This window comes from Chryseobacterium aurantiacum, assembly GCF_003020585.1.
Taxonomy (GTDB): Bacteria; Bacteroidota; Bacteroidia; order Flavobacteriales; family Weeksellaceae; genus Chryseobacterium; species Chryseobacterium aurantiacum.
This window is the reverse complement of record NZ_PXUE01000007.1, coordinates 1-57,671: the sequence shown is the minus strand read 5'-3', so window position 1 is coordinate 57,671 and position 57,671 is coordinate 1. Positions and strand designations below refer to the sequence as shown.

Sequence of the window (57,671 nt, the reverse complement as noted above, 5' to 3'; positions counted from 1 at the left end):
TTTTTTTAAAAAGGATATTTCATCAAAATATACCCTGCTATTGGAGACAAAATGGATATTCCCGGGCTGGCATGCAGGATTAACGATGATGACAGCAGAAATAAGCGGTAAAATAAAATTAGTTGAAACAAGCAACCCTTCAGTCGTTTTAGCGGAAGTAGAACTCAATAAGTTTGATAGATTTGTTAATAATGACGAGATGGTAATGGAATATGGAAGAATTGCCGGGGCTTATGAATCTGCCGGAAGGTATCTTGGGAAGAAAATAAAGAAATCTTTAAAATAATAAAAAAACGGTCTGAATTTTCAGACCGTTTTTCTTATTGTTGATTTTGCTGTTCCTGTTTTTCCAGTTTGATGAGGTTTGCAAGATTCTTGATAACAGTATCATGTTTTCTTACAAATGGATTGTCTTTATTCCAGACATATCCTGCCAAAACAGCACATATTTTTTTCTTTACATCAGGGTTTTCCGGTTGGTGGAAGAAAAGTTCCTGAAGATTTCCGGTGTACCATTCCTTTACATATGTTGTGAAAACATCTACACCATACAGGATGTAATCCGTATACTCAGTCTGCCAGTTTATTTTTTCTCCGTTTAATTGTCTTAATGCCAGTTTTGCAGCCAACATCCCCGATTCTGTGGCAAAGGCCATTCCCGATGAGAAAACAGGATCAAGGAACTCAGAAGCATTCCCTGTTAACGCAAATCCATCACCAAACAAGCTTTTTACAGAGCAAGAATAATCTTTTAAATGTTTTGGTTCAAAAAGAAACTCTACATCACCAAAACGTTTTACGTAATAATCCGAAAGAGAAATCGCCTTTCTTAAAGCTTCAGCAGTATCTCCGCCTTCAGATAGTTTTTCAATATAATCAGTTGGCCCTACAATTCCTAAGCTGGTATTTCCATTGGAAAAAGGAATTACCCAAAGCCAAACCTCTGTTTCAATAATATCAAAGGAAATCAAAGTTCCCTCTTCACCGGGTTCTCTGTTGATGTCCTCTACATGAGAGAAGATGGCAGAGTGAGGAGAAAGTTTAGATGGTTTTTCAAGATCTAATAAACGAGGTAATACTCTTCCGTAGCCACTCGAATCAATAACGAATTTGGCATGGATTTCCTTGGTTTCCCCATCTTTATTCCTGATTGTTGTGATAGAATCTGTTCCTTCAAACTTGATATCTATAACCTCAGACTCAAATTCAAGGTCAACCCCTTTGTTAATAACTTCCTGAGCAAGTGTATTATCAAAATCAGCTCTAGGAACCTGCCAGGTCCAATCCCAGCCTTCCCCAAATTTGTTGCTGAAATCAAAAATGCAAACTTCATCACCGCGAAGAAAACGTGCTCCCAGCTTTTTTTCAAAGCCCATTTTGTCTAATGCAGGGAAAAGTCCGGCCTCATCAAAGTGGTCCATAACCCTTGGAATTAAGCTTTCTCCAACTACCAGTCTTGGAAACTTTGTTTTTTCAACAACTTTTACGCTGACGTTGTTCTTCTTTAGGTATGAAGAAGACACGCATCCGGAAGGTCCAGCCCCGATTACAAGAACGTCAACAAATTCTTTGCCCATCTTTGATTTTTTATTTTAATAATAACTTTTATCTTTGCCGCAAAATTAGTGACAAATAATTAATATTTTACAAAATTATCAACTATTACTTTTAATTGATGAAAATAAATAACTTTTTAGAACTGAAAGACTTTCAAAAAATTATCATTGGAAATGAAAAAATAGAACTGGATGAATCACTTTTGTCAAGAGTGGATAAAAGTTTTCAGTTTTTAAAGGAATTTTCAAAAAATAAAGTAATATACGGTGTGAATACCGGTTTTGGGCCAATGGCTCAATTCAAAATCAGTGATGAAGATACTCATCAGCTTCAATATAACCTTATTAGAAGCCACTCTTCAGGAATTGGAAACCCTTTGCCTGCTCAGGAAGTGAAAGCCTGTATGCTGGCAAGACTGAATACTTTATCACTAGGAAATTCAGGGGTGCATGAATCTGTGATTTATCTTCTTCAGGAACTAATCAACAGAGATATTACCCCATTGATATTTGAACATGGAGGAGTAGGAGCAAGCGGAGACCTTGTTCAGCTGGCTCACCTGGCTTTGGTATTGATTGGAGAAGGAGAAGTATTTTATAAAGGAGAAAGAAAATCTACCAAAGAGGTTTTTGAAACGGAAGGATTAGAGCCGATAAAAGTAGAGATCCGCGAAGGTCTTGCTTTGATGAACGGAACTTCCGTAATGTCAGGGATCGGTATTGTAAATGCCTATAAAGCAAATCAGTTAACGGATATTTCTCTTAGACTTTCTTGTGCAATCAATGAAATTGTACAGGCTTATGATGATCATTTATCAGAAGCATTGAACGGAACAAAAAAACATTACGGTCAGCAAAAAGTGGCAGAAAGAATGCGTGCACACCTAGCAGACAGTAAACTGATCAGAAAAAGAGAAGATCACTTATATACCCATTTTGAAGAACAGGAAAAAGTATTCAAAGAGAAAGTACAGGAGTATTATTCCCTAAGATGCGTTCCTCAGATTTTAGGACCCGTGTTAGATACATTGGAGTACACCGAAAAAGTTCTTGAAAATGAAATTAATTCTGCCAATGATAATCCGATTATCAATGTAGAAGACCAGCATGTTTACCACGGAGGAAACTTCCACGGGGATTATATTTCCTTGGAAATGGATAAACTAAAAATTGTAGTAACTAAGCTTACCATGCTTGCCGAAAGACAGTTAAACTATCTTTTGAATGCTAAAATCAACGAAATATTGCCTCCTTTTGTAAATTTAGGTAAATTAGGGTTCAATTTCGGGATGCAGGGGGTGCAGTTTACAGCAACTTCTACTACCGCAGAAAGCCAGATGCTGTCTAACCCTATGTATGTTCACAGTATTCCGAATAATAATGATAATCAGGATATCGTTAGTATGGGAACAAATGCAGCGGTAATCTGCAGAAAAGTCATTGAAAACGCTTTTGAAGTATTGGCCATTGAAGCCATTACAATTATTCAGGCGGTTGAATATCTTGGTTTTCAGGATAAAGTATCATCATCAACCAAAGAATTATATGATGATATAAGAAAAATTATTCCTGCATTTTCTGATGATATGGTGATGTATCCATATATGGAGGAAGTAAAGAAATATTTAAAGGCGATGTAATTGTTAACGAGGATGAATTGTCTATAGTAAACAAGGAATAAGCTAACTTAAAAAAACTAAAAACGAAATAAACACTAACGCATGAAATGTGCAATTGTAACAGGAGGCTCCAGAGGAATCGGGAGGGCAATCTGTATAAAACTGGCTGAAGAGAAAAACTATCACATCCTTATCAACTACACTTCAAACGAAGCTGCAGCAAAAGAAACCTTGGCTAAAGTAGAAGAACTTGGCGCTACAGGAGAAATCCTTAAATTTGATGTAGGAAATACTGAGGAGGTACAAAATGTTTTAACAGCTTGGCAGGAGAAAAATCCTGAGGCTTTGGTAGAAGTTATCGTTAATAATGCAGGAATTACAAGAGACGGCCTGTTTATGTGGATGCAAAAGGAAGACTGGAATAACGTAATCAACACCAGCTTAGACGGATTCTTCAATGTAACCAACTTTTTTATTCAGAAATTACTTCGAAACAAATACGGACGAATCATCAATATGGTTTCTGTTTCCGGAGTAAAAGGAACAGCAGGACAGACCAATTATTCTGCAGCTAAAGGAGCTTTAGTAGGAGCTACAAAAGCCCTTGCTCAGGAAGTCGCCAAAAGAAATGTTACAGTAAATGCAGTAGCTCCGGGCTTTATCAGAACAGATATGACTCAGGAGTTCAATGAAGAAGAGCTGAAAGCAATGATTCCCGCCAACAGATTTGGAGAAGCAGAAGAAGTTGCAGATCTAGTAGCCTTTTTAGCCTCTAAAAAATCATCCTACATTACAGGAGAAGTGATTAATATTAACGGCGGAATTTACTCATAAATAATCTAACAATATACCAATGTACCAGTGTAAAAATGTGGATTGAATCTCAATGAAAATATTGTTACATGGCTAGACTGATACATTGTTAAATTCAATATAAATAAATGGAAAATAGGGTTGTGATTACCGGAATGGGGATTTATTCCTGCATTGGGACGTCTCTAGAAGAGGTCAGGGAATCCCTATACCAAGGAAAATCCGGTATTGTTTTAGATCAGGATAGAAAAGAATTCGGGTTCAGATCAGGACTTACAGGCGTTGTTCCAAAACCGGATCTGAAAAATCTCTTAAACAGACGCCAACGTGTGAGTATGGGTGAGGAAAGCGAATATGCTTATCTTGCTACCCTTGACGCTTTGAAGCAGGCGAATCTTGATGAAACCTTTTTAGATACCCATGAAGTGGGAATCTTATACGGAAATGACAGTGTTTCCCAGGCGGTGGTAGAATCTATCGACATTGCTAGGGAAAAGAAAGATACCACATTGATGGGATCGGGAGCGATCTTTAAATCAATGAATTCAACAGTGACGATGAACCTTTCTACAATTTTCAAGTTAAAAGGCATCAACCTTACCATCAGTGCAGCATGTGCAAGTGGTTCGCATTCCTTGGGACTTGCCTATATGATGATCAAGAATGGTTTTCAGGAGATGATTATCTGTGGTGGAGCTCAGGAAACCAATAAATATTCCATGGCAAGTTTTGATGGATTAGGCGTTTTCTCAGCCAGAGAAGATGAGCCTGCCAAGGCATCAAGACCTTTCGATGCAGAAAGAGATGGTTTAATTCCAAGTGGAGGAGCTGCTAGCTTAATTGTTGAAAGCCTGGAATCTGCACAAAGAAGAGGTGCCCCTATCCTTGCAGAAATTATAGGATATGGATTCTCATCCAACGGAGGACATATTTCAACCCCGAATGTGGATGGCCCGGCCCTAGCTATGGACAGAGCCCTGAAACAGTCAGGTTTAAAAGCTTCAGATATAGATTACATTAATGCTCATGCAACATCTACACCCATTGGGGATGCCAATGAAGCAAAAGCAATATATGAGATCTTTGGAAGTGAAGTTCCGGTAAGTTCTACGAAATCCATGACCGGACACGAGTGCTGGATGGCAGGCGCAAGTGAAGTTATCTACTCAATTCTGATGATGCAGAATGATTTTGTAGCTCCAAATATAAATCTGGAAAACCCTGATAATGAAGCGCAAAGGATAAATTTAGTCTCCAAAACAAAAAATCAAAAAATTGATGTATTTTTGTCGAATTCTTTTGGGTTTGGGGGAACCAATTCTGCACTAATAGTTAAAAAATTTGATTAAAAACATGGAAAGGGAAAAAATTGTTGCTATTGTTAATGATTTTCTAGTAAACGAATTCGAAGTTGACGGAGACGAAATCAGTAATGATGCCAACCTTAAAAATACACTGGGCTTAGACAGCCTGGACTATATCGATATGGTAGTAGTAATTGAATCTAATTTCGGAGTGAAATTAGGAGAAGCCGACTTCAAGAAGATGGTAACATTTGATGATTTCTACACAACGATTGAAAATAAGATTGCTGAAAAAAACGCATAGTTATTAAGTAAATCTATTCTTTAAAATGTACCAATGTAATGATATAAGAGTCTACTCACAGATATTGTTACATTGGTATATATATTGGTAAATTCTATTTATGAACAAGTGGAAAGGTAAATCTAAAGGAACGGTACTGGGATACAGAATATTCGTTTGGTGTATTAGAAATATCGGGATCAGAAGTTCATATTTCATATTGTACTTTGTGGCTTCCTATTACGTTCTGTTTCAGAAAAAAAGCAACAGATATATTCGTTATTATTTCCAGAAAAGACTAAACTACAGTTACTGGAAAGCCAAGCGCTCCATTTTTAACAGCTATTTTACATTCGGTAAAGTTCTGATCGACAAAACAGCCATATCTGCAGGATTGAGAGAAAAATATACCTATGAGTTCGATGGTATTGAAAATCTCAGAAATCTTTTGGCAGCAAAAAAAGGAGGCGTTCTTATCAGTGCCCATATCGGAAATTTTGAGATTGCAGAACATTTCTTTGCAGACATCGATTTCGATTGTCAGATTAATTTAGTTACTACAGACCAGGAGGTTACAGTTATTAAAGAATACCTGGAAAGTGTTGCCGTAAAAGAAAGCAATATCAAATTCATCTACGTGAAAGAAGATATGTCGCATATCTTTGAGATCAATCAGGCCTTGTCAAACAACGAGCTTATCTGCTTTACAGGAGATCGTTATTTTGAAGGATCCAAATATCTTGAGGCAGACCTCTTGGGAAAAAGTGCGAAATTTCCGGCAGGTCCGTTTCTTATTGCTTCCCGATTGGGGGTTCCTGTAGTGTATGTTTATGTGATGAAAGAAAACAATCTTCACTATCACTTATATGCAAGAGTAGCACAGAATATCAAAAACCGTGATTCACAAGGGCTTTTACAATCCTATGTCCAAAATCTTGAAACCATGATAAAGAAATATCCTCTTCAGTGGTTCAATTATTTTGATTTTTGGGATGATGTTGATTAATTTTTCTATTTTTACCCTCTAAAAACTAATAAAAACTCAAAATTATTAAGAATTAAAATAAGACAGATTCAATAGTTTTCTTCGTATATTGATAACAAAGTAATCTATGATTCCTTATTTCTGAACACTCTTAATTTTTTAAAAACACATTCTCCTTTGAAGAAAGACTATGACATACTGGTAATCGGCAGTGGATTGGGAGGTCTTGTTTCGGCTCTTATTTTAGCAAAGGAGGGTCTGAAAGTTTGTGTGCTGGAGAAAAACAACCAGTATGGAGGAAATCTACAAACCTTTTCAAGAGATAAACTTATTTTTGATACCGGTGTTCACTATCTGGGAGGTCTTTCAAAAGGTCAGAATTTAAACCGCTTTTTCTCCTATCTGGAGATCATGGATGAACTGGATCTTCAAAAAATGGACGAAGACGGGTATGACAGAATTTCCTTTGGAGATCATACAATAGAGTACCCCCATGCCCAAGGCTATCAGAACTTTGTAGAACAATTATCTGTATACTTTCCCGATGAAAAAGAGAATCTGGAGAACTATTGTGAAGAAATTCAATACGTTTGCAGCCAGTTTCCAAGATACAATGTAATGGGGAAAGATAGCTACAATGAGGAGATCCTGCATTTAAATACCAAAAGATTTATAGAATCGGTTACCCAGAATAAAACACTTCAGTCAGTTTTGCTGGGCTCTAATTTTCTGTATGCCGGAGATTCTGAAAATGTTCCTTTTTACGTTCATGCCTTAACGGTAAATTCCTACATTCAGAGTGCATATAAATGTGTGAAAGGAGGGAGCCAGATTTCTAAGCTGCTTATTAGAAAACTGCGTCAATATGGGGCTGAGGTTCATAAGCATTCCGAAGTCTCTGAATTTATTTTTAATGAAAATAATATCCTAGAATCAGTAAAAACAATTTCAGGAAAAGAATATACAGCAAAGCGATTTATTTCAAATATTGAAATCCGTTCCACCATTAAGCTTATTGGAGAAGAAAGACTGAAGAAGTCCTTTCTGAACAGGGTTTTGAGTTGGCAGACGGTTTCGTCTTGCTTCAGTGTTTATATCATCCTAAAACCCCAATGCTTTCCTAATTTTAATTATAATATCTATCACTATTCATCAGAAGAAAAGGTTTGGAACGCGTCCCGTTACCAAAAAGAAACATGGCCGGAAACCTATATGCTTTCATCCACCCCCTCAAAACATCATCCGGAGTTTGCAGAAAGTCTGACTGCTATTTCTTACATGGACTTTGATGAGGTCAAAAAGTGGGAAAGTACTTTCAATACAGTTGCTGAAGAGCATGAAAGAGGTGAACAATACGAAAGTTTTAAGCTTGAAAAGACTGAAAAAATGATTGAAGCCCTGGAAAAGAAAATTCCTAACCTTAGGCATGCCATTAAAAGCATATATACCTCTTCTCCTTTGTCCTATCGGGACTATATCGGAAGCTTTGATGGAAATATGTACGGGTACATGAAAAACTCAGATAATCCGCTTAAAACAATGGTTTCTCCCCGTACAAAAATTGATAATCTGTTTCTTACAGGGCAATCAGTAAATATGCACGGGATTTTAGGAGTTACCATTGGAGCGTTTAATACCTGTGCTGAAATTTTGGGAAAAGAAACCATCGATAAGCGCCTGGAGCAAATGATTTAATAAAAACCACCGTGAAAAAAACTAATACGAATTATCTCCCCCATACAAGGCTCCTCATCCATTCCTTTCTTTTAATGATCCTGATTTCATGCGGGATTTCAAAGTCTGTCCATCATCTTCCCGAGGTAAAGCAATATTCTTTGGAAATTCCCAAAGTGACTAAAATCAATGATACAACATTCAGCTATAAACAAAATTTTCTTACCAAGAACAAGCAACAGCTTTGGGAACTTTACATTAAAGGGAACCCCTTACAGCTAGGGTATAATAATGGGGCTTTAACTCAGGATTTAATGCAGAAACAGGAAGAAATCTTCTTTTCTAAAGTAGAAGGATTTGTTCCGTCAAAATTTAAACAGAAACTTTTGAATGTTTTCTTAAAGTGGTACAACCGAAAAATGTATCTCAATGTAAGAGAAGACTATCAGGCAGAATTATATGGCCTGTCACAATATTCATCTAACCAATATGATTTTATTGCTTCCAGGTATCTGAGAAACCTTTATCTGCACGGTGCGCACGATATTGGCCATGCCATGCAGGATCTGGCAATGGTGGGTTGCACCTCTCTTGCGGTATGGAACGAAAATACTGAGGATGGAGATTTATTGATTGGAAGAAACTTCGATTTTTATGTAGGAGATGACTTTTCTAAAAATAAACTGGTTGAATTTGTAGAACCAGAAGACGGAATTCCTTATATGTCCTTAAGCTGGCCAGGAATGATTGGCGTAGTTTCAGGGATGAATAAAGAAGGAATTACGGTTACCATTAATGCCGGAAAATCAAAAATACCTTTAACTGCGAAAACTCCTATTTCCCTGGTAACAAGGGAAATCCTACAATACGCAAAAAATATAGATGAAGCCATTGCTATTGCAAAAAAAAGAAACGTTTTCGTCTCAGAATCAATTCTGGTAGGAAGCGCTCATGATAAAAATGCCGTCATTATTGAAGTTTCACCGAAAAGTTTCGGAGTGTACAAAGTGGAGAATACAAGCAGGGTATTTTGCACCAATCATTTTCAGTCTGATGCATACAAAGATGATGCAAAAAATCAGAAACAGATCAAAGAAAGTCATTCTGCTTACCGCTATAAAAAATTGCAGGAGCTTTTACAGGAAGAAAAAAAACTGAATCCCGAGAAAATGGCTTCTATTCTAAGAAACAGATCCGGTTTAAAAAATGAGAGCATAGGAAACGGAAATGAAAAGGCCCTGAACCAGCTTTTGGCCCATCATGCTGTGATATTCTCGCCTCAGAAAAAATTAGTCTGGGTATCTTCCAATCCTTACCAATTGGGAGAATTTGTATGCTATGACCTTAATGAGATATTTTCAGAGCAGGGGTTGAAACCAAATGATTTTTCAAAATCAAAGCTTAATATTGTAAGAGATCCTTTTGCAGATTCTCAGGAATTCAAAAACTATGAGGAGTACAGGCAGATAAGCTTTAAAATTAATGATGCTGTTCACAATAAGGAAATGCTTTCGGATGATTTTATTGCTCATTATCAGTCCCTGAACCCGGATTTCTGGAAAGGGTATTTTATGGCAGGGAAATACTATTTTCATAAAAAAGAGTACTCAAAGGCAAAGGCAGAGTTTGAGAAAGCGCTCACTAAAGAAATAACAACAGTTCCGGACCAGAAAACAGTGGAAAAGTATTTGAATAAGGCTATTAAAAAAATGAATAATTAATTGTAAGATTCTTTTACAGTTGTTTTTATTGCGAATTTCTTTGTTTTGAAAATATATTTTTATTAATAATGTAACATTTTGTGTTTTTTGACACTAACTGATTAATCACATTTATTAATTTTAAGTATTACACATGAAAAAAATTCGACTTAGTGTTAAATTTCTGCTACTTTGTTCATTTTTCAGTTTTGGGGTATTTTCTGCCCAAAAATATGAGCAAACAATCAAAGACTATGTTAACTCTGAAAAGGGGGCTTTCCAGAGAGTGAATCCAGAGCTTAAGGCTTTTAAAATTGTAAATATTGACCCTTCCCAAAGCTTAAAGGGTGATATTGTAGGAATTCAGCAAACAATCAACGGCTATCCCGTTTTCGGAAGTTCTGCCAACGTTTTAATCAGGGACGGAAAAGTTTTGAATTTTGCAGATACCTTTATTAAAACATATCCTTCAGCGGTTAAAGGCAAGGAGAGTGCAAGAAAAGAATCCTTAATTGCCGATGTCGCCAAAAAGATGAATGGCACATCTTCAGTAAAGAATATTGACGGCAAAGAGGGTCCTTTAAGTACAAATACTGTATATTTTGCCAAGGGAGGAGAGCTAATACTTGGTTATCAGGTTAACATTGAAGAAAAAGGAACAAGCAATATCTGGAATACCATTATCAGTACAGAAGATGGTTCTGTTCTGTATCAGGAAAATACAACCCTTTCCTGCAGTTTTCATGACGACGCTTACGAACAACATTCTTCAGAACATGAAAATCATAATCATGGGGCACATTCAGCCATTTTTCCAAGTAATATAAGTAAAGCAAAGGAATTTGCTAATCTCGTTCTGGCACCTGATAATGCATCCTATAATGTATTGGCATTTCCGGTAGAAGCTCCTACATTTGGAAGCCGTACACTTTTAAATAATCCGTGGGATCTGACAGCCTCTCCGGAGGGCTGGCATTCTGATGGGACCAATCACTATACGATAACAAGAGGTAATAATGCGTTTGCATATACTGATGAAAACAATACCAATTCCCCGCAGTTTTCACCAGACGGCGGAGAAAGCAGAGCTTTTGATTTTCCTATGGATATTACCTTAGGGCAACAGAATTATACTTCTGCTGCGGTAACCAATTTGTTTTATACAACCAATAAAATGCATGATGTATTTTATAAATTTGGGTTTACAGAATCTGCAAGAAACTATCAAACCAATAATTTTGCAAATGGAGGAACAGGTAATGACCCTGTTCTTGCAGAATCACGTGATGGTAGTGGTATAAATAATGCCAACTTTAATCCTGGTGTTGACGGAACCAGCGGAAGAATGCAGATGTTTCTATTTGTACCTAATGGAGCCAGATATCTTTACTATAACTCCCCAACAAGCTATGTTAATAGAACTCCGGCAGCAGGAACAGCTAACTTTGGCCCTCAGCTTATAGGTAGCCCTCCCGTAACTGGGGACTTAGCCCTCTCAACACCTGCAGATGCATGTACTGCAGTTGCTGCTGGTAGCCTTACCGGAAAAATTGCAGTGGTAACCGCTGCTACATGCGGCTTTGCTGTAAAAACAAAAAATCTGCAAAATGCAGGAGCGGTAGGGGTGATACAATATCATCCAAACAGTGATCAGCCTGTAGGGCTTGGAGGTACAGATACCACCATTACAATTCCTACAATAATGGTTGGAAAGTCAGAAGGAGAGTTTTTGGTAAGTGAAATAAACAATGGAGTAGTTGTAAATGCAACATTGAAAACAGAAGCTGTTTATAAAGATGCAAGTTTAGACAATGGAATTATTAGCCATGAATATGGACACGGAATATCCAATCGTTTGACAGGAACAGGAAGTTCTTGTTTATCCTATATTTCTTCCAATGAACAAATGGGGGAAGGATGGTCTGACTTTTTTGCTTTGATGATGACTACCAAACCTGGTGATAATGCATCCATAGCAAGAGGAATAGGAACCTTTACTTCCGGAGAAGGAATAGATGGAGCAGGCATAAGACCTGCAAAATATTCTCCTGATTTCGCAGTGAACAACTATACTTACGGACGAACTAACGGGATGAAAACTAACGGAAGCTTTCTTGGTATTGCCGTTACAGTGCCGGATGTTCACAGTATAGGATTTATTTGGGCTTCAATGCTTTGGGATCTTAACTGGAAGTATGTAGAAAAATATGGATACAGCAGTAATGTTTTAGCGGATCCTAACAGCGGAAGTGCAAAAGTTTTACAGTTGGTAATGGACGCTCTTAAGCTGCAACAATGTAATCCTACATTCGTACAGGGAAGAGATGCCATTATAGCAGCTGATCTAGCCTCTACAGGAGGACAAAACAAATGCCTTATCTGGAATACATTTGCTAAAAGAGGATTAGGAGTCAATGCTTCTGCCGGTGCACTGGGTGGATTGGTATTTGGAGCCAGCCAGCCACTGCCAGACATTACAGACCAGGTAGAGGATTTTACAGTTCCTGCAGATTGTGAAACATTGGCAGTGAAAGAGATATCAAACTCTAAGGGTATTTCAATCTATCCCAATCCGGTAAGAAATGAATTTACCATAAAGACTCCGTCAGGAATGAATCTTTCAGGGATCACGACTGTTTCTATCTATGATTTTACAGGGAAGCTGATTTCTAAAGAAAATATTAACCTTAATAAACAAACTACCATTAATGCCAGTCAATTAATTAATGGTACCTACATTGTAAAAGTAAGCGGTAATTCAATCGATTATTCTCAGAAGATTATCGTTTCAAAATAGTAAATAAATAATTAGGAAGCAAAAGCCTTGGAATATTATATTTCGAGGCTTTTCTTTATTTGTAATTAATTGTTTTCAGGATTCAGTTTATTCAGAAATAGAAAAGTGCTTATCCCTGCCAAAGCAGATAATGTAGTACTTAAGATGAAACTTCCGATAACATATTGAAGCAGATTATTCTTGATAAGCTCAAAATTAAGATCCTGACTTAGAATATTACTGTCTCCATGAACAAACGGAGAGCCAAGAAACAATGAAGCCGCAATGATAAACGGAATAAAAGGAGGAAGACTCACATTGGAGGCTACGAATGCAAGAACTTTATTCAGTTTGAAAAGAACAGATAAACTTATGACCAGCAGCGTTTGAAATCCCCAAAATGGAGATAACCCTATAAAGACACCAAGTGCAATGGAAAAAGCCTTTGTACGATTGCTGCCATCGCTTTCCAGTACATCTTCTTTTATAAATTTTTTAAAACTTTTTTTTTTGAAGTTATTCACGAAGTTTCTCGGAATAATATAAAAAAGAGTGATCGTTACTAAAATCGTATTCAGAATACTGATTCTTGTAAAATCTTTGAACGGTCTGAAATGCGAAACACGCTCTTTAGGATCGTATAATACCTTAATGGGAACATTCTTTACCGGAATATGTCTCCATGCGGTCCTTACGATGATCTCAATTTCAAACTCAAATTTAGGTGTAAAATATTTCTTGGGAATTTTGTGCAAAGGATAAAGCCTGTAACCGGATTGAGTATCTTCAAGCTTAATTCCTGTCTCGAACCAAAACCAAAAATTAGAAAATCTATTTCCGAAGCTGCTTTTCTTAGGAATACCATCTTGGGACATATTTCTGTTCCCAATTAATAGTACTTCTTCATTTTCCTGAAGAAGGGCGTCCACAAATACAGGAATGTCATCGGGATAATGTTGTCCGTCAGAATCAATGGTTATGGCATAATCATAGTTCAATTCCTTGGCTTTTCTAAAGCCTGTTTTCAATCCGTTTCCTTTTCCTTTGTTTTCAGGCAGGGTGATAGTTGTGATGTGAGGATATTGAGCAAGAATTTGACGAGTAGAATCGGTAGAACCGTCATTGACCACAATAATACTTTCGGTGTAGTTCAAAACACCGTCTATTACCCTTTTCAGGGTCTTTTCATTATTGTAGGTAGGTATTAAAACGCAGATCTTCTTTTCAGAAATTGCATTTTGTACTTCAGCAAGGGACATTGTATTATTTTAAAGTGGCTCTTTCGGCCTCGGTAATGGTTTTAGACTGCAATGCAAACCTTTTGATATAGTTTTTCAAGGCTGCATTTTGTTTGCTGTAATTGTTCAGCAGGAAAGCTTTGTCATCCTTTAAACTGCCTCTGTAGCCCACAATTTTAGGAATGTTTTCCTGAACACTTAATCTGATCAAACGTAATTCTGCGTTATTAGGATTACTCTTAATAATGGCTTCAAGACTTGTAGCCCCTGTTTTCACCAGAGTCTTTCTATTTCCCTTGGAGACTTTTGCCTCCATAATCTTTGCCGCTGCTTTATAGCCCATGGTTACTGCATCAGAGCCCGATTGCTTTTCTGCAATTCCTATGAAATTTTCAGTATTGGATGCAGAATCGTTGGCCTTGGCATAGCTGTTTCTCAAAGCTTCTATATCAGACTGAAAGAAAAAAATAAATGCCGCTACGAATGATAGAATAAGTTTCATGATGGTATTTTTTTATAGCTTACAGACAACTTTAATGCAATAGTCTCGCCAAAGGAAGTTACATTTTTTACTTTAACATCTTCCTCATTTTCAGTAATATCCAATTGGAGTTTCAGATCCGGAGTCTCAAAAGGATTGATAATGGCCATGAATTTTACATTCGATGCCGTTTTTAAAAATAATTTTGAACCTGTAAATTCTTCTGTCAGTTCTTTAATAATCTGCATCATACAAACACCAGGTGTTACAGGATTTCCAGGAAAATGGCCCTTGAAAATATCATGGTCTTTATTTAAATTAATATGCGTAATAAAACTTCCGTTTTCTGCTTTTTCATATGATGTTAAAGTATAAAAGTCTGTAAGAATGGTCTGCATAATTATTTTTTCATGTTAAATGTATAGTAAACGCCGGCTTGGAATGTTACATTGGTGTGATTTTCATAGAAGCTGTAAACAGGAACAAATCCTTTTTTTACCCTTGCTTCAATACCAAAGTTCTTAGTGATATCGTATCCTACTCCGGCAGTAATTCCCAGATCAACTTCATTATCAGGGTTAATATTTTTCTTTTCTACAACAAAATCAAGAGTAGGTCCTACATGAACATTGAATTTGTTGAAATAAAACTTGTTAATCAATTGAATTCCAAGGTAAGAAACTGTAATGTTTTGCGTCCCCATATTATTAACGTTGGATTCTACTTTGGTTCCCTGTCTCGAATAATTAATTTCTGGTTGCAGGGCATAAAATTTGGCAAAACGGATATTTCCCAAAAACCCAAGGTAAAAGTCAGTTCTTGTTTTGAAATTAAGATTCATTTGGGATTGCGGATAATATACATCTCCGGGATAGAAGAACGTTTGATTTTCATCATTGGTGAAATGTGAAAAATTGGCTCCGGCTCTGATTCCGGGTGTAAATGTTACCTGGGCAAAAGACAGTCCTGATATCAATACAAATAGGAAAGGAAATATTTTTTTCATGGTAAAATTATTCAGTTTCGGTTATTTGAAATAGTTTTATATTAATCTTAAAATCCTTGTGTTGCAGATTTAAGCTATCTGCGAAGATATGCTTTTTTGCATCAAATGTAAAATCGATTTTTTCCTTGTTATTTTTGGTGTAAATGATCTGTTTCAGTAGGTTGTTGTCCTTATTAAAGAATAAATAATAGCTCTTGTTCTCAATCTTGGAAAGATAGATTTTAGAGTTTTCATTTTCAAAGATCTCACTTACCGGATATTGCTTTTTCAATAGCTGCTGAAAATCGTTTTTCAGAAAATTAATAACAATTTTTTTATCCAGATCTGGCAATACGTAATTCAGTTTAAAATGATTGTCCGAAATTTCAAAATCAATCAGCTTATTCCCAAAGTCAGAGGTTAATGCGACACGGTGTGTTGTTTCGTTTAATTTTTTGATGATAAGGATACCGCTTACATGATTTTTATAAATATCCATCTGGCATTTATAAACATAATCTTCAGTAGATGAAAAATAAAGATTTTCCACAGTTTTTTCTGTTGAGGAAACTGGTTTTACACCAGTCAGCTGATACGTTTTACAAGAAACTGCAAGTAATAGGATCAGGCTACAAAGCAAATTCTGACGCAGGGATGGAAGCATTGATCTTTGTATTTTTGAAAACAATATTCGTAGTGTCTCCCGAAGCCTCTGTCATATTAACCTGGGAAACTGTAGACTGGTTCTTGGGAAAATAAAGTTCAATCTGTTTGATGTATTTCAGCAGTTGTGAAGTCTTCGGAACAAACTTGGCAATATTATAATTCCCACTCTTGAAGTAAGTTACTGTAAATTCAGGATCATTAAACATGGTTCCGTTTGAACTCCCTACAATTAGTTTATTGATCTTTTCAAAGGTTTTGCTTTTAGCATCCACAGAAGATTTCTTTCCTTGATCATTGATGAAGATCTTATTGCTTTTAAAAACAATACTGTACTGATATGGTTTGGTATATCTCCAGCTCAGCATATTAGGAGTCTGTAGTGACATTTTTCCGTACGTGACAATGCTTTTATCCAGAAAATCCATTTTCTTGGTCTGGGTAAAATCACTCTGCAATGTTTTAATTTCCTTGGTGTCTGTGGAGACCTTGGATACAAATGCTTTGGCCTCGGCGCCTGACATTGCGGTGTTTTGCGCAAAAAAGAAGCCGGATACCAGTAAAAATGCTCCTAGGGCAATATTTTTAATCATTTTTTCCTTGAATTTGTAATTGAATCAACTGTAAATGTTGAGTACTTTTTATCTTTCAAAAATACTAATAAATCTACCAGTACATGATACGTTTTTTCTGAGGTATCATGAAGCAGAATAATACTACCTTTTCTTAGATCTTTCGTAATTCTCTTATAGATTTTCCTTTCATCGTCAATGATGGTGTCCAGAGAACGGACATTCCAGCCGATGCTTATTTTTTGAGTCTGTTTAATGGCTTTTGCAATGCTCGGATTGGTAACTCCGAAAGGAGGTCGGTATAAGTTTGTCTGTATATTTCCAACATTCTTCATCACCTCGTCACAGTTTTTAATCTCTGCAATCATTTTGGAAGTAGACAGGAAGCCTGTTGAACGAGAGTGAGTTAACGTGTGGTTTCCGATGGTGTGACCTTCAGCAATGATTCTCTGAAATGTTTCAGGATATTTTTCAATCTGCTTTCCGATACAGAAAAAAGTAGCTTTTATCTGATGTTCATTGAGTAAATCTAAAAACTTTGGTGTAAATTCTGTAGGCCCGTCGTCAAAAGTCAAAGCAATTTCTTTGATTTTCGTTCGCTTATGGGTAATACTGTTGACAAAATATCCCAGTTCAATAGCGAATGATCCCCAAACAACTACAGCAGAAAAAGCAAGAAAACAAGCTATATACACCCATAAACTTCCCTGAAATGCATAGATGAAAACGTTACAGAAGAGATAAAATAAGATGAATGAATAGTGCTTCATCGCCCGCTGTTTTTGAATAACAAAAGTAATCTATTATCTGATAGTCTTTTTAGAAATTTTCTTTAGGTTTTTGCCTTATCAAACTTTCTCCAATAATACCAAGCTGTGATCGGAACCCGCCAGATGGTTGTAAAGAAGCATATTTTTCACTTCCTCTTTTTTTGTTTCATTAATCATCATTACTTCAGGAATCTGCTGCTCCTTAAGAATATGACAAGCCATAAAGGTAGAAAAACCGCTTGCGGTATTAAATTCTCCACTCAGATGCTTGTAATATAATAAAGCAGAATCTGAAAATAGATCCATTGCGTTTGTATAGTAAACATCCGAAGATGCATCACTACTGAAGCCTAAAATGACAGCATCTATATCCTGTACAGAAAGATTGTTTTTTGCTAAAAACTCCTGAATGAATTTTTGAATTTCATTCAATTCCAACCTGTTACTGATTTTAATGTCTGTAAGTTTTGCATAGGAATTTTCAGTTTTATCTTTTCCAACAACAAAAAAGCTGGCCCCTTCTCCCCAAATGACCCCCTTGGTTGTAGAGTTCAGGTGGTTTGCAGGAAGTTCCGTTTCTTTTTTGATGGTATTATTTAAACAATAAAGCTCCATCGTTCTGTTGGTCTGTTCATCAGTAGAGCCCACAAGGATATTTTCTGCTTCGCCATCAGCAATCTGCAGTTGAGCATCCAAAAATGAAAACTCCAGTGAAGAAGAAGTGTTTACATACGTGAAATTGTACGCATGGCATTGTAAGCCAAGTGCAATTTGACCTGCAACAGTATTGTGAGTAGATTGAATAAAAAATGTAGGAGTTAAAAACTCTTCATGATTATCAATCACATTTTTCAAAAACTTTTCAGAATCCTGAGAACACCCCATTCCGGTTCCTACAATAATGGCATCCGGTTGTTCAATTCCCGCTTCCTTTAAAGCATGATGAGAAGCTACAGAGCTCATTTTTACAGTTTTGGACATTCTCCTGATCATTGCAGGCGGAATGAACTCCTTGTAATTAGGTTCTATGGCCTTTATCATCTTTACCGAATTTTCCGGCTTAAGATTTTGAAGAAAATTTTCATTTAAGGTGTCCTGAACGGAGATACAGGATGCACTGTTGATGTATACTGCACTCATGATTTTGAGAAAATTAAGGTTGAACAGTTTCCTCCGAACCCAAATGAGTTAGAAAGAACATGATTGATGGTCTTTTCCTTTAGTTCAGTAACCGGAGTTAAATCAAACTCTTCCATTTTGGTCTTAAAATTCAGGTTAGGAAAAATAAGACTCTGCTGCATGGCTAAAATTGAAAACACAGACTCAATGCCTGCCGCAGCAGCCAATGTATGGCCTGTAAATGCTTTTGTAGAACTAAATTCGGGAACCTGATTTTCTCCAAAAATTCTGATCATGGCAATTCCTTCTGACAGATCGTTATTGGGGGTTGCAGTTCCGTGAACGTTGATATAATCTATATCCTCCTTTTTCAATCCTGAAATTTTCAGAGCCTGTTGCATTGCGAGGAAGGCACCTTGACCATTTTCGGAAGAAGCCGTTTGGTGGTGGGCATCATTGGCGTTTCCATAACCGGAAAGATAGGCTAATACCTGTTTATTTTCTTTTTTTACAATCTCCTCAGATTCAAGAACCAGAAAGGCTGCTGCTTCTCCAAGATTCAGCCCTTTTCTGCCATTGTCAAAAGGGGTATTGTAAGAGTCTGTAAGAATCATGAGAGTATTGAATCCATTCAACGTAAACTTTGAAAGAGAATCTGTTCCTCCGACAATTACACGGTCTAATACTCCGTTTTTAATCAGTTTAGCACCCATCATAATGGCATTGGCCGCAGATGAGCAAGCTGTGCTGATGGTAGAAACCATGCCTTTTAATCCCAAATGATCGGCAATTACCAATGAAGAATTTCCGGCATCATGAGCGTCAATGTATTTTTGCTTTTCAGGAAAGTCTTCGTAGGAGTAGAAATATTTTTCAGTAATATCCATCCCTCCCACACTGGTAGATGAGATAAGTCCCGTTCTGTATTCATTAATGTCTGAAATTCCGGCACTTTCTACAGCTTCCTTTGCGGCAACCATACCTAACAAGGAAGTTCTTGTTACGTTATTATCTTCATCAAGCTGAAGTTTTTGCACAAGTTCCTCATTGGATAATTTTATTTCACCTGTTTTTATTGTTCCTGCATGGCGGGTTTCAAACATCTGAATATCTGAAATGCCGTGTTTTCCGGATTGTAATGAAATAAAATTTTCCTCCACATTGTTTCCAATGGAAGAAATGATGCCCATCCCTGTTATGGCAATTTTTTGGCTCATTATAGTAAGTAATGTAACAATGTATCAATGGGTTACATTGTTACATCATTAAACTGTTATATTAATTTTATTTTGTTCTGTTGTCTTCAATGAATTTAGCCATTGTATCAATAGATTGGAAAATTTCTTTTCCTTTCTTAGGATCAGCTAATTTGATTCCGTAGTCTTTATCAAGAAGAACGATAAGCTCCAGGGCATCAATAGAGTCAAGACCTAGTCCACCTCCGAATAATGGATCTGTATCTTTAATTTCTTCTACAGAAACATCCTCAAGGTTAAGTACTTCAATAATTTTGTGTTTCAATTCTGTTTTTAAGTTTTCCATAATTTAGTTAATTTACCAATATAGTAATGTTTGAATTTGCCCATTTTAAGGAGGCTTCGTTGTTACAAGGTTATATTGTTACATTTTTATAAGGTCAGCAAATATACAAAAGCTTTATAATTTTCCTGATATAATTCAACCCAGCCGCATAATACTTTGTCTGCTTTCCCAGACCGGAGAATCTGTTCAGAATAATCATTTAAAAAATTTTCATCAAAATCTTCCAATACAAAAAAAGCATTCTCTGTCTGCATTTTGTGCTTAATGCTGATTTCACCTACACAAATATTGGGTAATGTATATACAAATACAGCAGGACTTGGAAAATAATTTTCCTGAGAATTGATGCTTTCCTGATATTTAAAATCAGTATCCAAACTGGATGACTTGTTGGCAAAAACCAATGCCGTTCTGCTATGGTCTTCATCTTTTAAAAGCATTTCGGCGGAAAGAAAGGCAAGTTTGCTTAAACTATCCATTTTGTGAAACTTAGGATAGCCAAGATCCATGCTTTTGTAGGCTTCTTTAGCAAATTCCTGGAAAGTTTCGCTCGGGCTTTCAAAAATGATCTCTTCGTTTAAGCTTATTTTTGAATGTTCTATAGTACAGGTGTTTATCTTTTTCATCAGCTTCATTTTAACATTTTTCCAATACAATTGCGGCATTACACCCTCCAAAACCTGATGCTGTCTTCAAAATATATCTGATTGCTGCAGTTTGATTTTCCTTAATGATATTCAATGGCTGGGATACTCCCATCTCCTTAAAGTTTTTAGAGGGAATCAGTGTATTATGAATGGCGATTTCCATAGAGATGATGCTTTCCAGAAGTCCGGAAGCTCCAAGGCAGTGTCCATAGAAACCTTTCATACTGTTCAAAGGTACATTTTGCAGTTCCATTCTGTTGAATGCAATAGCTTCCATTTCGTCATTATACAAAGTTGCTGTTCCGTGGGCTGAAATAAAGTCAATTTGTTCTGCCGAAACCTGGGTTTCCGTCATGGCATTTTTGATGCTTCCGTATAAACCGTCTCCTGTTCTTGACGGGCCGGAAATATGGTTAGCATCATTGATAGCCGAGTCACCCAATACCTTGAATCTGAACTTTTCTTTTTCAGAAGCCTCAGAAGTGATATATACTGCGGCTGCGGCTTCTCCGATATTGATCCCGTTTCTGTTTTTATCATAGGGTTTACAGGCTTCAGTACCGATGGCCTGAAATGAATTGAACCCTGAAATTACAAATTCTGAGATTTCATCACCGGCAACCACAAAGGCATCTTTATATTTCCCGGCCTGAATCATGTTCTTGGCAACAGCAATAGCCATTACCCCGGATACACAGGCGTTTGAAACTACAATAGGCTGGGTTTTAAATCCAAAAAAATCAGCAATTTTCTGTGCTAATCTCGGAAGATAGACGCCTTCGGGTAATTCAGACTCATTTTTTAATAGGCTGATATTTCCTTTTGTTGTTGATAGGATAAAAGCGGTATCTTTAGCTATACTGTGTTTTTCAATCAAGGGTTTAAGACTTAGAAGAAGCATTTTTTCCAGCCTTGTGAATTCCTGACTGTCAAAGTTTTTACTGAATTCTTTATGCAGCTCTTCCGTATTAATCATGGAGGCGAAAAAAGGATCCTGATTTTCTATGACTTTATGTAAAGTAACTCCTGATTTTCCGGCTAAAAGTGCTTCCCAGTTAGAGTTTATGCTAAAGCCCAGAGGTGTTACACAGTTATAATCTGTGATGTAAATTTCCTTCCTCATGATAATCCCATTTTATCTTTCCAGGTTTGAAAAAACTCCGGATTGTATAAACATAAACTTCCATTGCTGTCCAAAAACACCTGAATGGTCTCTCCACTGCAAACTAATTGATCTTCGTGATTGAAAATTTCATATTTGTAGATAAGCTTAGCAGACACAGAATTGATGAAAGTGGTGACAATTTTAAAAGTTTCTCCATATTTTAAGGGAAGAAAATGTTCACATGTACTTTTGACAATAGGGGTTACAAATCCCGCATTCTGAATGTCCAGATAGGTTAGGCCGTGCTGACGTCCAAAAGCTTCTCTTCCGTCTTCAAAATAGACAATGTAATGACCATGCCAGACAATTCCCAGCGGGTCTGTTTCATTGAATCGTACCCTTACTTCTTCGGTACAGGTTAATATATTTTCGTTAGACTGCATTTTGTTTTCTTTCATAAAAAATAGAAATGGCTACTGTTGCAAGGTAAAATAAAAATAAGAAAGCTAATTCCTTAGCAATACCTCCAATTCCGCTGTTTCTTAAAATAATATCGTAATAAGCGTTCAATCCCCAGTTCATGGGAGAAAATTTGGCTACGGTCTGCATAAATTCAGGCATTAAGAATACCGGAACCCAGATTCCTCCAATTGCTGCCAGTACAACTACTGATGTTGCTCCAAAAGGGGCAGATTGTTCCTGTGTATCTGCAATGGTTCCCAATAATACTCCAAATCCAATGGCCGCAAGCCCTGCGAACAATGTTACCGTAATAAGCTGGAACATTTTTCCTGATACATCAAATGCAGGAAGATCCATATATGGGAAAAGGAAAACCCCTACTGCTACCATTAGTAAGAATTGAATGATACAGATGATAAGATAAGTGAATGTTTTTCCTAAAATATGAACAAAGTAAGGAGTAGGGCTTATTCTGGCTCTTACACTTGTTCCCTGGCTTTTTTCCTTTACCAGGTTAATAGACAAAGGAACAACGATAAAAAAGATAGCAAAGAGCGTCCATGCGGGAACGTTATGCTGAACAGAATTCGGCATGATGTCCATTTCTCCTTTTTTCGGGGTAATCTCTTTGAAGCTGATCAGGTTTTTATTTTCGTCAAGGTTTTCTGTGGTGCCTAGCTGATCCTGAAAAGCTTTATAAATTTTTTTATTTTCGATTTCAAAAACCATTTTATTGACAGAATTCATCACAGAGTTTTTGAATCCTGCATTGGTGGCCGGATCAAAGTATAAGTGAATTTCCTTTGCCTTTGGAGCTTCTATCTTAGTTTTTGCGGAATCACCTTCCAAACCAAATGAACTGACGATAGCCTGAACTTTGGAATCAATATTGGAATTTAAATCTTGTGTTAGATTTTTAGGAATAACAATAGCCATCTGATAATCTCCTGAAAATACAGCATCCTCCGCCGATTTTTCGTTGAAATTGGTCAGTAATTGGAACGTTTTGCTATTTTCCAGTTCGCCTTTTATGTTTTTTGAAACTTCAGATTTATCGTTATCAATAAAAATGATAGGGATTTTTGATCCTTCAAGGTTTTTAAAGGTGGAATCCTGAATCAGGGTAATGGTTACAATCAAAAGCAACGGCATTACAAAAATGATGACAATTCCTCCGATATCTCTTTTCAGGAGAAGAATTTCCTTAATAAAGCTTCTCCAAAGTTTATACAACAACATCTCTTAATTCTTTTCCGGTTAATGAAATGAAAACATCTTCAAGATTTTCTGCATGGGCAATCTGTGAAACAAGTTCCTCAGGGGTTCCAACAGCATGAATTCTTCCTCTGTCTATTATGGCAATCTTGGTGCAAAATTCTTCTGCCTCAGAAAGGTGGTGAGAGGTATAAATAATACACGTCCCGTTTTTATTCAATTCCAAAAGGAAATCTATAATTACTTTTTTGGACTGAACATCTACTCCTACGGTGGGTTCATCCAAAAACAGAACCTTTGGATTATGAAGTGTTCCTGCAATAAGGTTACAACGGCGTTTCATCCCTCCGGAAAACTGGCCCACCTGCTTATCTGCAAATTTTGAAAGCCCCATAATTTCTAAGGACTCATCAATGGTCTTGGTAAGCTGTTTATGCTTTAGTCCATACAGACTTCCGAAGAACATTAGATTTTCTCTGGCAGTAAGGGTAGGATAGAGTGCATATTCCTGCGGAACAATTCCAATGATCTGTCTAATCTTGAAGCCCTCTTTTTGTGGAGACAAGCCATTAATCGTAAACTGCCCTGAGGTAGGCTTAATTAATCCTGAAAGCATGGATATCAAGGTTGTTTTCCCTGCTCCATTAGGCCCAAGAATTCCGTAAATTTCGTTTTTATCAATACTCAAGGAGATATCATTTACCGAAAAATCGTCAGAATTTTTGTATTTTTTATATAGATTTTTGATTTCAATCATATTCTCTGCCATATCAGATCGCTTTTCTCAGTTTTTTATAGAAAGCTTCCTCCAAATCAGCAATATGAAGCATCGTCTTTGATAGCTCATTGTAGATATTACTTTTGGAGTTTCTGTTTTTATATACTCTTGCAATGTCTACTGCAAAGTCTCTCCAAAGGTCTCCTATGGAAGTAATTTCCTTTGAAAGGTCCTTCAATTCGTCATTTTTAAGAATAACAGCAGCTTCCTGAAGAAATGCTCCATAAATAAATCTGAAACCTCCGCCGCCGGTTCCGATTTCCTCCTGCATTCTGATCAGTTGTCCCAGATAGTGGTTCGTTACTTTTGTACCTTTCTTTTCTGCCCATTTTGGAATACTTCTGGCGACCCATCTCATGGCTTTTACACCAATAAGGGGTACGGGGGCCAGCATGTTTTTACAGGTATCCTTAATTCCTTTTTTAATGGCTTCTTCCAGATTTACATTTTCCGGAATATAAACAGGATAGTACATATGTCCCTTTGGAGGAAGGGCTCCTTTGGCATATCTTACCTTTTCCAGTTCTGTTTCTGATAGGGAAGTGGTGTAGTCCATTACCGGATCACTGATCAGAAATTTTCCGTCTTCTTTACCATATACCACAAGATTGTGAGCATTGAAGTGGAATTTATATTCTTCAGGGAAATAAGTAAGGTTGAAAACCCCTACCTGAAGTCCGGTGGGGATATTTTGTTCTAGATTTCTTTCAAGAGCCTTTTGAGCATCCTGGGGATTGGAGAATTTCTCTCTTTTGATTTTAATTCCTAATCTTTTGGCTGCTTTACTGAAGATGGCACCCGGCATAGGACGATAGCTGAAGCCCGGAGCAAAGTTTACCTTCAAAAAAGGGAGATAGACAAAAAACAATCCTGAACCGATTCCGAAGATCATGGGTTCACTTAGTTTTAATCCTTTATTAAGCAGTAGATTAGAAGCAACACCGTTTTCGCAATGCGCAGTCTGATGGTGTTCAAAGTTTAATTTCATTTGCAGCTTATATCTTTTTCATTGGTTAAACGGAATAATATACATTCCATTTATTTTCCATCGAAGTTTTTTAATTCGTTTACTGAAATACCGAATGCATCAGCATATTTTTTCAGTGCAGTTTCGCTTAGTGTTTTAAATACCTTGGGTTTAAAATGTCTTTTCACCCTCCATTGCCATATTCCTACGTAAGAGGCAAGTACTCCCAGGTCCATTTTATTCAGTTCCATAAAATATACGATGGGGCTAACCTTATTTTGGGCAACGTTTTGCTTGGCTTCTTCAATTCTTTCATGAATAAGCTCCATGGACTCATCCAGAGCGGCTTTCTTTGCATCCCAGCCTGTGCTGTTAGCGGTAGTATAGTTATCGTTCTCATCCGTCACATACAAAACCTCTGTCATGTTGGCGGATTTCAAATTACTTTCGTCTTGGGGTAGGTCTTGTCTTTTCATCTAAATAATGTTTAATTTTTTTAGATTCCAGATGAAAAATGGTTCACCTGTTTTGATTCTTTTAATCAGGTGGCTAAAATAGTGAAAATACATTATATGTAAATTATGCTGAGTCTGATGAAAGTATTACCGTGAAACAGAGGTTGCATAAAGGCTCAGGTTCAGTTATTAATGAAAGAAAGAATAATTGTTTTTTCTCCTTTTAAGAACCCGAACATTAATTTTCTCTTGAGTAATGCAGCATAGAAAATTTTTACCTATTGCAATTTTTGAGTAAGGATCTTTAACTAATTGGGGGTAATGAAATCTTAAAAAGAACCATTATCCTTTATTATTCATATTTGTAATAAATCTGCTGTAACAACTGTGTTATATCATAAGACTAATGGATAGAAATTTGGATAGAAAAATAATTATTAAATAACAACTATGAAGAAGTTTTTTATTTCTGTTTCGCTTTTCTGTATGCTAAGCGCAATGGCACAGAAATTCGATACACAAAAGCTGACAGATGCTCAAGGGTATACTTATGAAACGGTAAAGAATGACCAGGCAGGTGTAAGGGTATATACCTTGAAGAATGGTTTGAAGGTTTATCTTGCAAAAAATGAAGATGCACCGAGAATTCAGACTTATATTCCTGTAAGAACAGGATCTAATAATGACCCGAGTGATAATACGGGACTGGCTCACTATTTAGAGCATATGGTTTTCAAGGGAACTTCTCATTTGGGAACTCAGGATTGGGCAAAGGAAAAAGCAATCTTACAGCAGATTTCTGATCTTTATGAACAGCATAAGGCAGAAAAAGATCCTGCTAAGAAGAGAGAACTATACAAAAAGATTGATGAGGTATCTCAAGAAGCCTCAAAATACGCAATCGCCAACGAGTATGACAAGGCTATTTCTTCACTAGGTGCTACGGGAACAAATGCGCACACATGGTTGGATGAAACGGTTTACAAAAATAATATCCCTGCCAATGAACTTGAAAAATGGCTTAAGGTAGAAAAGGAACGTTTTTCAGAATTGGTACTGCGTCTTTTCCATACAGAATTGGAGGCGGTGTATGAAGAATATAACAGAGCACAGGATAATGACGGTCGTCTTGTGAATTATGCTTTGATGGAAGCCTTATTCCCAAAACATCCCAACGGACAACAAACTACAATAGGTACGTCTGAACACCTGAAGAGCCCGTCAATGGTAGCTATTCATAAGTATTTTGATACTTATTATGTGCCTAATAACATGGCTGTTGTATTGGTGGGAGATATAGATTATGATAAAACTATAAAATTAGTTGATCAGTATTTCGGAGCTTTCAAATACAAGGAACTTCCAATGAAAAAGATGGTGTCTGAACAACCAATGACTCAAATTGTTTCCAGAACGGTAAAGAGCCCATCTACACAAAGAATGACAATGGCATGGAGAACAGATTCTTATGGAAGCCAGGAAGCTAGATTGGCAGATGTTGTGGGAGAGATCCTAAGCAACAGAGGGGATGCGGGATTGATTGACCTTAATATTAATCAGAAGCAAAAGACCCTGGGAGCAGGTGCCTACGAATCTCCATTCAAAATGTATGGGATGTTTGCCTTGGTCGTAACGCCAAAAGAAGGACAAAGCTTTGATGAGGCTAAAAAACTACTATTGGATCAGCTTGATCTTGTTAAAAAAGGACAATTTCCGGATTGGATGCTGAAAGCCATCGTCAATGATAAAAAGGTTCAGCGCATGAAAGGTTGGGAAACGGCTGATGGATTGGCAACTGAACTTTATGATTCTTATATCAAGGGTAGAACATGGGAGCAGGAATTGGATGAGATCAATCAGTATGAAAAAATCACCAAGGCTGATATTGTAAAGTTTGCCAACGATTTCTATAAAGATAATTACGTGGTAGTTTACAAGGAGAAAGGGGTAAATGATAAGTTAGTTCGTGTAGAAAATCCTGGAATTACTCCTATTAAGCTTAACAGAGAAGCACAATCTCCTTTCCTTAAAGATATTTTGAGCACTAAGGTTGCTGAAATCAAGCCGGAGTTTATTGATTACAAAACTGCCATTCAGACTTCGCAGGTAAAAGACAAAACGGTAAGCTTTGTAAAGAATAAGTATAACGAAATTGCTCAGGTAAGCTACGTCTTCCCATTCGGAACAGATAATGACAAAGAACTTGCTTTAGCAGGAACGGTGTTCGAATACCTTGGAACAGATAAGTATACGCCGGAGCAATTGAAAGAAGAGTTCTATAAACTGGGGATTACTTACAATCTAAGGACATCTAATGACCAAACGGTTATTACTTTGGCAGGTCTTGAAAGCAATATGAAGAAAGGAGTAGAGCTGATGAATCACTGGATGACGAACGTGAAAGCAGATAAAGCTATTTATAGCCAGACTGTGAAAACAATTCTTGAAGCCAGAGAAGTCGGGAAGAAAGATAAAGTGAAAATTATGTCTGCTCTTTCAAACTATGCAAAGTATGGCAAGGATTCCAGAATGACGGATATTATTTCTAAAGCTCGTCTTGAAAGTATTGACGTTACGGAATTGATGAAAAAAGTAAAAACACTGAACCAATATCCTTATCAGGTATTCCTTTATGGACAGGACCAAGCAGGATTGGAAAAAGCTGTTAAACCTTATATAGGGAATACAAGTCTTCAGCCGGTAAAAGCTAAAGAATATGCAGAACTAGCTACCACAGGGAAAGTTTACTTTACTAATTATGACATGGTACAAATGGAAATGTCTAAAGTAGCAAAAGGAAGTACTGTAAACCTTGGTGACTTCGGAAAATCAAATGTTTTCAATGAATATTTCGGAAGAGGTTTATCTTCCATCGTTTTCCAGGAGATCAGAGAAAGTAAATCACTGGCTTATTCGGCCTATGTTTCTTATGCCAATGCTTCGGAAAAAGGGCATGCTAACTACATCACCAATTATATAGGAACACAAGCCAACAAGCTTCCTTTGGCAGTGAATGCTATGAGTGAACTAATGGCTGAGCTGCCACAGATCCCAACACAGTTCGAGAATGCAAGAGGTTCTGCTTTAAAACAGATTGCTTCTAACAGAATTAACAGAACGAATATTTTCTTTAGCCAATTAGCCCTTAAAAAATTAGGTGTTGATTATGACCTTAGAAAAGATACCTATGCTGAAATTCAAGGGCTGACATTGCCTCAACTGACAGGGTTTTACAATACTGAAGTGAAGCCTGTAAAATACAATACGGCTATTATCGGTAAGAAAGAAAACCTGAATATGGAATCGATCAACAAAATGGGCGAATTCCAGGAAGTATCTCTTGAAGAGATTTTCGGATACTAATCTTTATATTCAAAAATAAAACTAAAAGCGGTGCAGAAATGTTCCGCTTTTTTGTTGTTTAAAACTGTTTCTCTCTGATCATCAGAGTTTCACGGGTTTTTCCAATGTTTCACGTGAAATAATTTATTATAGGATGAGGTTTTTTAGTTGTATTTAATTGGTTTTCAGACGTGTAAATTTGGTTTCTATTGTTTTTAAAATTAATAAAATTGAATGTTTTTATGTAAAGTTTTTGTAATCAGATCAATAGGGGTGGGCTTTAGCCAAAGCTTAATTGTTTACACAAAAGTCACAAAGGGATTACACAAATTTTATGAATAATTATACAATGGCTGACAACAAAAAAAGCTGTACAAAACGTACAGCTTTTACTATTTTTTGAATGGATTTTTATGATTCTATCTCCTGAATAAATAAGTTGATCTCTGCTCTTATCAGTAATTCATCATTATTGAAAGTCTCGCAGAAGATATGGCAGATATTCTCAAACTGGGAAATCAGTGATGCTTTTGAAATGATCTTGTCATTCACTTTCGGGAGCCCGAAAATTTCAATTTTTTTGATATTGGTGATAAAGCCTATCACTTTTGTGTCAGCTTCAGGATTTTCAAAGAAGCTTTGTCCAAGGATAGATGAGCAGGTTTGGGCCAGATTTTCAATCAGACCGGCTTCTACAAATTCATTGTTGTGAACAAATATGTTGTCTTCTTTTATTTCAAAGGAAGTCACTACTTTTTCCTTGGTCAGTTCCAAAATATAGTCTGCCATCAGCATCGGTTCACGATGCGGTAAAAAGTTGTGTATATTGATGATATTTTCCTCCCTGATTTCCATTAAAAGTTATTTTACAGCAGTTTTCATTTGAGATTTTGCGATCACTTCACCATTTAATTTTGTAATAATATCTACCAGGGTCACACCCATTACCTCATTAAGGATGGTTACCTCTGATTTCAGCTGATCTCCTATTGTAGGCAATACCTCTGCTTCAAAAGATTTAATAGCTCCAATATATCCGGTAGGAGCATCTTTTCCAAGCAGATAATATTTATAGCCCGTATGCAGTGCTACACTTTGTGCCTGATGCTCAATAAGTCCTGAAGCCTGAAAAAATCCATCCTGAATAAACAGGTTGTCTTCCTTAACTTCAAATCCGGAGATGAGGTGGTTTTCAGAATATTCTGATAACTCATGAACCATTACAAAAGGAGCGCGTTGTGGAATAAGGCTTTCTACAAAATCTTTATTGGATGTTGGTAATTTGTTTTCCATTAGCAAACCGTTAATAAAGCACAAGAATATGCAAATCTTCCACTTTCAGGAACGCAAAGAAGTACTTTTTCTCCTTTTTGTAATTTTCCTGAATTCATCAGCTCTTCTAATGCTACAAAGATAGATCCGGCACCAATATTTCCGATATCAGAAAGGTTATAGAACCATTTTTCTGCAGGGAAGTCCATCCCTTTTTTAGCGAACTCATCTTTCAGTCCATCCTTAAAGTAACCGGAAGAAATATGGGCCAATACATGATCAATTTTTTCAGGATCTAGATTATGCTTGTCAAAAGAAGCTCTTAGGCTTTCTGCCCCTTTTACCAGAATGTATTTATCCAGAATTTTAGTATCCTGCTTAATCGCGAAGATTGACTGCTTCAACCATGCGTCAGATGGATAATCTGCCCATGATTTTAAACTTCCGTCCTCCTGCTTGTCACATCCTGCATACATACATGCTTCAATTTCGTGAGCATAAGAATAAAAATCAATAAATTCTATTCTTAAAGAGATTCCGCTTTCTCTTGGTTTATTTTCTAACAGGAAAGAACCTGCTCCATCAGAAAGCATCCATCTCAGGAATTCTCTTTTGAAAGCTATAATAGGTCTTTCTTCTAATAATATTAAATTTTCAGCTTCATGGTTGAATTTATCTGCAGTCATCCATGCAGACATTCTTTCAGAACCTGCACACACTGCATTATCCTGTACGCCGGCTCTTACAGAAAGGAATCCGTAGTTGAGCGCATTCATTCCTGAGTTGCAAAGCCCCGTTGCCGTATTGATCTCAATAGATTTCCCGATGTTCAGTTCACCATGAACCATAGAGGCATGTGATGGCTGAATCTGGTCAGGAGAAGTAGTTCCTACGGATAATAACTTCATATCTTCCTTTTTGAAATTCTCATCAAAAAGACCTTCGATTGCTTTTGCTGTAAGCTGCGCATTGGAATGCGTAGGGTTTCCTTCCTTATCTAAAGCATAATATCTTGTTGTAATTTTATTATTTCTTAAAATAAGTGATTTTGCTTTAGAAGGCGCGTCATTGATAAGCCCAAGATACGTCTCCATTTCATCATTTGATACCGGTTCATTGGGTAAATATTTTGATGCCTTTGTTATAAATACGTCGTACATTCTATTTTAAATTAATTCCTTGTAAATATGTTTTTTGTTTTTGTCTTTTAAACCAAAATATAGGGGTTGTAAGCAGGTGTAAGACTAACACGACGGGTGAGATTACCCATATCGCAGTCATCAAATATACCTTAAAGAATTTTATCAGCAATGGACGTTTCTCTTTTTTCTTGATAATCAGATTAGACCATACTGTGAAAATCTTGTTTCCTACCTTTTCTACACGCACCAAAAACGGGCGGATTTCGATGGCTCCATTTTTTACAAGATCCGGTTGTAAATTGTTCAGATCATTGTTTTTAAAATGCCTTTCGATACTCTCACCATATTTCACAGAACCTGCAATCTCCTCATCGGAAACACCGGCGGCAGGAAGAATTCCTGACTTTTCCTTCTGTCCCGTTGTCAGCCATCTGATAATGGTCAATACACTGGTATAGTTATCATGTCTGTCTACCAATGCTATATTTCCGACAAGTTTAGCTTTTAGATCTCTTAAATAAACCTTTAGTTTTTCCTGAGAAAGCATCCACATATTTCTGGTCCCTGAAATGGTAACTACAGGAGTATCTCTAAGGATTCTTTCCGCATAGCCACTTTTCAGAAAAGAAATGATAGGAATGGATGGGGTAAGATACCAAACCTGATATCCAAACAGGATGAGATCATACTTTTTGTTCAGTATTTCATCCGAAGGAGGTAAGATTTCTTTGGGAATTTGTAAATAAGATTCCGGAAAAGTATTGAAAAAGACATCACTCGGCCAAGGATAAGGGAAGTCTTCCTTTAGCTGAATATTATAATAAGTAACTTCATATTCTTCCTTTTGAGCTTCAAAAGGCTTGGCTATATTTCTCACAATATCCTCCAATTGGCCGGTTTGTGAATAATATATTACAAGTATGTTTTTTTTCATGGAATTTTTTTAGCGCTTACAAAAATATGTTTTTCCTATTTATTATTTAGTTTTAAATACTTTTAATGATTCAGAACTAAATTTTAATACATAATTACTACTTTCTAATGAAATATTTTCTATGTTGATAAATATAATGGTTTCCGGAAGAGTTTGAATATCATTCATGGTGAAGCGGTCATCCGAAACCAGAAGAACATCTATATTTTTATTCACTTCAGAAAAGTTCTCTATATAATTTATCTTTCTCCTTTTAACCAAATAGCTATGTGCTGCAACAATTCGCTTTTCTTTGTTTTTAATGAATGAGAAAACTCTTCGTCCGGCTTGGTATAGAGTAAGCAAGACATCTTTTTGGCCATAATCATTAGCAATATGCAGGATGTTGGCATCTTTGGGAATATGCTTGTTCAGTTCAAAGTAAACAGATTTATTGGTTTTAAAGTCTTTCTTTACCTCTGCCACCACTTCACTGTCCTTATATAAATAGCTTAAGAATAACTTCTTTTTAAAATAGTTTTCATCCTCAATCTCTTCTCTCAGTTTGGCGAATTCTTCTCTGTAGTAAGCATTAATTTTTTTGGTTCGTTCAGAATAATCTTTACCAAAGCTTAGATCATCCTTACTGATTCTTTCACCTACTTTTACCGTTATGCTTCCGTCGTAGATAATAAAGTCTCCCTTTGGCAATACCTCAGAATTTCCGTGAATATAAAGCGGAAGAATATCCAATTCGAATTGTTCTGCAAGATAGAATGCCCCTTTATGGAATCTTTTAACATCATTGGTATATGAACGTTCTGCCTCAGGAAAAACCACAAGTGAATATCCTTGCGCAATTTTTTCTTTCAGCTTGTCCATTCCGTTTTCAATACCTTGTGATACCGGATAAAATCCCAATGCCTTTACCAGTCTTCCGAAAACAGGAGACTCATACACCCAGTCATTAACCAGATAAATGATTTTGTGGGTGGCCATGGCAATAGCCAGCGTATCAAGAAAAGAAGTATGATTGGCAATAATTACAGCCGGTTTGCTGAAATCTTCGGCGGGGTTTCTAATGACTCTTTTCTTCACAAGTGGACTTGAATAAAGAACAGATGTTAAAAATTTAGCCAGAATTAATTTGATAATATCCAGTGTTTTACCCTTGGACTTTTTAATAAAGATACTTCCGATAGCCGAAAATACCAATCCGCCAAGTCCATAATATAAAAATGAAAATACAGCTCTTAAAAATAATCTAAAGGTAATAGGAGAAAGCCCTTTCTTGGCTCTGTTGGTAATAAGCAACCTAAACCAAAACGGATAAAGGGTAGACGTAATAATAATTACGGAAAACATACCAATCAGCGCCACTAAGGCCAAGGAATGTAAAGCCGGATGCTTGGCAAAAATCAGGGAACCAATGGAAAGGATCGTGGTGAATACAGCCAAAATAATAGACGTTCTATACGTTGGAAGTTCATTTTTTCCTGTAGTATGTTCCTTTTGCATAGCCTGGGTAAGGAAAATACTAAAGTCATCTCCCACACCAAACACAAGTGTGCATACTACTGTACTGAAGATATTAAGTTCTAGCCCCAGAAAATAAAGGATTCCAGCCGTTACCACCCCTGTTAAAACAATAGGGAACATGGTAAGTATGGTTAATTCAAAGTTCCTGAAGAATACTATAATCGTTAAAACAATTGCCAAAAGAGAATAATTGATGAGGGTATTAAAGTCTCTTTTCAGCAAGCCAAGAAAGTTTTCATTCATCTGCTGACGATCTATGGCAAGAGCATCATGTTTCTTTTCAATATCTTTAATGAAGGCATCCCTCTTATTTTCATCAACCTTTACCACATTGGAAACCGTATAAAAACCATTTTCATTGCTCATAAACTCTGAAATCTGCAGTGCTTTCACTTTTTCATAGTCTCTAAGACTTAATGTTGAATAGTTTTTATTTAAAATTTCATTGAAATTATCAAAAGCAGCGCTGTTGAAACCAAATTTATTTCCGTTGCTGACTAATTCGGCAACGGTCTGACTCTTTTTATGATCATTCCAGAAGCTTTTCCACTCATCAATTTTCCTTTGCTGATCTTTTTCAGATAATACAATACTTCCAATAGAGTTGTAGCTAAGAATTTTGCCTTCTTTCTTCTCTGTTTCAAGGAAAGTGCTCAGTTGGGAATTTCTGGCAAGGGCTTCTTCTTCAGAGTTTCCGTAAGAAATTGTATAAATTGATTTTGAGGTAATGTCTGAAAGTTTCTGCAGCTTGGCTTCACTGATCTTCATTTCCTTTGGAATGTAGTTCAGGTCACCAATGTCTTCATTAAAGCCTACATGCCTGAATCCAAACAGACAAGCGAGAATGATAACGGAGCACCCGATAATCAAAGGCTTGTTTTTCTCATAAGGATAGGACCCTATTTTATCAATAAAGTTGGTGCTGAGTTTTTCTTTTGTATGCTGTTTGGGCTTATAAAGCTGTGGAACAATGATCAATGCTGTAATGGAAGACAGAATAACCGTAATGGCTGCAAAAAGCCCCAAATCTTTCAAGGCTTCAGATCTTACAAAAACCAGACACAAAAATGAAACAGCAGTGGTGGCACTACTTAATATAATAGGTTGCGTTATTTCCTTGTAAAGTTCTTCAATATTATTGTTGTGTTTATAATGAGTAAGAATATGCAGAGCATAATCTATTGTAATTCCGATAAGAATGGCCCCCACACTTAATGAGATAGCTGAAATTTTGTCCTTAATAAAATACAATACCAATAAAGCCAGTAAAACAGAAAATACAGTTGGTAGAAAGACAATGATTGGCGTAAAGAAATTCCTGAAATAGTAAATAAGGAGAACCAACAATACTGTCATGGAGATCACTACCGTGTTCTGAATGTCCTTTTTAATCTGTTTTGCATTGGCAACGGCAATAACCGGAGAACCGAAATAACTCATCTCAGTTTTGCCTTTAAACTGTTTGTTAATTCCCTCTTTTATCGTATTAAGCTGATCAACAAAGGCTTCATTGGCCTTGGTGTCATTGCTTTTGTTTTTAGGATCAATAAAAAGTAAAAGATTTTTTCCGTCCTTGGTAACAATATAGCTGTCTTCTAATTTGAAGTCCTTGCTGATATTTAAGGCATTTAGTTTTTTGATTCCCAAAAAGGTAAGCCCCAGAGGATCTTTTTTGATGAACTCCTTTGTAACAAGGCTTGTAGGGGATACCAATGAAATGTAGTTGTTCTCTACCTGTTGCGCAATGCTGTCTTTTTGAAGCTTCCCTTCAATCTGCTGATAATCGTTTTCATTAAGGAATAGGGGCAGGTTTTGGCTAACGAAATCAAATGTTTCGGAGATCTCATTATCATTCACTTTTCCCTGAACTGAACCGATATATTTTTGCAACGGTTCAATTTTTTGTAAAAAAGTATCCGCTGTTTCAGAAAGCTGGAAGCTGTCTTCGCCGGACTTGTTTTCTATAATAACGATGACCTTATCCGAAAAGTTAAGCTGTTTAAGCACTTTTGCTGTAAGATCTGATTTTTCATTTTTAGGAATAATCTGATTGATATCTTCCTCAAAGGTAATTTTTGAAGCAAAGAAAAGGCATAAGGCAGCAATTCCTAAGGCTGTAAAAACAGAGAGGATTTTATTTTTGGAGATCAGATAATATAAAAATATAAAAAAACGATGCATTAGATGTAAATCAAGTCTGCAAATTTAAATTTTTAAGAATTAGTTCAAAATACTTATGCGATAAGTTTTGTCTGAAAATCAATAAAATATTCTAGGAAGAATGAAAAAATATTCTACTTTTGCAAAAGTTCCCTTTTAATGAAATGTATTTTAAATCACAATTATTATTAAAAAAATAAGAATCTGTTTTAGATATGTTGAAAAAGAATGATGAAAAAATAAACGGATTCCTATTTGTAATAGTGCTCCCATTTCTGCTGTTTGCGATGTCTTACTACGGATTTGAATCTTCTTATGTAAGATTAAAAACCATGGAAAAGGCCCCCGATTTTATGTTCTCATCGGTATACGCCTACAGAGTGATTCCCAATTATCTCAGTGTACACGTTACAGAAGCTGTGACTTTTGTTGTGGATCATCATCTTCCATTTCTGAAAGCCTTTCTTTTGAAGCAAGGGACCATGTTTTACCACAGTATTTTTTTGATCAACAGTTTCTTTTTTGTGTGGTCCTCAATCATTTTATATTCAATTTTTAAGCTTAAACCTTCTGGAATTCTTTTAAATCCGAATATCATCCGGCTGATTCACCTGCTGGCTGTTTTTTTTATCGTTATTGTACAGTATGTTCCTACAAACTGTGATTCTATTGCTATATTCTGTTATCTTTTGGGTAGCCTATTAACCTTGAAATATTTACAAAACAGAAAACCTGTAGATTTTATTCTGCTATGCATTGTTATCATGATTTCTACATTGGTAAGAGAAACATCTTGCCTGAATATTTCATTTTTTGCTGCTGTATTTATCGATTTTGAGAAATTAAAAAAGAAGGACTTCTCTTTTATTAAAGAAACACTGCTTCTAGTACTTGCCTTTATTGTTCCTTATGCAGGACTTCGGATGATGATTCATCAGGATATGTCTTTTGTAGAGGGCGTTTATTTTCTTGCTAACTTTAGCAGTCCTTTCAATATAAGCGGTCTTTTGTTTGGAATAATAAGTCTGTATTTCAGTTATGTCTTATGCAATAATGAGGGTAAAATACTGATTAAAAAATATTTGTTTTTTTCCTTTCCCTATCTTGTTATGATTGCTATGGTAGGGCTTTTTTGGGAAGTAAGACTATTTATTCCCTTAATTCTTACAGGGTTTATATTTACCTCATATCAATTTAAAAATACCATATCCATACAATGAGTTTATTACACCCATATTATATCATTGCCATGCTCTATATGCTTTTCTTTAGCATCCAGGAGGTTTTTGGCAACAAGGTAGAAAAGAAATGGTTTTGGTTTTTAGGAATATATTTGATCATTATTGCCGGACTTAGGGATGACGTGGGACCGGATTATGGAAGTTATCTGGGACTTTATATCTATTCTGACACAAAAAGCTACTACAGTATCTTTATGAAGATGCTTCATATGGAAGGAACTGAATATCTGGATGTAGAATGGCTTTATACCTTGATAAATAAGATATTGCTGAATGTTTTCGATGCACCATTCTTTATGCTGACGTTCGTTATTGCCATCTTTGCGATATTTTTCAAGGTTGAATATACGGACAATAATACTTTTTATCCATTTACATTTACCCTGTTTATGTTTATTCCGGGGTTTTTCATTGGAGAAAGTGGGCAGATCAGGCAAAACTTGGCTACATTCATGGTGTATTATGCCATACGGTATATAAAGGAGCAGAAGATGTGGCATTACCTGTTCTTTATCTTTCTGAGTTCGGGGATTCACAGTGTCTGCTATATGTTCCTGCCCATGTATTGGATAGCAAGAGTTCCGCTGAATAAGACAATTATGCTGATCATGATCATTGTTTCTGTTTTTCTTTCTCCGTTTGAAGTCTATAGGGGATTGGGAGAATTCTTAGGATCAATGGCAGAAGACAATATGCTCGTCGAAGGATTTAACGGATATGTGGGTAAAAGTGTAGAAAGATTAAACGGTGGATTTGGTATTCCGGAGGTAATGATGGCAATTCTGACCTTTTTCCTCTTTGTTTTTGATACCAAGATGAAGAAACTATATCCTTACTACGAATACCATAGAAATTATGCCGTTATTGGGGTCTGTCTTTATTTTATTTTTAGAAATAACCCGATATTCTCATCAAGGCTTGCGGGAGCATTTATTGGATTCTCCTATATTATTATTCCTAATGCAATGTATGTGGTTTCCGGTAAAGTAAAAGGAATGATCTATACCTTTATAATGGCGCTTGTACTCTTCAATTTCATTGTATTCTCAGCCTTTAATAATATCAAGGCAGGACGATTTACAATTGAGCAGTATTACAATCATCTTCTTCCATAAATAAAGCTGAAAAAAATAAAAGCGGTATAAATTTTCAATGGACTTTTGAAATTATACCGTTTTTTTAGTGATAAATTTTGATATTCCGTTTAAAAAAGAATAAATATCTTTTGTTGTGTAAGCTCCACAGTGCTTGAGTAAACCATCGAATAAAAGGAAATAAAAAGCGTTATGAAAAGTGAAATAAAATAGTGATAAAGTATTTGTAAATTCATATTTTTGGCTGTGCTAAAATATAATGACAGAAAAAAATCACCTTGTTTTAGCAGCCTATTTAAAACACACTATGGAGCTTAAAAAAATTGTACAATACTTTAACATTAAGATTTTTATCTATTGTATTATTGCAATAACGGCCGTTTATACCCTTGCTTTTACATTGGCTTTTAACCTTAAAGACGATGGGTATATTTTAGCAGACTGGTTGATCAATTACGAAGATGGAGGATTCAAAAGACGAGGCCTATCCGGAAGCTTTTTTTTTATTCTTCAGGACATAACGGGGTTTAGTCTTAATTATATTGTTTACTTCTTTCAATTTATAATCATTTCAATGTTCTTTTGGCTTTATACAAAACTTATTAAGTATAAAGTTACAGATCTCCTGTATCTGTCCTTGCTGCTATCATCCATAGGTTTTGTAGGGCTTCTTAATACAGTAACGTATGTAGGAAAGAAAGAATTCATTGTTTTTCTTTTGTTCACTTACTTCGTATATCTTTTAGATAATGATAGGCTCACAAAATATAAAGAATATATTTTCTGTATCCTTTTATTTATAAGCACACTCCTGCATGAAGTAACCCTGTTTTATACTCCCTACTTTGCCATTGCACTCTATGTAAAGAGTGGGAAGCTTGAGGTAAGAAGATATATCAAGTTTTTTCTTTCCGTATTCATCCCTGCCGCCGCCATTATTTTATTGGGAAAAAATGTAAACGAAGGAATGTCTCTGGAAATTTTAAATAAAAGAGGAGTACACCCTACCTATGGCATCTTCTATTGGAATATTGATGAAAGGCAATATATTAAAGAACACCTTAATGAATATCTGCTTTACTTTATAAGTTTAGGAATAAGCATTTTACACATAGCCTATTATTTAAAATATCTAAATGGGCGAAAGATTTTATTTATTTTATTATCCGGAGCTTTTATATTCTCTTTACCCTTATTTTATCTGGCAATAGATTGGGGAAGATGGATGTATATTCATATGATGCTATTAATTATTCTTTTTGCTCTGTTACTGAAAAAAGGAGACTCTGTATATGTCTATGAACCAATAGTTATTGATAGGAAATTTTACATCACCATGGCCATTATAATCCTCTCATTAATATATAGAGTAGAGATGTCCGGCAAGGGCTTTACATTTGAGGGAATCCTCTACAGACTGTTTGTTGCCCCTCTGGAATTATTAAATAAAATGTGATTTCAAAAAAGGATATAATAAAAAAGCTTTACTTTTGCAAAAAAATTTTTTAGAATGTCGAAAAATTTAGTAATCGTAGAGTCCCCGGCTAAAGCAAAAACTATTCAGAAATATCTAGGTAAGGATTTCGAAGTAAAATCCAGTTTCGGACATATCCGTGATCTGCCAAAAAAAGGTATGGGAATAGACCTTGCCACCTTTAGTCCTGATTACGAAGTTTCAGCAGACAAGAAGAAATTGGTGACAGAATTAAAGGCTGCAGTAAAGAAAGCAGAAATGGTATGGCTGGCTTCCGATGAAGACCGCGAGGGAGAAGCTATTGCATGGCACTTAGCAGATGAATTGAAATTGAAGCCTGAAAACAGAAAGAGAATTGTTTTTCACGAGATTACTAAAAATGCCATTCTAAAAGCAATTGAAAACCCTAGGGATATTGACCAGAATTTGGTGAATGCCCAACAGGCAAGAAGAGTACTGGACAGAATTGTAGGTTTTGAAATGTCTCCGGTTTTATGGAAAAAAGTAAAACCAGGACTTTCTGCAGGTAGAGTACAATCTGTAGCCGTAAGATTAATTGTTGAAAGAGAAAAAGAAATCCGTGAATTTACTCCTAAGGCAAGCTTTAAGCTTGACGGAATTTTCTTGAACAATACAGAACAGGAAATTGCTGCTAAGCTTAAAAAAGACTTTGAGAAAGAGGAACAAGCAGAAAAATTTCTTGAGCAGGCAAAAACTACAGAATTTAAAGTTCTGAATGTTGAAACAAAGCCTGGAACTCGCTCAGCATCTGCTCCCTTTACTACTTCTACACTACAACAGGAAGCTTCATCAAGATTAGGATATAATGTGACCAATACCATGCGTCTGGCACAAAGACTATACGAAGAAGGGTTCATTACCTATATGAGAACAGACTCCGTAAACCTTTCTCAGGAAGCAATTGAAGGAGCCAAAAAACAAATCATTTCAGAATATGGAGCAGACTATTCTTCTCCAAGAAATTATACTACAAAATCAGCATCAGCACAAGAGGCCCACGAAGCAATTCGTCCTACAGACTTCGGAGTGAAAAGCATAGGAGATGCTCAGTTGAATAAACTGTACCAATTGATCTACAGAAGAACATTGGCCTCTCAGATGTCAAATGCTAAGATTGAAAAAACAGTCATTGAAATTGGAAATGCTTCATTACCGCATCACTTTGAAGCACAAGGAGAAGTGATCATCTTTGATGGTTTCCTAAAGGCTTATGGTATTGTAAAAACCGAAGATGAAGATGAAGAGAACAATGAAAAGCTATTACCAAAAGTAAAAGTTGGAGAAATATTAAGTTACAAAACCATCACTGCCACTGAAAAATTCACAAGACCAAGTGCAAGATATACTGAAGCCGGATTGGTTAGAAAGCTGGAAGAGCTAGGGATTGGTAGGCCATCTACTTACGCACCAACAATTCAGACCATTCAAAACAGAGAATATGTGGACAAACGTGAAATTGAACCACAAACTCGCCAGGTGATCAAAATGTCTTTAGTAAAAGACAATATCAAAAAAGTAGTTCTTGATGAAAAATTCGGAGGTGATAAAAATAAATTTATTCCCACAGATATAGGAGAAGTTGTAAATGACTTCCTTACTGATAACTTTAAGGAGATCTTAGATTACGGCTTCACGGCAAGAGTAGAAGAAGGATTTGATGAGATTGCCAACGGAGATCAGAAATGGAAAGAAATGATGACGGATTTCTACTCAAAATTCCACCCAAGAATTGAAGATGTAGAAGAAAATGCAGACCGCGCAACAGGAGACAGGCTTTTAGGAGTGGATCCAAAAACCGGTAAAAATGTACATGCCAGAATCGGAAGATTTGGAGCGATGATCCAGATTGGAGAAACAGACGATGAAGAAAAGCCAATCTTTGCATCATTAATGTCAGGACAGAATATCGCAACCATCACTTTTGAAGAAGCAATAGAGTTGTTTAAGCTGCCTTTCGATCTTAGTGAATTTGAAGGGAATGCGGTTTCTGTTGGAGTAGGAAGATTCGGACCTTATGTAAAATGGGGAGAGACTTTCATTAGCATTCCAAAAGGTGAAGATCCGCTTTCAGTAGATCAAAAGCGTGCAGAAGAAATTATTAATGAGAAGAAAAAGGCAGATGCACCCATTGCAACTTATAAAGGAGATCCTGTAACCAAAGGAACGGGTAGGTTTGGGCCATTTATCAAATACAAGGATATTTTCATAAACGTTCCGAAGAAATATAACTTTGACAATCTTTCTCAGAGTGACATCAACGAACTGATTGATGCCAAACTGGAAAAAGAAGCCAATAGATACATCCAACAATGGGAAAAAGAAAAAATTTCCATTGAAAACGGAAGATGGGGACCTTTCATCAAGTTTGGAAAAGCAATGTTTAAAATTCCGAAGAAAAGTGATGACACCAAATATGACGGAGAAGAATTGAAAGAAATTTCTCTCGATGAAGTCAAAAAATGGATCACTGATCAGGATAAAAATGCCTTTGCAGAAAAGAAAAAACCAGCTGCAAAAAAAGCAACAACTGCCAAGAAGACTACAGCAGCTAAAAAACCAGCTGCAAAAAAGAAGTAAGAGTAAAATAATTATACATAGCCGTTAACTAACAGTGTTAACGGCTTTTTTTATGAACAAAACATACCACAACCTAGTCAGTTGTGGTGTTTTTTTGTATGTTTGTTATATCAAGAAATTAATAAAATAGTACCTTATTAAATTAAAATATGGATTTCGAAGACTTTATCATTTCACCAAGAAATTTCAAAACAGAAAGCTGGCAGATTGGAAGTCGGATCACAAAGGATATAAAAGAAGACAGCATCGTTCTTTTATTTGTGTCAGATTACAGAGGAGCAGGCGGAGATGCAGAAGTACAGGATTTTACTGCAGTTAGAAAGGAGTTTTATAAACTTGCACAGCTGGATTTTGAAATTCCGGTTGTAGACCTTGGCGATTTGGTTTCCGGAAAATCTGTTCAGGATACTCATTATATTTTGCAGGAAGTTTTATCTGCATGTCATTACAAAAGAGCTCTTCCAGTAATTATCGGAGGTTCTAATGACTTTGCTTTTTCACTGTTTTCTGCAATCAATTTCCATCAAAAAAGCATCAATTATACCCAAGTAAGCAATATTATTTCCCTTAAACAGGGAGAAGAGATTAACGAACTTACTTTTTTAAGCAAAATATTCGGGGCCAAGACTTTTTCTATTAAAAACTATCACCATCTGGGATATCAGAAACATTTGAATGAAATGGATTCTGTAAAGCTGATCAAAGAAGTGGAATTCGATATTATCCGTTTGGCTGAAATGATGAATTCTACAGAAAAAACAGAGCCTTTTTTCCGAAAAGCAGATCTGGTTACAGTCAATTGTGATGCAATAGAAAGTTTCAGTGAACCCTTTTCAGTAAATCCTCAGGTTAACGGGCTCAACAGGAGAGAAGTTTGTGCCTATATGAAAGAAATAGGACTAAGCGAAAACCTGAAATCTGTAGGGATCTTTAATTATAATATTTATTCAGAGAACCAGTTGAATCATCAGCTTCTCGCCCAAATGCTCTGGTACCTGATTGAAGGGATCAATATTCAGAGATCTCACCCCAAGGAAAGGCACTATGAATTGTTCTATGTTTTAATAGATGACAGACAATTTGCTTTTAAGCGTGATACTTTCAGTAATTTGTGGTATTTTGGCGATGATGAAAATATAGAAAATTGTATTCCTTGTTCAAGAAAAGATTTTGATGAAGCGAAGAAAGGCTGGTTGAATGCAAGACTGATGAAATTTTAATATATGACGTACGTTCCCTCAAAAGTCTCCATTATTGTTCCTGTTTATAATGTCGAAAATTATTTGACAAAATGCCTTGATTCCTTAGTGAACCAAAGCCATCCCAATATTGAGATTTTGGTAGTGGATGACGGAAGCAAAGATAAATCCGGGGAAATTATAGAGAGTTTTGCTCAGAAATATCCGGAAAAAATAAAGCCTTTTACCAAGGAGAACGGAGGATTGAGTGATGCACGGAACTTTGGTATTGAGCAGGCAACAGGAGATTATATTGGTTTTGTAGATAGTGATGACTATGTTACAGAAACAATGTTTGAAGAAATGGTACTGCTGGCAGAACTACATCATGCAAAAATGGTGATCTGCAATATTCAGAAAGTGGATGAAAATGGTCAGGTAACCCAAAAGCTGACTCAGCTACCCAATATGCAGGAGAAAATTAATCTTGAAGAACATTTTTCTGTTTTTTCGGATATCAGCTATTTTGCTTGTAATAAATTGTTTAGAAAAGATCTTTTTGAACATAAAAGATTTAAAAAGGGAGTTCATTTTGAAGATATTCAGCTCATTCCACAGCTTTTATTGGAGTGTAAGATTATTGCACAGACGCAGAGTTTTCATTATCAGTATCTTGAACGTACAGATTCTATTACAAAAACGCATACAGAAAAAGGACTTGATATATTGAAAGCGGTGCAGGATGTAGAAAATAGGTTCAAAGACTCCAGGTATTCAAACAAAATAAAAGAATTGAAAAACTTTCAGATCTTTGAAGGAGTTTATTCTTTTCTGGCCTATTTGGCATTTGTGAAAGATGAGAAAAATTTTTACAAAATGTCTGATAAACTGACTGTTTTTATGAGAGAAAGACAAATAAAAATTCAAGATATATTGAGCTATAATCGTTTTGGTAAGAATTATCTTTTATCTTTGCCAGTGAAAAAAAAGATTTTTTATCTGTTATTTTTTGCCGGACAGAAAAAGTTGATAAGAAAATTGATATAAACACAAATGTAAGTACTATTGTTTCGGGCGGTAGAACATTGGATGAAGCATATCCTGCATCATCGGTTTTAATGGAAGAGACAAAATGTGTACTGGATAAGAAAAAGAATGAAAAATTTTGAATTGTTCTTAAGCGGATCGGGGATACCTATTTTCTATGTAAAAATAGGATTTGGTTTCGTGTTCTCCTTTTTAATTACTTTTTTCTCCATACCTACTATCGTAAAGATCTCCAGAAGAAAAAATCTTATGGATGAACCGGGAGTTAGAAGTTCACATCTCAGAAAAATTCCTAATCTCGGAGGTATTGCCATATTTTATTCAATTGGGATATGTGCCTCTATTTTTGCCTACGAATTATTTGACCTCTATAAATTTCTCTTTGCCTCGCTGATTATACTCCTGTATATTGGGGTAATGGACGATATTGTTGTCATGAGGGCCTATAAAAAACTTGTGGCACAAATTCTTGTATCCTCATTGGTGGTAATTGGCTCAGATATAAGAATCCGAAGCTTATTTGGTATTTTCGGAGTGTATGAGCTGAGCTATCTTGTGAGTGTGATCTTCAGTGTCATTACTTTCATTATCCTGATTAATGCATTCAATCTTATTGATGGGATTGATGGACTGGCTGGTGTGTATTCTGTAATCTGCAGCGCATTGTTTGGAATAAGTTATTACAGACTGGGAGAATATAATTATCCGTTGGTTGTTCTGTCTGTGGTTATCATAGGAACTGTTTTGGCATTTTTATATTACAATCTTTCGAATTATAGAACCAATAAGGTATTCATGGGAGATACAGGTTCCATGTTGCTGGGCTTTCTTTTAGCATTTACTTCCATTTGCTTTATTGATATTTTCATTGATAAAAAACTTATTGATGTACCCAGATATCACCTGCAGTCTGCTCCGGTAGTTGCTGTGGCCATTCTTATTCTGCCTATTGTAGATACTTTGAATGTAATTTTTGTAAGACTTTATAATAAGAAATCCCCTTTTGATGCCGATAAGAACCATATCCATCACAAGCTTTTAAAACTTAATCTTACCCACAGAAGATCTACATTCTATATTATCGTTTATTATTTAATGATTGTAGCGGTAGCCTATTATTTGAGACATATCAACGTGAATCTGTTATTGTTTATCATTGTTTCATTAGGTTTTCTGGGCGCTTATTTACCGGATTTGATATATCGATTAAGAAATAACAAAAATTAACAATTAAATATTACTTTTGTAACCAATATTCAAATATGATGAAGAATTTTAAGTATTTATTTTTAATATTATTACCTTTCCTGGTTACCTCGTGCATCACTACAAAAGATGTAAGATATTTACAGCCGAGCGAAAGTCTTGTAATTAACGAAGAAGGTCTTGTTCCCTACAATATTCCTATCTACAGAATTACAAAAAATGACCTCCTTAATCTTAATATTGTTACCACACCCAAAGGAGATGCTGCACAGTTTTATTCTTCCCTGAATACGTCTGGTGGATCAGGTGGTGGCGGTGGAATAAGTGCTGCTTCAGGAATCGGAGGAGCCGGAGGTGGCGGTGGAACAGGATCCAGTAGCGGAGGAAATGTGAATTTCTACTTTAATGGACTAAAGGTGGATTCCAACGGTGATATTAATATATTCGGAATAGGATACATTAAGGCTGAAGGAAGAACACTTGATGATGTTACAAAAGAAATACAGGGCAAAGTAAACGAAAACTTTCAGGAAGGAAAATCTGAAGTAAGATTAAATACAGACGGAATTACCTATTATATCCTTGGTGATGTAGAATCAACGGGGCTTTCAGGTGAGAAAGTAGCTCATAAAAATACACTTACTATTACTGAAGCATTAGCAATAAACGGAGGTTTGAACAGAACCATTGATAAAAAGGATGTTGTTATTCACAGAAAGCTCCCCGAGGGGATCAAAATAGCTAAAATAGATCTTACCCGTGAAGATCTGATGAATTCTCCCTACTATTATATTCAGAATGGGGATGAAATTTACCTTAATACCAGAAGAAAAAGCTTAAACGGATTCGGAAAAGACCCAATCCAGACTTTACTTACCGGTGTAGCTGCAATTACAACAGCATTAACTCTATATACAATCCTACAAAAACTTTAATCCCTATGATTCCCGGAAAAGACACTCAAGTAGGAAAGAGCGAAGCCCCAAAAGAAAAATACGGGACTTTTGCATTGTTTGATATCGAACATTTTTTAAGAAGAATACTTAAAAGCTGGTATTGGTTTGTTTTTATGTTTCTTATTGGCTATGGTATTTCGTGGGTATATAGTAAATATTATGCTCAGAACGTATACTCTTCAGATTTATCCCTGAGTATATCCAATAATACATCAAGTTATTTTAGCCCAAACCAGTCCATTAACTTCATCTGGGGACAAGGAGGAAACCAGGACGGAGTATACTTAAAGAAAATGCTCTTCTCAAGATCGCACAACGAATTCTTGGTTAAAGAACTGAACCTTTTTGTAAATTATTCTACCAAAGGTCTCATCAAATCTACATTCTTGGATAAAGATGACTCTCCGGTTTTCCTTGAAATAGACAAAAAGCATCTTCAACAAGTTGATTATCCTATTACGCTGATGCCAAAAGATAATGGAACCTATGAAGTTGTTCTTCCTAAAGAAGGACAGTCGGTAAGCCTGTATAATTACGAAAAGGAAGGCTTTCAAAATATTAAGCCTTATAACAGACCGGAAAATAAAATCATTAAAGTCAATGAATGGTATAATTCTCCAAACCTAAGATTCAAGCTGGTTAAAAATCAGGTTATACCTAATATTAAGCAGGATGTTATCATTATTAATCTAAGCACAGTTAACCAGAGTGTTAACGATATTGTATCTACCATAGCGGTAAATTTTGACAAAGAGATCAATACCATTATGGTTATTAGTAAGAAAGGATATAATCTTAACAGTACGGTAAACTTTCTTAATAAATCTGTAGCCGAACTTCAAAAGAAAAGGCTAGAGGATAAAAACATTGTGAATAAAAATACAACAGCTTATCTACAAAATAATCTCAATGATATTCGTAAGAAATTGGATTCTGCGGCTGTTGTCCTGAACTATCTGAAAACATCAGAAAAACTATACAATATTAAAGACAGAGATGAAAAATCTCTTGAAAAAATAAAAGACCTAGAAGCGAAAAAAGCAGATCTTGTAAGTAAAATAAGTTCTCTGAATAATATTAAAAATACCCTTCAGTCGCAGAATTTCGATAAAATGATTGCTACCAATGCAGCAGGATTTGAAGATGGAATGTTTTCTGCTTCCGTAAGTGAACTTAAAGCTTTATATACAAAGAGATCAGAATTGGCATCAATTTACAAGCCAACTTCTGAACCCATGAAAGAGGTAAACCGACTTATTAACGAAGCGAAAACAGGATCTTTCAGTAGCTTAAAAAATTATTACACTAAATATTATGACGAGATCAACAGGATTGATCGTGAAGTTTCTAATGCAAATTCAGATTTGACAACCTATCCTGAAAAGGAAAGAAAATATCTGGATGCAGAAAGAGGCTATAATATGATTGAGGCTACATACAACAGTCTTTTGAATAGACAGAATGAAGCCCAGCTAAATGTAGCAACAAATCAATCTGATATTAGCGTGATTGACCCGGCCAAGAATTTAGGACAGGGACCTGTAGGGCCAAATGTCAGAATGGCTAAAACCGGAATAATATTCGGGATGTTATTGCTTCCTTTATTATTTATTTTAGTGGGAGAACTGCTTGATAATAAGATCAGAAATATCAAAGAACTGCTAAGCGCAACAAAAATTCCACTTCTTGGAGTAATCGGAAACAACAGTAATGAAAACATGCTGACGGTTTTGGAACAACCAAAATCATCTGTTTCTGAAGCCTTTAGAGGAATAAGAGCGAGCGTTAGATTCCTAATGGATAATAAAGAGGAAAAAGGTAAGGTAATACTTATTACATCTTCTGTAGGGGGTGAAGGAAAAACCTATGTATCCATCAACCTTGCCTCTGTACTAGGATTAAGTGATAAAAAAACAATCCTATTAGGAATGGACCTTAGAAAACCTAAAATCTTTGGTGACTTCAAAATTGATAATAAATATGGTATCTCAAACTACCTGACAGGAGAAGTGGATATTGACCAGATCGTGAACAAGACAAAAATTCCAAATCTGGATGTTGCTACTTCAGGGCCTATTCCTCCCAACCCGTCGGAGTTATTAATGAGCCAAAGAAATATTAAGTTTATAGAAGAACTGAGAGAAAAATATGACTTTATTATTATAGATTCTCCACCAGTTGGATTAGTGGCAGACTCCTATGAACTTATGAAATATTCCGATGCAAATATTTACGTTGTTCGACATGAATATACAGAAAAGTATATGCTAAGAATGATCACCGAGAAATATCATAATAATGAGATTGAACATCTGGGTCTTATTTATAATGATTATACTACGAAGCAGGGATATGGCTATGGATATGGTTACGGATATGGGTATGGCTATGGCTATTTTGATGAAGATAAAAATTACAAAGAACCACTGTTAATCAGAATGCGCAATAAGATGCAGAGAATGTTTAATAAAAAATAGAGCCTTAAACCCTCATTCGATGGGGGTTTTTTCATACTTTATTTATTTTCATTCTATGAAAAAAAGAATATTTTTGCCACTTTGCCGTTTACTTTATAACAAATTATGTTTTTTTGTTTATTTTTAACTAAACATTAAGATTATCATTAATATAAAAATGTTTTATATTTGCAAAAATTAAATTTTAAAATAACCATAAATCCATATTCTTTTATGAATAAAAAATTATTGTTTAGCTTCCTTGCCTTCCTTGGAGTGGTGAGTGTTAAAGCTCAAAGAAACGAATTGGGAGTTCGTCTAGGTATGAGTAACCTAGTGGGAGATGTAGGAAGGACAAATTATATTTTACAAAAGCCGTTGGATTTAAATAGAGTGTCGGATTGGGGTATCCCATTTTATGGAGGAATATTATATAGATTTAATTTTAACCCGCATCAAACTATTAGATTGGATTTAGGATACAACCAAATCCAGTTTAGTGATAAAGCTGCAAAAGAAGAATATAGAAGAAATAGAAACTCATACGGTAAAAATAATGTGTATGAGGCAAGTTTAATGTTTGAATATAACTTTTTCCCTATAAATAATGAACAGGTTAGTATGGTAAGCCCATATATTTTTGGAGGGGTAGGTGCCTTAATGTTTGATGCACCTAAAGCTAATCTTATGAATGATTTCAGAAGAGATGCAGATGGTGTGGCATTAGCTCCAATCAATGAAATGGACTTTAAAACAACAACCGAATACACCCTAGGAAAAAAAGTTACCATGCATATCCCTTTTGGGGTAGGTTTAAAGTACAAGTTTAACCATACTTGGGCTATATTTGCAGAAGCAACCTTTAGATATACATTAACAGATCAGCTTGATCACAGTAAGATCCTTTCCAGTGATGTGAAGAATTCATTTAATGCCGATATCTTAGATCCGGCTACAGGTGGTTCCCTATTACAGTCAGGTAATTATTATGCCGTTGCTAAAGAAAGAGAAGAAGAGTTTATTAAAAAGAGAAATATTGGAGATGATAGATCCAAAGACTGGATGAATACATTCAGTTTAGGACTAACCTTCTCGTTTGGAAGACCTCCATGTTATTGTGATTAATATGTCGTTGATTAAAAATAAAATAAATTCTGAGAATTTACCGAAACACGTGGCCATCATTATGGATGGTAATGGAAGATGGGCAAAATCTCGTGGCGAAGACAGAACCTTCGGTCACAAAAATGCCATTAATGCTGTAAGAAATGCAATTAATGCATGTAATGAGATCAATATCCCCTATTTAACATTGTATACGTTCTCTTCAGAAAACTGGAGTCGTCCGGCTGAAGAAGTGAGCTCCCTTATGAATTTGCTTGTAGAAACTTTACTGCTGGAAGCAGAAGAGATCTTTAGTAAAGGACTAAGAATGCATGTAATAGGAAACATGAATAAACTGCCTACTCTGGTAAGAGAGCAGTTACAGCGTGTGGTAGATCTTACAAAAGAAAACACAAAAGGAAACCTTGTATTAGCTATAAGCTATGGCTCGCAAAATGAAATACTGGAAGCCGTAAAAAATATAAGTTCTGATGTAAAAGAAGGAAAAGTAGATGTAGAGAATATCGATGAAAAACTATTCGAAGACTATCTCTATACCAAAAATTTTCCTCCAGTAGATTTACTGATCAGAACAAGTGGCGAAATCAGGATAAGTAACTTCCTCCTTTGGCAGATTGCTTATGCTGAATTACAGTTTTTAAATGTTCTATGGCCGGATTTCACCAAAGATATTTTCTTCCAATGTATTGTAGATTATCAAAACAAGGAAAGAAGATACGGATTAACCGGAGAGCAGATACAAGGCCAATAAATTTAAAAGAAAAGAAAGACTCGATAAAATGAAGTTTAGACTATTACCCATCATTATGTTTGCTGCTTCTGCGCATTTTTATGGACAAGTAACTCCACAGGACAGCACCAAAGTAAGTAGTGCTGTACACACAGAAAATGAGGTAGGCACTTATACACTTAAAGACATCGTTGTAGATGGGGTAAAAAAATATACACCAGCTCAGATCTTGCGGTTTACAGGCTTATCCAAAGGAGAAAGCGTAGACATACCAGGGCAGAAAATCAGTAATGCTGTTAAAAAGCTTTGGGATACCCAATCTTTTTCTGAAGTGGAAGTATACGTTCAAAGTATTGAAGGACAGACAGTCGTTCTTAAATTCTATCTTCAGGACCTGAAGGAACTTGGAGAAGTAAAATTCAAGGGCAAAGGAATAGGGAAATCTAAAAATGAAAAACTAGCTAAAGACAACAATCTGAAGCCAGGAACAAAGATTACTCAAAACCTCGTTTCAAGTCTTAAGACGAATATCCCAAAAGACTATATTAAAAAAGGTTTTGCTGATGCAAAAATCAGTATCGAGGATAAAATCAATGCCGGAGATCCATCTTTGGTAGATTGGACCATTAATGTAGACAAGGGAAGAAAGATCAAAATCGATCATATTGAATTTGAAGGCAATACAAGTGTAACCGATAGAAAGCTTAGAAATAAAGCTTTTAAAGAAACAAAACAAAGACGTTTCGGAATCGGAGGAATCTTGAAGTCTTCCAAATTTATTGAAGACAAATATCAGGAAGATAAGCAAAGCTTGGTTAATTATTATAACTCCTTGGGATACAGAGATGCAAAGATAGTTTCTGACTCGGTATGGAGAAATAAAAAGAATAATTATGAGATCAATGTAAAGCTTAACGAAGGTAAAAAATACTATATCGGAGATATTACTTTTACAGGTAATACAGTTTACTCTACAGAATATCTACAGAGATTGCTGGGATATAAGAAAGGAGATATTTACGATGCAGTAGGATTCAACAAAAAAGTAGGAGAAGACGGTGGTAAGGAAGATGATTCCGATATCAAGTCAGTATACATGAATAATGGATACCTTTTCTCCAATGTAACACCGGTTGAAAAATCAGTTTCAGGAGACGCTGTAAACCTTGAGGTGAGAATTAATGAAGGAGAGCAGGCAACTTGGAATAAAGTAACATGGCAAGGGAATACAACTACCCATGACCACGTAGTTCTTAGAGCTTTAAGAACAAAACCAGGTGAACTTTTCAAAAAAACAGAGATCAAAAGAACTTATTTTGACCTGGCAGGTATGTCATTCTTCGACCCGCAACAGGTTGGACAGGATATTCAGCCTAACCAGCAGGATAATACTGTAGACATCAATTGGAAACTGGTAGAAAAAGGATCTTCTCAGGTGCAGCTTCAGGCTGGATACGGAGGAAACAGCTTCATCGGAACTTTGGGACTAACGTTTAATAACTTCTCATTGAGAAACTTCCTTAAATTTAAGGACTTTAAACCAGTACCTCAGGGAGATGGGCAGACTTTCTCTATCCAAGTACAGGCAGGACAATATTTCCAGAACTATGGGGTGTCATTTACTGAACCTTGGTTGTTCGGTACAAAACCAACAGCACTTTCTGTAAGTTTGAACAACTCTAGAGTAAAATATAGTGACGGTTACGGAGGTTCTCAAAAACTTAATATATTCTCCGCATCAGTAGGTTTAAACAGACTATTGAACTGGCCGGATGATTATTTCTCTCTATATACAGGGATACAGTTCCAGAAGTATGACTTTAATAATTACCCATTCCAGTTTGGGGAAACTACAGAATACTACGGAAATGCAAATAACTTCAGTATCAATTTAGGGTTAAGCAGAAACTCTGCCGGGATAGATCCTATCTTCCCTACAATGGGTTCCAATATTGAACTTTCTGCGAAGTTAACACCACCATACTCATTGTTTAGCAACAAAGATTATGATTCAATGAAGCCTGTTGACAAATATAAGTGGATGGAATTCTACAAAATTAAGTTCAAGGCTGATGTATATAACGAAATTATCGGAAAACTGGTATTAAGATCTTCTGCTGAAATGGGATTCATGGATGGTTACAACAAAAACCTTGGAGCACCGCCATTTGAAAGATTCTATGTAGGAGGTACAGGATTATTCGGAGGTAGATATGATGGTAGAGAGCTAATTCCATTAAGAGGATATGAAAATGCAAGTACCTATGGTGGTGAAGGCACAGATATTACTCAAAAAGGAGGGGGTACAATCTATAACAGATTTACTTTAGAATTAAGATATCCGATTTCATTGAACCAAACAGCTAAAATCTATGCATTAACATTTGCAGAAGGAGGTAACGTTTGGAACTCTTGGGGTAATTATAACCCATTCCAGCTGAAAAGATCAGTAGGGGTCGGAGTAAGAGTTTATATGGGTGCATTCGGATTAATCGGATTTGACTTCGCTTACGGATTTGATAAAACTATATCAGGAGATCCATCTGGATGGCGAAACCACTTCTTGATGAATCAATCATTATAATTATTAATATGAAGAACTTTAAAATAACCATCACTTTTGTATTACTTTTGCTTTTTGGATTTTCAAATGCCCAGAAAATAGGAGTAGTAGATACTAATGAAATTTTAAATAAATTACCTCAGTATAAAGAAGCCGAAGCGAGATTAAATTCTCAAATTGATACCTGGCAGTCTGAACTTCAGAACATGCAGTCAGAATATGAAAGAAAAAAAGCGGCATTCGAAAGTGAAAAAGTGTTATTGATAGGGGATCAATTAAAGCTTCGGGAAAAAGAAGTTGTAGACCTTGATAAAAATATCAAAACAACAACGAGCCTACGTTTTGGAGCCAATGGTGAAATAACAAAATTAAGAACAAACCTTGTTTTACCATTCCAGGATCAGATCTGGGGAGCTATTAAAACAATGTCCGAAAAAAATGGATTGGGCATAGTTCTTGATAAAAGCAATAACATTAGTGTTATTTTTCTTCAGGGAAAATATGATTATACAGAAAAAGTATTGACTATTTTACTGAAAGGAACCGATAAGAAAGATAAAACTAATACTAAAAGTAAAAAGTAACTTTTTAAATTAACTTTTACTTATATTTAAAATCTAAAAACAAATTAAATTATTTATTTACCAATTATGAAAAAATTAAGTGTATTATTTGCAGCAGTGATGATGTTTGTTTCTGTAGGTATGGCAAAGGCTCAAAAAATGGCTACTTTAGATGTATTGGGAGTTCTTAATGCAATGCCTGAAAAGAAAAAAGCAGATGCTGATCTTAAGACATTCTTAGATACTAAGCAAGCTGAGATTAAGAAAAAAGCAGATGCTGGACAAGCTAAATTAAAGCAGTATAGCGAAGAAGCTCCAAAGAAAACTGCAGACGAAAACAAAGCTAGAGAAGCAGAATTACAAAAAATGCAGGAAGAAATAGCTCAAATGCAGGACAAAGCTCAAAAAGATCTACAAGCTAAACAAGAAGTAGCTTTCGGACCTATTGAGAAAAAATTAAATGATGCAGTTGAAAAAGTAGCAAAAGCTAACGGTTATGACTACATTATGGATGCAAACTCTCCAGCATTCCTTTACAAAGCAGGAGCTGATGCTACTGCAGCTGTTAAAAAAGAATTAGGAATTCAATAATTTCAGCAAATTAACAAAGATTTATAAAACCAACCGTCTCTTTTAGAGGCGGTTTTTTTATTTTTGCGGAATGGAAAAAGAAGTATCAACTACGGTAAAGGTTAGGTTTAGTGATTGTGATCCCATCGGACATTTGAACAATGTAAAATATCTTGATTATATGTTCAATGCCAGAGAAGATCATGTAGAGACTTTTTACGGATTTACCTATGAAGAATATACCAAACAAACAGGCTGTACATGGATTGCTATTCAAAACGAAATTGCCTACCTGAAAGAAGTAAGATACAATACCCAGGTAGTCATCAGTAGCAAGACCATTGAGATTCAGGATAGAACAGCCAAGGTTGAAATTCTGATGAAAAGTTTAGATGAAAAGACGGTTCATGCCGTACTTTGGGTAACCGTTATTTACTTTAACCTGAAAACAAGAAAATCAGAAATACATCCGGAAGATATCAAAGAAACATTCCACAAATTTTATGTGGACCTGCCTCAAAAAGACTTCCAGTCAAGAGTAAAGTTTTTAAGATCTCAAAATGCGAGAAATTCTTAATGAGTATCTTTTAAAAAGCTTTTTTGACAATTTTAAAATTAATAATATATGAAAAAAATAGTAGTAATAGGTAGTAATGGGCAGTTAGGAAACTGTATCAGGAAAATAGCACCCGATTTTGAAAACCAATATGAGTTTCTATTTACAGACTCTTCAACCCTGGATATTACAAATGAAGATCAGGTAAACGATTTTTTCTATGATAACAAACCAGAATACTGTATCAATGCCTCTGCATACACCGCAGTAGATTTGGCAGAAAAAGAAAGAGAAAAAGCATTTGCTGTAAATGCAGACGGAGTAGCCAATCTTGCCCAGGCTTGCACAGATTTTAAAGCGATCCTGATCCACGTCTCTACAGACTATGTTTTCGATGGAGATACAAACCTGCCTTACTCAGAAGATGACTTTACTAATCCAATAGGAGCTTACGGAGAATCAAAGAGAAAAGGCGAGGAGCTAGCATTGGAAATTAATCCAAAGACTATTATCCTAAGAACCTCTTGGCTTTATTCAGAATTTAATAAGAACTTTGTTAAAACCATGTTGAACCTTTTCTCTCAAAAAGAAGAATTAGGAATTGTAGCTGATCAGTTCGGACAACCTACCAATGCCAATGATCTTGCCGAGGCTATCATGAAGATTATTGAAACTCCAAATAAAACCTTCGGAGTATTCCACTTCTCAAACTATCCGGAAACAACATGGTTTGAATTTGCAAAAAAAATTGCAGAGTTTTCAAAATCATCAATAAAATTAAACCCTCTGACTACCGAGCAGTATCCAACACCGGCAAAAAGACCTGTAAGAAGCACCATGTCATTGGATAAAATAGAAGAAACCTATAAAATAGAACCAAGACACTGGGAGAATAGCCTTGAAGAATGTGTTGATGTTCTTTCACAACAATAATATTATGAAGAATATAGCCATCATCTTTTCCGTATTGTGCATCCAACTTTTGAGTGCACAAAATGTTTTTCTCACCAAAGTTGAAAAAACAAATGACAATTCAGATAAGTTCTTATATAAAAAAAATGCAGCTGCAACAGATGCAATCTACTTAGGTGAAGTAGAAGTTCAGGGGTTTTCAAAAGATGATGCAATGGTATTTTCATTGATCTATAAAAAAGCAAAGGAAATTGGAGCCAATACTTTTGCCATAAAACCTTTTGAAAATATTGATGGCTCACCCCAGGAATTTAATGCTTCCAATTATAAGATAGCCTTATATTATACCCCAAAAGAGAAATTGGCAGATCAGAATGGAGCAATGTATATATTTGCATCCTCAGAGAAAGATCAAAAAGTAAATGTGAATAGAAAAGACTATACTTTATCACCTCGGTCTTTTTTTAAATTAAAAATTATTCCTGGAGAAGTTTATACAATCTCTACCAAAAAACTTTTAGGCTCCACCATAAAGGTTCAACCTAAGAGCAACGATGAAAATTTGTATTTTCAGATTTCATCCTTAAAAGTTAAGCCGGATACTTCCGGAGTAGGAGGTTTAAACCTTAAATCAGGAGATGTTGTAGGTTTAGAGAAATCCTACGCAGAGTTTTTAAGCACTATTTATAAAGAGCAAGAATAGTAAGTAGAGCTTTATTAATTGTCTTTTTAACATCTTCAGACAATATATATCGGCCTTGAAACAAAAAATATAATCTCATTTATAAAAATTCCGTAGAAATTTCAATGTTTAGAATTTCTGCGGAATTTTTTATTTACCCTCAAACCTATCTATAATACAATGGTTGATACTATTTGGGCCAAGTGTTCACCAATGATCCAATTTAAAAAGGAGCTTTATCCTGCTATTCACTTCTACTCCTCGCTCCAAGCGTCCCCAATCCAGGTCCACCCGCTTCCCGATCCCTGCTGTGGGGTAACCGTTGCTATCAGGGCTAGGGAAGATGTCTTATATATAAATATAGTATATAGGCATATCTTCCATCACCCATTATTCATTATTTATGTCCCTCCTTCCCATCTCCCAAACATTTGTTTAAAATCTTTCCCGCTGCCTGCCAGCCCCTTATGAAAAAATAGGAACAAAATATGAACTTTATGTTAAATAAACTTGTGGGTTATGGTATAAGTTTCTATCTTTGCCCCACTGAAAACGAGAGTGGATCAGTAGCGCAGAAGAGCCTTTTGATAGGCAGAGACATTATAGACTACCAGGGAGGCAAGCTAAAAAAAACCTTCAACTT

The 57,671-nt window shown here is 35.8% G+C and carries 50 protein-coding genes (1 of these 50 running past the window's edge); 27 read left to right on the top strand and 23 right to left on the bottom strand.

All coding sequences use genetic code 11. From position 1 onward, the window contains the following. Positions 1-286: the final stretch of a hypothetical protein gene (locus C7D53_RS18845; protein WP_106917952.1), read on the top strand. The gene continues 326 nt to the left of window position 1, outside the view; the window shows 286 of its 612 coding nt (coding positions 327-612); its start codon lies off the left edge, out of view; the stop codon is at positions 284-286. Positions 287-320: 34 nt separating this feature from the next. Here C7D53_RS18845 and C7D53_RS18840 read toward each other — a convergent pair whose 3' ends face one another. Beyond that, a complete protein-coding gene (locus C7D53_RS18840; RefSeq protein ID WP_106917951.1) occupies positions 321-1,577 on the bottom strand; it encodes an NAD(P)/FAD-dependent oxidoreductase in 1,257 nt (418 codons plus the stop codon). A 98-nt stretch (positions 1,578-1,675) separates the two neighbouring features. On the opposite strand from C7D53_RS18840, the gene C7D53_RS18835 reads away from it, so the two are divergent. From C7D53_RS18835 to C7D53_RS18800, 8 genes are all read left to right on the top strand, one after another. Then, positions 1,676-3,196: an HAL/PAL/TAL family ammonia-lyase gene (locus C7D53_RS18835; protein ID WP_185126715.1), complete on the top strand. Its 1,521-nt coding sequence runs from the start codon at positions 1,676-1,678 to the stop codon at positions 3,194-3,196. Between the two features lie 81 nt (positions 3,197-3,277). After that, positions 3,278-4,009 (top strand): 3-oxoacyl-ACP reductase FabG, encoded by a 732-nt coding sequence (gene fabG / locus C7D53_RS18830; RefSeq protein WP_106917949.1) that lies wholly within the window; start codon positions 3,278-3,280, stop codon positions 4,007-4,009. Between the two features lie 107 nt (positions 4,010-4,116). Then, positions 4,117-5,337, top strand: coding sequence for a beta-ketoacyl-[acyl-carrier-protein] synthase family protein (locus C7D53_RS18825; RefSeq protein ID WP_106917948.1), 1,221 nt, complete (start codon positions 4,117-4,119; stop codon positions 5,335-5,337). Positions 5,338-5,341: 4 nt separating this feature from the next. Beyond that, a complete protein-coding gene (locus C7D53_RS18820; protein WP_047377388.1) occupies positions 5,342-5,596 on the top strand; it encodes an acyl carrier protein in 255 nt (84 codons plus the stop codon). Positions 5,597-5,696: 100 nt separating this feature from the next. Then, positions 5,697-6,581, top strand: coding sequence for an LpxL/LpxP family acyltransferase (locus tag C7D53_RS18815; protein ID WP_106917947.1), 885 nt, complete (start codon positions 5,697-5,699; stop codon positions 6,579-6,581). 156 nt (positions 6,582-6,737) lie between these two features. After that, positions 6,738-8,255 (top strand): phytoene desaturase family protein, encoded by a 1,518-nt coding sequence (locus tag C7D53_RS18810; protein WP_106917946.1) that lies wholly within the window; start codon positions 6,738-6,740, stop codon positions 8,253-8,255. A gap of 74 nt (positions 8,256-8,329) precedes the next feature. Beyond that, positions 8,330-9,955 carry a C45 family autoproteolytic acyltransferase/hydolase gene (locus C7D53_RS18805; protein WP_162926230.1) on the top strand — a complete coding sequence of 542 codons (1,626 nt, stop codon included), beginning with the start codon at positions 8,330-8,332 and terminating at the stop codon, positions 9,953-9,955. A gap of 133 nt (positions 9,956-10,088) precedes the next feature. After that, a complete protein-coding gene (locus C7D53_RS18800) occupies positions 10,089-12,731 on the top strand; it encodes a T9SS-dependent M36 family metallopeptidase (RefSeq protein WP_106917944.1) in 2,643 nt (880 codons plus the stop codon). Between the two features lie 65 nt (positions 12,732-12,796). Here the strand turns inward: C7D53_RS18800 and C7D53_RS18795 are convergent, their stop codons facing one another. The 17 genes from C7D53_RS18795 to C7D53_RS18715 form a co-directional block, all read right to left on the bottom strand. Further along, entirely contained in the window at positions 12,797-13,969 is a 1,173-nt protein-coding gene (locus tag C7D53_RS18795; protein ID WP_106917943.1) for a DUF2062 domain-containing protein, read from the bottom strand. Between the two features lie 4 nt (positions 13,970-13,973). Then, positions 13,974-14,450, bottom strand: a complete 477-nt coding sequence (locus tag C7D53_RS18790; protein ID WP_106917942.1) for a hypothetical protein — start codon at positions 14,448-14,450, stop codon at positions 13,974-13,976. Continuing rightward, positions 14,447-14,827 carry a 3-hydroxyacyl-ACP dehydratase gene (locus C7D53_RS18785; RefSeq protein ID WP_106917941.1) on the bottom strand — a complete coding sequence of 127 codons (381 nt, stop codon included), beginning with the start codon at positions 14,825-14,827 and terminating at the stop codon, positions 14,447-14,449. Before C7D53_RS18785 ends, C7D53_RS18790 begins: the two co-directional genes overlap by 4 nt. A gap of 2 nt (positions 14,828-14,829) precedes the next feature. Next, entirely contained in the window at positions 14,830-15,435 is a 606-nt protein-coding gene (locus C7D53_RS18780) for an outer membrane beta-barrel protein (RefSeq protein WP_106917940.1), read from the bottom strand. A gap of 7 nt (positions 15,436-15,442) precedes the next feature. Then, positions 15,443-16,078, bottom strand: coding sequence for a hypothetical protein (locus C7D53_RS18775; RefSeq protein ID WP_106917939.1), 636 nt, complete (start codon positions 16,076-16,078; stop codon positions 15,443-15,445). Next, on the bottom strand, positions 16,044-16,670 hold the full coding sequence (locus C7D53_RS18770) for a LolA family protein (RefSeq protein WP_106917938.1): 627 nt from the start codon (positions 16,668-16,670) through the stop codon (positions 16,044-16,046). Before C7D53_RS18770 ends, C7D53_RS18775 begins: the two co-directional genes overlap by 35 nt. Beyond that, the gene (locus tag C7D53_RS18765) at positions 16,667-17,419 is read right to left on the bottom strand and encodes a polysaccharide deacetylase family protein (RefSeq protein ID WP_106917937.1); all 753 of its coding nucleotides are present in this window, start codon (positions 17,417-17,419) and stop codon (positions 16,667-16,669) included. The genes C7D53_RS18770 and C7D53_RS18765 overlap by 4 nt, the downstream gene beginning before the upstream one ends. A gap of 78 nt (positions 17,420-17,497) precedes the next feature. Further along, positions 17,498-18,559, bottom strand: coding sequence for a beta-ketoacyl synthase N-terminal-like domain-containing protein (locus tag C7D53_RS18760; RefSeq protein WP_106917936.1), 1,062 nt, complete (start codon positions 18,557-18,559; stop codon positions 17,498-17,500). Continuing rightward, the gene (locus C7D53_RS18755; RefSeq protein ID WP_106917935.1) at positions 18,556-19,755 is read right to left on the bottom strand and encodes a beta-ketoacyl-[acyl-carrier-protein] synthase family protein; all 1,200 of its coding nucleotides are present in this window, start codon (positions 19,753-19,755) and stop codon (positions 18,556-18,558) included. The genes C7D53_RS18760 and C7D53_RS18755 overlap by 4 nt, the downstream gene beginning before the upstream one ends. Positions 19,756-19,822: 67 nt before the next feature. Further along, positions 19,823-20,080, bottom strand: a complete 258-nt coding sequence (locus tag C7D53_RS18750) for a phosphopantetheine-binding protein (RefSeq protein ID WP_034692439.1) — start codon at positions 20,078-20,080, stop codon at positions 19,823-19,825. 86 nt (positions 20,081-20,166) lie between these two features. After that, positions 20,167-20,706, bottom strand: coding sequence for a 3-oxoacyl-ACP synthase (locus C7D53_RS18745; protein ID WP_106918103.1), 540 nt, complete (start codon positions 20,704-20,706; stop codon positions 20,167-20,169). A 10-nt stretch (positions 20,707-20,716) separates the two neighbouring features. Further along, on the bottom strand, positions 20,717-21,850 hold the full coding sequence (locus tag C7D53_RS18740; RefSeq protein WP_106917934.1) for a beta-ketoacyl synthase N-terminal-like domain-containing protein: 1,134 nt from the start codon (positions 21,848-21,850) through the stop codon (positions 20,717-20,719). Continuing rightward, the gene (locus C7D53_RS18735; protein WP_394337086.1) at positions 21,847-22,290 is read right to left on the bottom strand and encodes an acyl-CoA thioesterase; all 444 of its coding nucleotides are present in this window, start codon (positions 22,288-22,290) and stop codon (positions 21,847-21,849) included. The genes C7D53_RS18740 and C7D53_RS18735 overlap by 4 nt, the downstream gene beginning before the upstream one ends. Then, positions 22,265-23,533 carry an ABC transporter permease gene (locus C7D53_RS18730; protein ID WP_106917933.1) on the bottom strand — a complete coding sequence of 423 codons (1,269 nt, stop codon included), beginning with the start codon at positions 23,531-23,533 and terminating at the stop codon, positions 22,265-22,267. The genes C7D53_RS18735 and C7D53_RS18730 overlap by 26 nt, the downstream gene beginning before the upstream one ends. Then, positions 23,520-24,278, bottom strand: a complete 759-nt coding sequence (locus C7D53_RS18725; RefSeq protein WP_106917932.1) for an ABC transporter ATP-binding protein — start codon at positions 24,276-24,278, stop codon at positions 23,520-23,522. The genes C7D53_RS18730 and C7D53_RS18725 overlap by 14 nt, the downstream gene beginning before the upstream one ends. Position 24,279: 1 nt before the next feature. Then, positions 24,280-25,275 carry a BtrH N-terminal domain-containing protein gene (locus tag C7D53_RS18720; RefSeq protein WP_106917931.1) on the bottom strand — a complete coding sequence of 332 codons (996 nt, stop codon included), beginning with the start codon at positions 25,273-25,275 and terminating at the stop codon, positions 24,280-24,282. A 50-nt stretch (positions 25,276-25,325) separates the two neighbouring features. Beyond that, positions 25,326-25,730 (bottom strand): hypothetical protein, encoded by a 405-nt coding sequence (locus C7D53_RS18715; protein WP_106917930.1) that lies wholly within the window; start codon positions 25,728-25,730, stop codon positions 25,326-25,328. 429 nt (positions 25,731-26,159) lie between these two features. Between C7D53_RS18715 and C7D53_RS18710 the strand changes: the two genes are divergently transcribed. Further along, positions 26,160-29,072 (top strand): M16 family metallopeptidase, encoded by a 2,913-nt coding sequence (locus C7D53_RS18710; protein ID WP_106917929.1) that lies wholly within the window; start codon positions 26,160-26,162, stop codon positions 29,070-29,072. Positions 29,073-29,462: 390 nt separating this feature from the next. Here C7D53_RS18710 and C7D53_RS18705 read toward each other — a convergent pair whose 3' ends face one another. Genes C7D53_RS18705 through C7D53_RS18685 form a run of 5 tightly spaced genes read right to left on the bottom strand, consistent with a single transcriptional unit; the run spans position 29,463 to position 36,098 of the window. Continuing rightward, a complete protein-coding gene (locus C7D53_RS18705; protein WP_106917928.1) occupies positions 29,463-29,906 on the bottom strand; it encodes an ABC transporter permease in 444 nt (147 codons plus the stop codon). A gap of 6 nt (positions 29,907-29,912) precedes the next feature. Continuing rightward, a complete protein-coding gene (locus C7D53_RS18700; RefSeq protein WP_106917927.1) occupies positions 29,913-30,344 on the bottom strand; it encodes a hypothetical protein in 432 nt (143 codons plus the stop codon). Beyond that, positions 30,344-31,483 carry a beta-ketoacyl-ACP synthase III gene (locus C7D53_RS18695; protein ID WP_106917926.1) on the bottom strand — a complete coding sequence of 380 codons (1,140 nt, stop codon included), beginning with the start codon at positions 31,481-31,483 and terminating at the stop codon, positions 30,344-30,346. Before C7D53_RS18695 ends, C7D53_RS18700 begins: the two co-directional genes overlap by 1 nt. Position 31,484: 1 nt before the next feature. Then, complete coding sequence (locus C7D53_RS18690) at positions 31,485-32,399, bottom strand: hypothetical protein (RefSeq protein ID WP_106917925.1); 915 nt, start codon at positions 32,397-32,399, stop codon at positions 31,485-31,487. 42 nt (positions 32,400-32,441) lie between these two features. Further along, positions 32,442-36,098, bottom strand: coding sequence for an MMPL family transporter (locus C7D53_RS18685; RefSeq protein WP_106917924.1), 3,657 nt, complete (start codon positions 36,096-36,098; stop codon positions 32,442-32,444). A gap of 194 nt (positions 36,099-36,292) precedes the next feature. Between C7D53_RS18685 and C7D53_RS18680 the strand changes: the two genes are divergently transcribed. The 17 genes from C7D53_RS18680 to C7D53_RS18600 all read left to right on the top strand — a co-directional run bounded on the left by C7D53_RS18680 (position 36,293) and on the right by C7D53_RS18600 (position 57,049). Further along, positions 36,293-37,297, top strand: a complete 1,005-nt coding sequence (locus C7D53_RS18680) for a hypothetical protein (RefSeq protein WP_106917923.1) — start codon at positions 36,293-36,295, stop codon at positions 37,295-37,297. Further along, positions 37,294-38,433: an EpsG family protein gene (locus C7D53_RS18675; RefSeq protein WP_228422440.1), complete on the top strand. Its 1,140-nt coding sequence runs from the start codon at positions 37,294-37,296 to the stop codon at positions 38,431-38,433. Before C7D53_RS18680 ends, C7D53_RS18675 begins: the two co-directional genes overlap by 4 nt. Before the next feature lie 238 nt (positions 38,434-38,671). Beyond that, complete coding sequence (locus C7D53_RS18670) at positions 38,672-39,868, top strand: hypothetical protein (RefSeq protein WP_106917922.1); 1,197 nt, start codon at positions 38,672-38,674, stop codon at positions 39,866-39,868. 54 nt (positions 39,869-39,922) lie between these two features. Further along, positions 39,923-42,484, top strand: a complete 2,562-nt coding sequence (topA, locus tag C7D53_RS18665; protein ID WP_106917921.1) for a type I DNA topoisomerase — start codon at positions 39,923-39,925, stop codon at positions 42,482-42,484. Positions 42,485-42,633: 149 nt separating this feature from the next. Beyond that, the gene (locus C7D53_RS18660) at positions 42,634-43,704 is read left to right on the top strand and encodes a formimidoylglutamase (RefSeq protein WP_106917920.1); all 1,071 of its coding nucleotides are present in this window, start codon (positions 42,634-42,636) and stop codon (positions 43,702-43,704) included. Between the two features lie 3 nt (positions 43,705-43,707). Beyond that, positions 43,708-44,709 carry a glycosyltransferase family 2 protein gene (locus C7D53_RS18655; protein WP_106917919.1) on the top strand — a complete coding sequence of 334 codons (1,002 nt, stop codon included), beginning with the start codon at positions 43,708-43,710 and terminating at the stop codon, positions 44,707-44,709. Positions 44,710-44,817: 108 nt separating this feature from the next. After that, positions 44,818-45,936: a glycosyltransferase family 4 protein gene (locus C7D53_RS18650; RefSeq protein ID WP_106918100.1), complete on the top strand. Its 1,119-nt coding sequence runs from the start codon at positions 44,818-44,820 to the stop codon at positions 45,934-45,936. 35 nt (positions 45,937-45,971) lie between these two features. Next, positions 45,972-46,850, top strand: coding sequence for a polysaccharide biosynthesis/export family protein (locus tag C7D53_RS18645; RefSeq protein ID WP_106917918.1), 879 nt, complete (start codon positions 45,972-45,974; stop codon positions 46,848-46,850). A gap of 5 nt (positions 46,851-46,855) precedes the next feature. Then, positions 46,856-49,348, top strand: coding sequence for an exopolysaccharide transport family protein (locus tag C7D53_RS18640; protein ID WP_106917917.1), 2,493 nt, complete (start codon positions 46,856-46,858; stop codon positions 49,346-49,348). Between the two features lie 213 nt (positions 49,349-49,561). Beyond that, positions 49,562-50,452, top strand: a complete 891-nt coding sequence (gene porG, locus C7D53_RS18635; protein WP_106917916.1) for a type IX secretion system protein PorG — start codon at positions 49,562-49,564, stop codon at positions 50,450-50,452. A gap of 1 nt (position 50,453) precedes the next feature. Next, positions 50,454-51,203: an isoprenyl transferase gene (locus C7D53_RS18630; RefSeq protein WP_106917915.1), complete on the top strand. Its 750-nt coding sequence runs from the start codon at positions 50,454-50,456 to the stop codon at positions 51,201-51,203. A 28-nt stretch (positions 51,204-51,231) separates the two neighbouring features. Continuing rightward, on the top strand, positions 51,232-53,766 hold the full coding sequence (locus C7D53_RS18625; RefSeq protein WP_106917914.1) for a BamA/OMP85 family outer membrane protein: 2,535 nt from the start codon (positions 51,232-51,234) through the stop codon (positions 53,764-53,766). 8 nt (positions 53,767-53,774) lie between these two features. After that, positions 53,775-54,329 (top strand): OmpH family outer membrane protein, encoded by a 555-nt coding sequence (locus C7D53_RS18620; protein WP_106918099.1) that lies wholly within the window; start codon positions 53,775-53,777, stop codon positions 54,327-54,329. Positions 54,330-54,395: 66 nt separating this feature from the next. Then, positions 54,396-54,899 carry an OmpH family outer membrane protein gene (locus C7D53_RS18615; RefSeq protein ID WP_076356793.1) on the top strand — a complete coding sequence of 168 codons (504 nt, stop codon included), beginning with the start codon at positions 54,396-54,398 and terminating at the stop codon, positions 54,897-54,899. Between the two features lie 70 nt (positions 54,900-54,969). Continuing rightward, positions 54,970-55,455, top strand: coding sequence for an acyl-CoA thioesterase (locus tag C7D53_RS18610; protein ID WP_106917913.1), 486 nt, complete (start codon positions 54,970-54,972; stop codon positions 55,453-55,455). 48 nt (positions 55,456-55,503) lie between these two features. Next, complete coding sequence (gene rfbD / locus C7D53_RS18605) at positions 55,504-56,367, top strand: dTDP-4-dehydrorhamnose reductase (protein ID WP_106917912.1); 864 nt, start codon at positions 55,504-55,506, stop codon at positions 56,365-56,367. A gap of 4 nt (positions 56,368-56,371) precedes the next feature. After that, positions 56,372-57,049, top strand: a complete 678-nt coding sequence (locus tag C7D53_RS18600) for a hypothetical protein (RefSeq protein ID WP_106918098.1) — start codon at positions 56,372-56,374, stop codon at positions 57,047-57,049. Positions 57,050-57,671 lie beyond the last annotated feature (622 nt).

Coding starts and splice junctions, on each gene's coding strand:
- C7D53_RS18840 (WP_106917951.1), bottom strand. CDS start 1,577: ATGGGCAAAGAATTTGTTGACGTTCTTGTAATCGGGGCTGGACCTTCC.
- C7D53_RS18835 (WP_185126715.1), top strand. CDS start 1,676: ATGAAAATAAATAACTTTTTAGAACTGAAAGACTTTCAAAAAATTATC.
- fabG (WP_106917949.1), top strand. CDS start 3,278: ATGAAATGTGCAATTGTAACAGGAGGCTCCAGAGGAATCGGGAGGGCA.
- C7D53_RS18825 (WP_106917948.1), top strand. CDS start 4,117: ATGGAAAATAGGGTTGTGATTACCGGAATGGGGATTTATTCCTGCATT.
- C7D53_RS18820 (WP_047377388.1), top strand. CDS start 5,342: ATGGAAAGGGAAAAAATTGTTGCTATTGTTAATGATTTTCTAGTAAAC.
- C7D53_RS18815 (WP_106917947.1), top strand. CDS start 5,697: ATGAACAAGTGGAAAGGTAAATCTAAAGGAACGGTACTGGGATACAGA.
- C7D53_RS18805 (WP_162926230.1), top strand. CDS start 8,330: ATGATCCTGATTTCATGCGGGATTTCAAAGTCTGTCCATCATCTTCCC.
- C7D53_RS18800 (WP_106917944.1), top strand. CDS start 10,089: ATGAAAAAAATTCGACTTAGTGTTAAATTTCTGCTACTTTGTTCATTT.
- C7D53_RS18795 (WP_106917943.1), bottom strand. CDS start 13,969: ATGTCCCTTGCTGAAGTACAAAATGCAATTTCTGAAAAGAAGATCTGC.
- C7D53_RS18790 (WP_106917942.1), bottom strand. CDS start 14,450: ATGAAACTTATTCTATCATTCGTAGCGGCATTTATTTTTTTCTTTCAG.
- C7D53_RS18785 (WP_106917941.1), bottom strand. CDS start 14,827: ATGCAGACCATTCTTACAGACTTTTATACTTTAACATCATATGAAAAA.
- C7D53_RS18780 (WP_106917940.1), bottom strand. CDS start 15,435: ATGAAAAAAATATTTCCTTTCCTATTTGTATTGATATCAGGACTGTCT.
- C7D53_RS18775 (WP_106917939.1), bottom strand. CDS start 16,078: ATGCTTCCATCCCTGCGTCAGAATTTGCTTTGTAGCCTGATCCTATTA.
- C7D53_RS18770 (WP_106917938.1), bottom strand. CDS start 16,670: ATGATTAAAAATATTGCCCTAGGAGCATTTTTACTGGTATCCGGCTTC.
- C7D53_RS18765 (WP_106917937.1), bottom strand. CDS start 17,419: ATGAAGCACTATTCATTCATCTTATTTTATCTCTTCTGTAACGTTTTC.
- C7D53_RS18760 (WP_106917936.1), bottom strand. CDS start 18,559: ATGAGTGCAGTATACATCAACAGTGCATCCTGTATCTCCGTTCAGGAC.
- C7D53_RS18755 (WP_106917935.1), bottom strand. CDS start 19,755: ATGAGCCAAAAAATTGCCATAACAGGGATGGGCATCATTTCTTCCATT.
- C7D53_RS18750 (WP_034692439.1), bottom strand. CDS start 20,080: ATGGAAAACTTAAAAACAGAATTGAAACACAAAATTATTGAAGTACTT.
- C7D53_RS18745 (WP_106918103.1), bottom strand. CDS start 20,706: ATGAAAAAGATAAACACCTGTACTATAGAACATTCAAAAATAAGCTTA.
- C7D53_RS18740 (WP_106917934.1), bottom strand. CDS start 21,850: ATGAGGAAGGAAATTTACATCACAGATTATAACTGTGTAACACCTCTG.
- C7D53_RS18735 (WP_394337086.1), bottom strand. CDS start 22,290: ATGAAAGAAAACAAAATGCAGTCTAACGAAAATATATTAACCTGTACC.
- C7D53_RS18730 (WP_106917933.1), bottom strand. CDS start 23,533: ATGTTGTTGTATAAACTTTGGAGAAGCTTTATTAAGGAAATTCTTCTC.
- C7D53_RS18725 (WP_106917932.1), bottom strand. CDS start 24,278: ATGGCAGAGAATATGATTGAAATCAAAAATCTATATAAAAAATACAAA.
- C7D53_RS18720 (WP_106917931.1), bottom strand. CDS start 25,275: ATGAAATTAAACTTTGAACACCATCAGACTGCGCATTGCGAAAACGGT.
- C7D53_RS18715 (WP_106917930.1), bottom strand. CDS start 25,730: ATGAAAAGACAAGACCTACCCCAAGACGAAAGTAATTTGAAATCCGCC.
- C7D53_RS18710 (WP_106917929.1), top strand. CDS start 26,160: ATGAAGAAGTTTTTTATTTCTGTTTCGCTTTTCTGTATGCTAAGCGCA.
- C7D53_RS18705 (WP_106917928.1), bottom strand. CDS start 29,906: ATGGAAATCAGGGAGGAAAATATCATCAATATACACAACTTTTTACCG.
- C7D53_RS18700 (WP_106917927.1), bottom strand. CDS start 30,344: ATGGAAAACAAATTACCAACATCCAATAAAGATTTTGTAGAAAGCCTT.
- C7D53_RS18695 (WP_106917926.1), bottom strand. CDS start 31,483: ATGTACGACGTATTTATAACAAAGGCATCAAAATATTTACCCAATGAA.
- C7D53_RS18690 (WP_106917925.1), bottom strand. CDS start 32,399: ATGAAAAAAAACATACTTGTAATATATTATTCACAAACCGGCCAATTG.
- C7D53_RS18685 (WP_106917924.1), bottom strand. CDS start 36,098: ATGCATCGTTTTTTTATATTTTTATATTATCTGATCTCCAAAAATAAA.
- C7D53_RS18680 (WP_106917923.1), top strand. CDS start 36,293: ATGTTGAAAAAGAATGATGAAAAAATAAACGGATTCCTATTTGTAATA.
- C7D53_RS18675 (WP_228422440.1), top strand. CDS start 37,294: ATGAGTTTATTACACCCATATTATATCATTGCCATGCTCTATATGCTT.
- C7D53_RS18670 (WP_106917922.1), top strand. CDS start 38,672: ATGACAGAAAAAAATCACCTTGTTTTAGCAGCCTATTTAAAACACACT.
- topA (WP_106917921.1), top strand. CDS start 39,923: ATGTCGAAAAATTTAGTAATCGTAGAGTCCCCGGCTAAAGCAAAAACT.
- C7D53_RS18660 (WP_106917920.1), top strand. CDS start 42,634: ATGGATTTCGAAGACTTTATCATTTCACCAAGAAATTTCAAAACAGAA.
- C7D53_RS18655 (WP_106917919.1), top strand. CDS start 43,708: ATGACGTACGTTCCCTCAAAAGTCTCCATTATTGTTCCTGTTTATAAT.
- C7D53_RS18650 (WP_106918100.1), top strand. CDS start 44,818: ATGAAAAATTTTGAATTGTTCTTAAGCGGATCGGGGATACCTATTTTC.
- C7D53_RS18645 (WP_106917918.1), top strand. CDS start 45,972: ATGATGAAGAATTTTAAGTATTTATTTTTAATATTATTACCTTTCCTG.
- C7D53_RS18640 (WP_106917917.1), top strand. CDS start 46,856: ATGATTCCCGGAAAAGACACTCAAGTAGGAAAGAGCGAAGCCCCAAAA.
- porG (WP_106917916.1), top strand. CDS start 49,562: ATGAATAAAAAATTATTGTTTAGCTTCCTTGCCTTCCTTGGAGTGGTG.
- C7D53_RS18630 (WP_106917915.1), top strand. CDS start 50,454: ATGTCGTTGATTAAAAATAAAATAAATTCTGAGAATTTACCGAAACAC.
- C7D53_RS18625 (WP_106917914.1), top strand. CDS start 51,232: ATGAAGTTTAGACTATTACCCATCATTATGTTTGCTGCTTCTGCGCAT.
- C7D53_RS18620 (WP_106918099.1), top strand. CDS start 53,775: ATGAAGAACTTTAAAATAACCATCACTTTTGTATTACTTTTGCTTTTT.
- C7D53_RS18615 (WP_076356793.1), top strand. CDS start 54,396: ATGAAAAAATTAAGTGTATTATTTGCAGCAGTGATGATGTTTGTTTCT.
- C7D53_RS18610 (WP_106917913.1), top strand. CDS start 54,970: ATGGAAAAAGAAGTATCAACTACGGTAAAGGTTAGGTTTAGTGATTGT.
- rfbD (WP_106917912.1), top strand. CDS start 55,504: ATGAAAAAAATAGTAGTAATAGGTAGTAATGGGCAGTTAGGAAACTGT.
- C7D53_RS18600 (WP_106918098.1), top strand. CDS start 56,372: ATGAAGAATATAGCCATCATCTTTTCCGTATTGTGCATCCAACTTTTG.